Source organism: Actinomadura macrotermitis (assembly GCF_009604375.1).
GTDB classification, from domain to species: domain Bacteria; phylum Actinomycetota; class Actinomycetes; order Streptosporangiales; family Streptosporangiaceae; genus Spirillospora; species Spirillospora macrotermitis.
Map to the genome: position 1 here is coordinate 1295718 of NZ_WEGH01000001.1, position 55297 is coordinate 1351014.

The 55297-nt window shown below is 73.7% G+C and carries 50 protein-coding genes, 3 tRNA genes and 1 riboswitch (2 of these 54 only partly in view); of the genes, 12 read left to right on the forward strand and 41 right to left on the reverse strand.

Going from position 1 to position 55297, the window contains the following annotated elements; translation table 11 throughout:
* On the forward strand, positions 1 to 102 hold the 3' end of the coding sequence (locus ACRB68_RS05750) for a hypothetical protein (RefSeq protein ID WP_153531127.1). It extends 297 nt beyond the left edge of the window; 102 of the gene's 399 nt are visible here — the last part of the coding sequence; the start codon falls outside the window, past its left edge; it ends in the stop codon at positions 100 to 102.
* 27 nt (positions 103 to 129) lie between these two features.
* On the opposite strand, the gene ACRB68_RS05755 is transcribed toward ACRB68_RS05750, so the two are convergent.
* Entirely contained in the window at positions 130 to 588 is a 459-nt protein-coding gene (locus ACRB68_RS05755; protein WP_153531128.1) for an XRE family transcriptional regulator, read from the reverse strand.
* A 202-nt stretch (positions 589 to 790) separates the two neighbouring features.
* Between ACRB68_RS05755 and ACRB68_RS05760 the strand changes: the two genes are divergently transcribed.
* Positions 791 to 1675, forward strand: coding sequence for a hypothetical protein (locus ACRB68_RS05760; protein ID WP_153531129.1), 885 nt, complete (start codon positions 791 to 793; stop codon positions 1673 to 1675).
* 55 nt (positions 1676 to 1730) lie between these two features.
* On the opposite strand, the gene ACRB68_RS05765 is transcribed toward ACRB68_RS05760, so the two are convergent.
* From ACRB68_RS05765 to ACRB68_RS05790, 6 genes are all read right to left on the reverse strand, one after another.
* Positions 1731 to 1803 (reverse strand) — tRNA-Glu (locus tag ACRB68_RS05765).
* 53 nt (positions 1804 to 1856) lie between these two features.
* Positions 1857 to 1929 (reverse strand) — tRNA-Glu (locus ACRB68_RS05770).
* A 30-nt stretch (positions 1930 to 1959) separates the two neighbouring features.
* Positions 1960 to 2031 (reverse strand) — tRNA-Gln (locus ACRB68_RS05775).
* A 213-nt stretch (positions 2032 to 2244) separates the two neighbouring features.
* Positions 2245 to 3009, reverse strand: coding sequence for a fumarylacetoacetate hydrolase family protein (locus ACRB68_RS05780; RefSeq protein ID WP_153531130.1), 765 nt, complete (start codon positions 3007 to 3009; stop codon positions 2245 to 2247).
* 36 nt (positions 3010 to 3045) lie between these two features.
* A complete protein-coding gene (locus ACRB68_RS05785) occupies positions 3046 to 4161 on the reverse strand; it encodes a cellulose binding domain-containing protein (RefSeq protein WP_153531131.1) in 1116 nt (371 codons plus the stop codon).
* A gap of 81 nt (positions 4162 to 4242) precedes the next feature.
* Positions 4243 to 4617 carry a hypothetical protein gene (locus tag ACRB68_RS05790; RefSeq protein ID WP_194293192.1) on the reverse strand — a complete coding sequence of 125 codons (375 nt, stop codon included), beginning with the start codon at positions 4615 to 4617 and terminating at the stop codon, positions 4243 to 4245.
* A 228-nt stretch (positions 4618 to 4845) separates the two neighbouring features.
* Here ACRB68_RS05790 and ACRB68_RS05795 point away from each other — a divergent pair, with 228 nt between their 5' ends.
* Positions 4846 to 5211 carry an antibiotic biosynthesis monooxygenase family protein gene (locus ACRB68_RS05795; RefSeq protein ID WP_153531132.1) on the forward strand — a complete coding sequence of 122 codons (366 nt, stop codon included), beginning with the start codon at positions 4846 to 4848 and terminating at the stop codon, positions 5209 to 5211.
* A gap of 58 nt (positions 5212 to 5269) precedes the next feature.
* Here ACRB68_RS05795 and ACRB68_RS05800 read toward each other — a convergent pair whose 3' ends face one another.
* The 5 genes from ACRB68_RS05800 to ACRB68_RS05820 all read right to left on the reverse strand — a co-directional run bounded on the left by ACRB68_RS05800 (position 5270) and on the right by ACRB68_RS05820 (position 10208).
* Positions 5270 to 5548 (reverse strand): GNAT family N-acetyltransferase, encoded by a 279-nt coding sequence (locus ACRB68_RS05800; RefSeq protein ID WP_153531133.1) that lies wholly within the window; start codon positions 5546 to 5548, stop codon positions 5270 to 5272.
* Between the two features lie 39 nt (positions 5549 to 5587).
* Positions 5588 to 7165 (reverse strand): citramalate synthase, encoded by a 1578-nt coding sequence (gene cimA, locus ACRB68_RS05805; RefSeq protein WP_153531134.1) that lies wholly within the window; start codon positions 7163 to 7165, stop codon positions 5588 to 5590.
* Between the two features lie 200 nt (positions 7166 to 7365).
* Positions 7366 to 7869: a hypothetical protein gene (locus tag ACRB68_RS05810; RefSeq protein ID WP_153531135.1), complete on the reverse strand. Its 504-nt coding sequence runs from the start codon at positions 7867 to 7869 to the stop codon at positions 7366 to 7368.
* 13 nt (positions 7870 to 7882) lie between these two features.
* Positions 7883 to 8986 carry a branched-chain amino acid aminotransferase gene (locus ACRB68_RS05815; RefSeq protein WP_153531136.1) on the reverse strand — a complete coding sequence of 368 codons (1104 nt, stop codon included), beginning with the start codon at positions 8984 to 8986 and terminating at the stop codon, positions 7883 to 7885.
* 166 nt (positions 8987 to 9152) lie between these two features.
* A complete protein-coding gene (locus ACRB68_RS05820) occupies positions 9153 to 10208 on the reverse strand; it encodes a 3-isopropylmalate dehydrogenase (RefSeq protein ID WP_153531137.1) in 1056 nt (351 codons plus the stop codon).
* 117 nt (positions 10209 to 10325) lie between these two features.
* Positions 10326 to 10515, forward strand: a riboswitch (cobalamin riboswitch).
* A gap of 33 nt (positions 10516 to 10548) precedes the next feature.
* Between ACRB68_RS05820 and ACRB68_RS05825 the strand changes: the two genes are divergently transcribed.
* Positions 10549 to 10773: a CbtB domain-containing protein gene (locus ACRB68_RS05825; protein ID WP_153532332.1), complete on the forward strand. Its 225-nt coding sequence runs from the start codon at positions 10549 to 10551 to the stop codon at positions 10771 to 10773.
* Positions 10773 to 11534: a CbtA family protein gene (locus ACRB68_RS05830; RefSeq protein ID WP_235958749.1), complete on the forward strand. Its 762-nt coding sequence runs from the start codon at positions 10773 to 10775 to the stop codon at positions 11532 to 11534. Before ACRB68_RS05825 ends, ACRB68_RS05830 begins: the two co-directional genes overlap by 1 nt.
* A 19-nt stretch (positions 11535 to 11553) precedes the next feature.
* Here the strand turns inward: ACRB68_RS05830 and ACRB68_RS05835 are convergent, their stop codons facing one another.
* From ACRB68_RS05835 to ACRB68_RS05860, 6 genes are all read right to left on the reverse strand, one after another.
* Positions 11554 to 12222 carry a (2Fe-2S)-binding protein gene (locus tag ACRB68_RS05835; protein WP_207709577.1) on the reverse strand — a complete coding sequence of 223 codons (669 nt, stop codon included), beginning with the start codon at positions 12220 to 12222 and terminating at the stop codon, positions 11554 to 11556.
* Between the two features lie 390 nt (positions 12223 to 12612).
* Entirely contained in the window at positions 12613 to 14202 is a 1590-nt protein-coding gene (gene serA / locus ACRB68_RS05840) for a phosphoglycerate dehydrogenase (protein ID WP_153531138.1), read from the reverse strand.
* 165 nt (positions 14203 to 14367) lie between these two features.
* Positions 14368 to 15000: a thymidylate synthase family protein gene (locus ACRB68_RS05845; protein WP_153531139.1), complete on the reverse strand. Its 633-nt coding sequence runs from the start codon at positions 14998 to 15000 to the stop codon at positions 14368 to 14370.
* A 314-nt stretch (positions 15001 to 15314) separates the two neighbouring features.
* Positions 15315 to 17918 (reverse strand): ABC transporter permease, encoded by a 2604-nt coding sequence (locus ACRB68_RS05850; protein ID WP_153531140.1) that lies wholly within the window; start codon positions 17916 to 17918, stop codon positions 15315 to 15317.
* Entirely contained in the window at positions 17915 to 18613 is a 699-nt protein-coding gene (locus tag ACRB68_RS05855) for an ABC transporter ATP-binding protein (RefSeq protein ID WP_207709648.1), read from the reverse strand. The genes ACRB68_RS05850 and ACRB68_RS05855 overlap by 4 nt, the downstream gene beginning before the upstream one ends.
* A 77-nt stretch (positions 18614 to 18690) precedes the next feature.
* Positions 18691 to 19287: a PadR family transcriptional regulator gene (locus tag ACRB68_RS05860; protein WP_153531142.1), complete on the reverse strand. Its 597-nt coding sequence runs from the start codon at positions 19285 to 19287 to the stop codon at positions 18691 to 18693.
* 150 nt (positions 19288 to 19437) lie between these two features.
* Here ACRB68_RS05860 and ACRB68_RS05865 point away from each other — a divergent pair, with 150 nt between their 5' ends.
* A complete protein-coding gene (locus ACRB68_RS05865; protein ID WP_328593810.1) occupies positions 19438 to 20223 on the forward strand; it encodes a hypothetical protein in 786 nt (261 codons plus the stop codon).
* Positions 20224 to 20287: 64 nt separating this feature from the next.
* Here ACRB68_RS05865 and ilvC read toward each other — a convergent pair whose 3' ends face one another.
* The 4 genes from ilvC to ACRB68_RS05885 form a co-directional block, all read right to left on the reverse strand.
* A complete protein-coding gene (gene ilvC / locus ACRB68_RS05870; RefSeq protein ID WP_153531144.1) occupies positions 20288 to 21271 on the reverse strand; it encodes a ketol-acid reductoisomerase in 984 nt (327 codons plus the stop codon).
* 40 nt (positions 21272 to 21311) lie between these two features.
* Positions 21312 to 21836, reverse strand: a complete 525-nt coding sequence (ilvN, locus tag ACRB68_RS05875; protein ID WP_153531145.1) for an acetolactate synthase small subunit — start codon at positions 21834 to 21836, stop codon at positions 21312 to 21314.
* A gap of 5 nt (positions 21837 to 21841) precedes the next feature.
* Positions 21842 to 23602, reverse strand: coding sequence for an acetolactate synthase large subunit (locus ACRB68_RS05880; protein WP_153531146.1), 1761 nt, complete (start codon positions 23600 to 23602; stop codon positions 21842 to 21844).
* A gap of 207 nt (positions 23603 to 23809) precedes the next feature.
* Positions 23810 to 26653 carry a putative bifunctional diguanylate cyclase/phosphodiesterase gene (locus ACRB68_RS05885; RefSeq protein WP_153531147.1) on the reverse strand — a complete coding sequence of 948 codons (2844 nt, stop codon included), beginning with the start codon at positions 26651 to 26653 and terminating at the stop codon, positions 23810 to 23812.
* A gap of 435 nt (positions 26654 to 27088) precedes the next feature.
* Here ACRB68_RS05885 and ACRB68_RS05890 point away from each other — a divergent pair, with 435 nt between their 5' ends.
* Positions 27089 to 28168, forward strand: coding sequence for a PQQ-dependent sugar dehydrogenase (locus ACRB68_RS05890; protein ID WP_153531148.1), 1080 nt, complete (start codon positions 27089 to 27091; stop codon positions 28166 to 28168).
* Here ACRB68_RS05890 and ACRB68_RS05895 read toward each other — a convergent pair whose 3' ends face one another.
* From ACRB68_RS05895 to gatC, 4 genes are all read right to left on the reverse strand, one after another.
* Positions 28169 to 28588: a hypothetical protein gene (locus ACRB68_RS05895; protein WP_153531149.1), complete on the reverse strand. Its 420-nt coding sequence runs from the start codon at positions 28586 to 28588 to the stop codon at positions 28169 to 28171. It abuts the gene before it with no gap.
* Between the two features lie 104 nt (positions 28589 to 28692).
* Positions 28693 to 30177, reverse strand: a complete 1485-nt coding sequence (gatB, locus tag ACRB68_RS05900) for an Asp-tRNA(Asn)/Glu-tRNA(Gln) amidotransferase subunit GatB (protein ID WP_153532335.1) — start codon at positions 30175 to 30177, stop codon at positions 28693 to 28695.
* Positions 30178 to 30191: 14 nt separating this feature from the next.
* A complete protein-coding gene (gatA, locus tag ACRB68_RS05905; RefSeq protein WP_153531150.1) occupies positions 30192 to 31700 on the reverse strand; it encodes an Asp-tRNA(Asn)/Glu-tRNA(Gln) amidotransferase subunit GatA in 1509 nt (502 codons plus the stop codon).
* Between the two features lies 1 nt (position 31701).
* The gene (gene gatC, locus ACRB68_RS05910) at positions 31702 to 32001 is read right to left on the reverse strand and encodes an Asp-tRNA(Asn)/Glu-tRNA(Gln) amidotransferase subunit GatC (protein ID WP_153531151.1); all 300 of its coding nucleotides are present in this window, start codon (positions 31999 to 32001) and stop codon (positions 31702 to 31704) included.
* Positions 32002 to 32189: 188 nt separating this feature from the next.
* Between gatC and ACRB68_RS05915 the strand changes: the two genes are divergently transcribed.
* Positions 32190 to 32435 carry a DUF6458 family protein gene (locus ACRB68_RS05915; protein ID WP_328593812.1) on the forward strand — a complete coding sequence of 82 codons (246 nt, stop codon included), beginning with the start codon at positions 32190 to 32192 and terminating at the stop codon, positions 32433 to 32435.
* Positions 32436 to 32455: 20 nt separating this feature from the next.
* On the opposite strand, the gene ACRB68_RS05920 is transcribed toward ACRB68_RS05915, so the two are convergent.
* The 5 genes from ACRB68_RS05920 to mnmA form a co-directional block, all read right to left on the reverse strand.
* Complete coding sequence (locus ACRB68_RS05920) at positions 32456 to 34519, reverse strand: putative bifunctional diguanylate cyclase/phosphodiesterase (protein WP_407924276.1); 2064 nt, start codon at positions 34517 to 34519, stop codon at positions 32456 to 32458.
* 182 nt (positions 34520 to 34701) lie between these two features.
* Complete coding sequence (gene ligA, locus ACRB68_RS05925) at positions 34702 to 36870, reverse strand: NAD-dependent DNA ligase LigA (protein ID WP_153531153.1); 2169 nt, start codon at positions 36868 to 36870, stop codon at positions 34702 to 34704.
* A gap of 51 nt (positions 36871 to 36921) precedes the next feature.
* Positions 36922 to 37926 (reverse strand): methionine synthase, encoded by a 1005-nt coding sequence (locus tag ACRB68_RS05930; protein ID WP_328593813.1) that lies wholly within the window; start codon positions 37924 to 37926, stop codon positions 36922 to 36924.
* A complete protein-coding gene (locus ACRB68_RS05935) occupies positions 37923 to 38741 on the reverse strand; it encodes an LLM class F420-dependent oxidoreductase (protein WP_328593814.1) in 819 nt (272 codons plus the stop codon). The genes ACRB68_RS05930 and ACRB68_RS05935 overlap by 4 nt, the downstream gene beginning before the upstream one ends.
* A gap of 32 nt (positions 38742 to 38773) precedes the next feature.
* Positions 38774 to 39850 (reverse strand): tRNA 2-thiouridine(34) synthase MnmA, encoded by a 1077-nt coding sequence (gene mnmA, locus ACRB68_RS05940; RefSeq protein WP_153531155.1) that lies wholly within the window; start codon positions 39848 to 39850, stop codon positions 38774 to 38776.
* A gap of 95 nt (positions 39851 to 39945) precedes the next feature.
* Here mnmA and ACRB68_RS05945 point away from each other — a divergent pair, with 95 nt between their 5' ends.
* Positions 39946 to 41010, forward strand: coding sequence for a DUF695 domain-containing protein (locus ACRB68_RS05945; protein WP_235958750.1), 1065 nt, complete (start codon positions 39946 to 39948; stop codon positions 41008 to 41010).
* Here the strand turns inward: ACRB68_RS05945 and ACRB68_RS05950 are convergent.
* Positions 40998 to 41885 (reverse strand): DUF1206 domain-containing protein, encoded by an 888-nt coding sequence (locus ACRB68_RS05950; protein WP_153531157.1) that lies wholly within the window; start codon positions 41883 to 41885, stop codon positions 40998 to 41000. The genes ACRB68_RS05945 and ACRB68_RS05950 overlap by 13 nt on opposite strands.
* Positions 41886 to 41955: 70 nt before the next feature.
* Positions 41956 to 43110: a cysteine desulfurase family protein gene (locus tag ACRB68_RS05955; protein WP_328594074.1), complete on the reverse strand. Its 1155-nt coding sequence runs from the start codon at positions 43108 to 43110 to the stop codon at positions 41956 to 41958.
* 141 nt (positions 43111 to 43251) lie between these two features.
* On the opposite strand from ACRB68_RS05955, the gene ACRB68_RS05960 reads away from it, so the two are divergent.
* From ACRB68_RS05960 to ACRB68_RS05970, 3 genes are all read left to right on the forward strand, one after another.
* Positions 43252 to 43812, forward strand: a complete 561-nt coding sequence (locus ACRB68_RS05960; protein WP_153531158.1) for a TetR/AcrR family transcriptional regulator — start codon at positions 43252 to 43254, stop codon at positions 43810 to 43812.
* 104 nt (positions 43813 to 43916) lie between these two features.
* A complete protein-coding gene (locus ACRB68_RS05965) occupies positions 43917 to 45119 on the forward strand; it encodes an MFS transporter (protein ID WP_153531159.1) in 1203 nt (400 codons plus the stop codon).
* A 40-nt stretch (positions 45120 to 45159) separates the two neighbouring features.
* Positions 45160 to 46845 carry a serine/threonine-protein kinase gene (locus ACRB68_RS05970; RefSeq protein WP_207709581.1) on the forward strand — a complete coding sequence of 562 codons (1686 nt, stop codon included), beginning with the start codon at positions 45160 to 45162 and terminating at the stop codon, positions 46843 to 46845.
* A 71-nt stretch (positions 46846 to 46916) separates the two neighbouring features.
* Here the strand turns inward: ACRB68_RS05970 and ACRB68_RS05975 are convergent, their stop codons facing one another.
* The 8 genes from ACRB68_RS05975 to ACRB68_RS06010 form a co-directional block, all read right to left on the reverse strand.
* The gene (locus ACRB68_RS05975) at positions 46917 to 47864 is read right to left on the reverse strand and encodes an electron transfer flavoprotein subunit alpha/FixB family protein (protein WP_153531160.1); all 948 of its coding nucleotides are present in this window, start codon (positions 47862 to 47864) and stop codon (positions 46917 to 46919) included.
* 22 nt (positions 47865 to 47886) lie between these two features.
* Positions 47887 to 48666 carry an electron transfer flavoprotein subunit beta/FixA family protein gene (locus tag ACRB68_RS05980; RefSeq protein ID WP_153531161.1) on the reverse strand — a complete coding sequence of 260 codons (780 nt, stop codon included), beginning with the start codon at positions 48664 to 48666 and terminating at the stop codon, positions 47887 to 47889.
* A 282-nt stretch (positions 48667 to 48948) separates the two neighbouring features.
* Positions 48949 to 50202 (reverse strand): hypothetical protein, encoded by a 1254-nt coding sequence (locus tag ACRB68_RS05985; RefSeq protein WP_153531162.1) that lies wholly within the window; start codon positions 50200 to 50202, stop codon positions 48949 to 48951.
* Positions 50203 to 50232: 30 nt separating this feature from the next.
* On the reverse strand, positions 50233 to 52149 hold the full coding sequence (locus tag ACRB68_RS40075; RefSeq protein WP_194293193.1) for a serine/threonine-protein kinase: 1917 nt from the start codon (positions 52147 to 52149) through the stop codon (positions 50233 to 50235).
* 23 nt (positions 52150 to 52172) lie between these two features.
* Positions 52173 to 53000 (reverse strand): serine/threonine-protein kinase, encoded by an 828-nt coding sequence (locus ACRB68_RS05995; protein ID WP_153531163.1) that lies wholly within the window; start codon positions 52998 to 53000, stop codon positions 52173 to 52175.
* Between the two features lie 37 nt (positions 53001 to 53037).
* Positions 53038 to 53985, reverse strand: a complete 948-nt coding sequence (locus ACRB68_RS06000) for an acyl-ACP desaturase (RefSeq protein ID WP_153531164.1) — start codon at positions 53983 to 53985, stop codon at positions 53038 to 53040.
* Between the two features lie 159 nt (positions 53986 to 54144).
* Positions 54145 to 54912: an SDR family NAD(P)-dependent oxidoreductase gene (locus tag ACRB68_RS06005; protein WP_153531165.1), complete on the reverse strand. Its 768-nt coding sequence runs from the start codon at positions 54910 to 54912 to the stop codon at positions 54145 to 54147.
* A 71-nt stretch (positions 54913 to 54983) separates the two neighbouring features.
* Positions 54984 to 55297, reverse strand: partial view of a GTP-binding protein gene (locus ACRB68_RS06010; RefSeq protein ID WP_153531166.1) — the 3' portion only. 280 nt of this gene lie beyond the right edge of the window; the window shows 314 of its 594 coding nt (coding positions 281-594); the start codon falls outside the window, past its right edge — the gene reads right to left on this strand; its stop codon occupies positions 54984 to 54986.

A 55297-nucleotide genomic window follows, 5' to 3' on the forward strand; every position in this document is an offset into this window, starting at 1 on the left:
GCGCTGGTGACCGCCACCGCCTGGACCACCGAGCCGGCCGACCGGGTCGCCTGCCTGCGCGCGGCCCTGCACCTCGGCCGGGTGGCCGGCGCCCTGGACTGAGCGCCGGCCCGCCCCGGCCCGCCCCGGTCAGCCCGCGCCGGCGAGCCGGGCGCGGTCGGCCCTGGCGGCGGCGAGGATCATCTCGTCGACCAGCCGGCGGGCGTCGGGCGACAGGTCGATCAGCGCCCGCAGCACCTCACCGCGGACCGAGCCGCCGTCGACCTCGCGGCGCAGCGCCTGGAAGGTCAGGTCGTCGTCGATCGGCGCGGCCTCGACCGGGAAGCCGAAGTAGCCGATCGGCACCCCGAAGAAGGTGGCCAGCGCCGTCAGCGTCTTCAGCTGCGGGTTGTCCTGGCGGCCGGTGCGCAGCTTCCACACGGTGGTGGAGGAGATGTCCTCCCCGGTGGCTGCGGCGATCGCGGCGGCCGTCTCCACGTTGTTGCGCGGCGGTGCCGCCCCCGGCGGCCACATGTTGCCGATCAGCCACTCGACCTTCTCCGCGAGTGTCGCCGCCGGGGAGATCCCCCCGGCGGCCCGTTGCCGCATGCGCTCCATTCGAGCCTCCCCCGATGTCGTTGCTCGATGACTTTAATTGACCACACGGGATCCTGTCAGCCAAGGACACGATCGAGCGCGCTCGGTATCGAAGTGATCACGGAAGGCCAACCTTCCCGCCGGGCCGCCGTGTCGGGCGGGGGCGCGGCGGGCGCGCGCTGCTTACATCGGATGACCTCGGAGGTGATCACCGGTGAAGGCTCGAACGCTCCTGTGGCAGGGGACGACGGCGGCGACGCTCGGCATGCTGCTCGCCGCGCCGCCCGCGCACGGCGCGCCGCGACCGGCCGCGGGCCCTGGACGCGTCCAAGCGCCGCCCATGGCCGCGGCCCCGCCGGTCATCGCCCTGGCACCCCCCAAAGCGCCCAGAACGGACGACAGGCCCTTCGAGGGCCCGCTGGCGCCCATCGGGCTCGGCGCCGTGCTGCTCGCGGCGGGCATCGCGGCCTGGCGGCGCACTCCGGCGCCCGCCCCGCCACCGGCCCGTCCCGCCGCCGGAGGCGGGCGTCCGGCGCCGAGCGCGGCCGGGCTCGCCGCCGAGCTGGCGCGGCCCGCCGGCCTCGGCGTGACCGGGCCCGGCGCCGACGCCTTCGTGCGCACCGTCCTCGTCGAGCTGCTGGACGACGCGGGCCCGGGCGCCCGGGTGGTCATCACCCGCGCCGACCTGGACCGGCTGTTCGGCCCCGGCACCGACCCGGCCCTCTGGCAGGCGCTCGGAGACCGGCTGCGGGTCTGCGAGCTGCTGGAGGAGGGCATCGAGCACCTGGAGCTGGAGCTGCTCATGGCCGAGGCCGAGCGGGCCAACCCCGACCTCAGCCCGACCGGCGGGCGCGGCCTGCCGCCGACCTGCTGGATCTGCACGCCCGGCCAGGACGACGACGTGGTGCTCCCGCTCGTCCGCCGCCGCCCGGGGCTGCCGCTCGCCGGGCTGCTGTTCGGCGACTGGCCGCACGGCCGGACCCGGGAGATCAGTGCGACCGGGCGGATCGGGGACGTCACGGTCGCCCTCCTGCCGCCCGGCGAGGCGCTGGCGCGGCTGCGCGCCCAGGCAGCGGCCGAGCGCCCGGACCGGTACTGACGCCGGACATGCGAAAGCCCCGGCCATCCGAAGATGACCGGGGCTTTCGCGTGGGTACTCCCGAGCGGATTCGAACCGCCGTTACCGCCTTGAGAGGGCGACGTCCTAGGCCACTAGACGACGGGAGCTCGCCTTGCATGAACCCGCCCCGGCCGATGAGCGGCCAGGGCCTTTCGCTGCGTACCCCCGAGCGGATTCGAACCGCCGTTACCGCCTTGAGAGGGCGGCGTCCTAGGCCACTAGACGACGGGGGCCTGTACGCGATCCGATCGAGATCGGATCAGCTGGGGTACCAGGACTCGAACCTAGACTAACTGAACCAGAATCAGTCGTGCTGCCGATTACACCATACCCCAGTGCCGTGAGCTCCCCTCCGGTTTTCCCGGCTGTTCGCTCGCGCCTCGAAGAGACTACAGGACCTTTCGGGATGCGCCAAAACGAATAACCGAACCGCCTTGGGAAGCCCTCCAGAAGGCCGTCGCGGCAGGCGAAGCCCGCTGGAACGGCGGTGCCCCCGGCCGCCGTGGAGGCGGGCCGGGGGCACCGGTGCGCGGGGGCCGGGCCCGGGGTCAGTCCCGGGAGACGACGCGGTTGGTGAGGGCGCCGACGCCCTCGACCGTGACGGTCACCTCGTCGCCGACCTCCAGCGGGCCGACGCCCGCCGGCGTGCCGGTGAGGATGACGTCGCCGGGCAGCAGCGTCATCACCTGGCTGACGTAGGCGACCAGGCTCGGGATGTCGTGCTGCAGCTGCGAGGTGCGGGCGTCCTGGCGGACCTCGCCGTTGACCGTGGTGGTGATCGCCAGGTCGGCCGGGTCGACCTCGGTCTCGATCCAGGGGCCGAGCGGGCAGAAGGTGTCGAAGCCCTTGGCGCGGGTCCACTGGCCGTCGCGCTGCTGCAGGTCGCGGGCCGTGACGTCGTTGGCCACGGTGTAGCCGAGGATGGCCTCGGCGGCGCGCGAGGCCGGCAGCTCGCGCACCAGCCGGCCGATGACGACGGCCAGCTCGCCCTCGTAGTCCACCCGCTCGGACAGCTTCTCGGGGTAGGCGATGTTCTCGCCCGGGCCGATCACGGCGGTGGAGGGCTTGCTGAACAGCACCGGCTCGGCGGGCGGCTCACCGCCCATCTCCCGGGCGTGCTCGGCGTAGTTCTTGCCGATCGCGATGATCTTGCTCGGCAGGATCGGCGCCAGCAGCCGCACGTCGGCCAGCGGGAGCCGCTGCCCGGTGAAGGTCAGCTCCCCGAACGGATGGGGCGCGACGACGGCGATGGTGTTCTCTTCGACCACCCCGAAGGCCATGCCCTCGTCGGTGGAGAACCTCGCGATACGCATGGTCCCGAGCCTATCGACCCGGGACCCGCGATCAGGTCAGAAGCCGCACGGGCGGTCGTTCAGGCGGCAGCCGCGCGGCTGCGCGGCCGTGCCCCCGGCGCCGTAGCGGATCTCCCAGACGGCTCCGACGGGGACGGCCGGGGCGCCGTCGGCGTTGCGGATCTCCACCTTCGAGCCGCGCCGCACCAGCTTGCCGCCCCACAGGTTCTTCACGTAGGAGCGCGGCGCCTCGAAGGTGAGCTTCCAGGAGCGCATCGGCTTGCCGGTGGTGTTGGTGAAGGTCACCCGGCCCTCGTAGTAGCCCTCGTCCTGCTGGACGAGCTGGTAGGTGACGTTCTTGCCCTGCACCAGCGGGCCGACCGGCGGGGCGGTCGCGGGCGGCACGCTGGGGCCGCCCTGCGGGGGCGGGCCGCCGCCCGGATCGGCGGTGGGCTGGCCCGCGGTGGGCTGACCCGGGGACGGCTGCCCGGCGGGCGCGGACGGCTGCCCGGAGGCCGGGCCCGAGGGCTTGCCCGTCGGCGCCTGGGCGGAGGAGGGCGGAGGCGGGGCGGCGATCCCCTCCGGCTTGTCCTTGCCGTCTCCGCCGCTCAGCAGGACCGCCGCGCCCACACCGCCGGCGACGACCAGCAGCGCGAGGACGCCCGCGATGATCAGCACCGGGCCACGGGAGCGCGACGGGCCGCCCTGCGGCGGCGCGGGCGCGGGGGCCGGGGCCGGCGGCATGGGCGACCCGGCGGGCGGGGACGGCGCCTGGTAGGAGATGGCCGGGATCGGCGGCAGCGGCGGAGGCGCCGGCTGCTGGAACCCGGCGGGCGCCTGCTGCGGTCCGGTGGGCGGCTGCGGAGGACCGGCGGGCGCCTGCTGCGGCCCCGTGGACTGCTGCATCGGCAGGTCGGTGGCCGTGGCGGGCGCGGCGGCCGGCGGCGCGGGCTGCGGGGACGCCTGCGGCGGGTCCGTCATGGTCGAGTCCAGGTCGACCGGCGCCGCGCGGGGCGGGTCGGTGACGGTGGAGTCCAGGTCCACCGGCTTCGGCGGGTCGGACATCGTCGCGTCCAGGTCGACCGGCCCGGGCTCGGGCTTCTTCGCCGGGATCTTGAACTCGGTCGTGCGCCGGTGGTCCGCCGGACCCCGCCCGCTGTCCTCGCCGCTCAACTCGTCACCCTTCGCGCCACATGGGAGTCATCGGCACTCCGACGGCCGGCGGGCCGGTCCGGTTCACCCGGGGGGCGCCGGTCAGCCGGCGGGGGCGGGCTCCAGGCCGCGCCGGGCCGCCTGCCGCTGGTGCCGGTTGAGCATATCGGTGATCAGTTCGATGGCGCCCGGGGCGCCGGTGCCCGCGGCGCCGCTCAGCCAGCGGCTCGCCTCGGCCAGCAGGTCCTCGGTGTCGGCGGGGCCGGGGCGCTGCTGGTCGGCCAGCCGGCCGAGCACGTCGCCGAGCCGCAGCCGGGCGTCCGCGCGCCCGGCCTCGGCGGCCTGCCGGTACCAGTCCGCGGCCCGCCGCAGGTCGCCGTCGCGCTCGTAGAGGCCGCCGAGGCCGAGGGCGACGTCCACCCAGGTCTCGCCCGCGGCATGGCCGAGGGACTCAACGCTCGTGGGGCGGACGGACATGGGTTCACTCCGGAAGGGGGTCGGGACCGGCACGCGGACGACGGCACGCGGCCTTGGCTACATATGGTGGCCGTCACATCGCGGCTCCGCCACCGTTTTGGTCAGATTTAGCGAACTTTCATGTAGTTGCCTCGGCACGGAACGCGATGATCCCTGCTCAGTGCCGCTACGGGCGGGGCAGGGGCCGCCGGATAGGGTCGAGCCGATCCGCAACGAGGGAGGTCCGGCATGTCCGTGGTCAAGATCAATGTTCTCACCGTGAGCGCCGAGATGCGCGACGAGCTGGAGCGCCGCTTCTCCGGCCGGGCCGGGCTGGTGGAGTCGGCGGACGGGTTCGAGGGGTTCGAGCTGCTGCGCCCGGTGGAGGGCACCGACCGCTATCTCGTCTACACCAAGTGGGCTTCGGAAGAGGACTTCCAGCGCTGGACGGAGAGCCAGTCGTTCCAGCGCGGCCACGCGCAGGCGGCCAAGGAGGCGGCCGGGGACGCGGCCACCGGTCACGGGCACGGCCACGGGCACGGCGGCCCGGCGTCGAGCGGCGCGGAGCTGTGGAGCTTCGAGGTCGTGCAGAGCGCCTCGCCCAAGAAGGCCTGAGCACACGGCGACGGCCGCGGAACCCGGCAGGGGTCCGCGGCCGTCGCCGTCCCGTCGCTCAGGCGAGAAGGTCCTGGTAGTCGGGATGCCTGTCGATCCAGGCCTTGATGAACGGGCACTGCGGCACCACGGACAGGTCCCGCGACCGCACGTCGTCCAGGGCGCCGCGGGCGAGCGCGCTCCCGACGCCCTTGCCCTCGAAGGCCGGGTCCACCTCGGTGTGGGTGAACACGATGGAGCCCGCGTCGAGCCGGTACTCGGCGAAGCCGGCGAGCGCGCCGTCCTCGCGGATCTCGTAGCGGCCCTGGCCGGCGTTGTCGGTGATCTGTTGGCTCATGGTCTCGTCAATGCCCGCGACCGGCCCGGTGATTCCCGCTCAGCCCGCCTCGTAGCCGGCGTGCAGCAGACCGTAGGTGACGGCCTCCTCCAGCGCCTGCCAGGACGCGGCGATGACGTTGTCCTCCACGCCGACCGTGCCCCACTCGCGCTCGCCGTCGGTGGACTCGATGAGCACCCGGGTGCGGGCGGAGGTGCCGTGCGCGCCCTCCAGGATGCGCACCTTGTAGTCGACCAGCTCCAGCTTGGCCAGCTCGGGGTAGAGCCGGCCGAGCGCGACGCGCAGCGCGCTGTCCAGCGCGTGCACCGGGCCGTTGCCCTCGCCGGTGGCGATGATCCGCTCGCCCTTGGCGTGCAGCTTGACGGTGGCCTCGCTGACCATCGTGCCGTCGGGGCGGCGCTCGACGATGGTGCGCCAGGACTCGACCTCGAAGTGGCGCGGCCGGACGCCGGTCAGCTCCTCGCGGAGCAGCAGCTCGAACGAGGCGTCGGCGGCCTCGAAGGTGTGGCCGGTGGACTCCAGCTCCTTGACCCGGTCCACCACCTGCCTGGCCTTGTCGCCCGACAGGTCGAAGCCGAGCTCGCGGCCCTTCAGCTCGACCGAGGCGCGCCCGGCCATGCTGGACACCAGCATCCGCATGTCGTTGCCGACGGTGGCGGGCTCGATGTGCTGGTACAGGTTCGGGTCCACCTTGATCGCCGAGGCGTGCAGGCCGGCCTTGTGCGCGAACGCCGACAGGCCGACGTAGGGCTGCTGCGAGCCGAGGGCGACGTTGGTCACCTCCGACACCGCGTGCGCGATCCGGGTCATCTGCGCCAGCTGGTCGTCGCTGACCAGCCGCATGCCGCGCTTCAGCTGCAGGTTGCCGACGAGGGTGAACAGGTTGGCGTTGCCGCTGCGCTCGCCGTAGCCGTTGGCGCAGCCCTGCACGTGGGTGGCGCCGGCCCGGACGGCGGCCAGGGAGTTGGCGACGGCGCAGCCGGAGTCGTCGTGGCAGTGGATGCCGACGCGGGCGCCGGCCGAGACGACGTCGTGCACGATGTCGGCCAGCTCGTCGGGCAGCATGCCGCCGTTGGTGTCGCAGAGCGCGATGACGTCGGCGCCGGCCTCGGCGGCGGTGCGCACGACCTCCAGGGCGTAGTCGCGGTTGGCGTGGTAGCCGTCGAAGAAGTGCTCGGCGTCCAGGAAGACGCGTCGGCCCTCCGCACGAAGATGGGAGACGGTGTCGCGGATCATCGCGAGGTTCTCCGCGAGCGTCGTGCGGAGGGCCAGCTCGACGTGCCTGTCGTGACTCTTGGCGACCAGGGTCACGACGGGCGCGCCGGATTCGCGCAGGGCGGCCACCTGGGGGTCGTCGGCGGCCTTCACTCCGGCCCGGCGGGTCGCGCCGAACGCGGTGAGCTGCGCGTGCTTCAGGTTCAGCTCGGTCCGAGCCACCCTGAAGAACTCGGTGTCCTTGGGATTGGCGCCCGGCCAGCCGCCCTCGATGAAACCGACGCCGAGGTCGTCCAGATGCCGCGCGATGGCCAGCTTGTCGGCCACCGTGAGGTTGAGTCCCTCTTGCTGCGATCCGTCACGGAGCGTGGTGTCGTAGAGGTGGAATCCATCGCCTTGCATGTGCTGCAACCCTCCGAGGGATGGAACGGCCCGTACCGGGAAACAAAAAGACCCCTCACGGACGTGAGAGGTCTGCGCGCCGGCGGTGTCCCGTTAGAAGCCGGCGCGCCAGCCGATAATGACGAGGCTGTTGCGCATGATGGCGCCAGTCTGCCACACCCGTCTCGTATCCGTCACATCGCGTCTCACCTGCTGAGACGTCAGCTCTGGAACCCCACGTCGGCGACGGTGAACCGGCCGGCGGAGGTCACCGCCAGCCCGGCGTGCACGGCCTGCCCGCGGAAGATCTTGTCGTCGTCGTAGGACAGCCGGCCGGGCATCCGGCCGTCCGCGCCGGGCGTGAGGTCCAGGTGCAGCGCGACCGGGACGATGCGCCGCTCGATGTCCTCGGCGTCACTGACGATCTTGGGCAGCGCGATGGCGCGCCGCCCCGCCGCCGCCTCGGTCCAGTCCCGGGCGGCGGGCAGCAGCGCGGCGGCCGCCCGGCGGCGGATCTCCGGCTCCCCGGCCAGGATCCGCCGCACCGGCTCGCGCGCGGCCGCCAGGACGGCGGCGGCGTCACCGGGCGGCTCGTCGCGCAGGCCGAGCGTCACCTCGATCCGGCGGCCGCCGCAGGGCAGTTCGGCCCGCCACTCCCAGCGGTGGCCGGCCCACCGCTGGGAGACGGCGCCGAAGTAGGCGTCGCTCAGCTCGTCGTCCATCATCGGCCTCCCGCGCTCACGCGATCGGGTGGACCCAGCCGTAGGGGTCGGGGCGGGTGCCGTACTGGATGCCGATCAGCTCCTCGCGCAGCCGCATCGACACCGGGCCGAGGCCGCCGTCGCCGATGCCCCACTCGCGGTCGGCTCCCTTGACGTGGCCGACCGGGCTGATGATCGCGGCGGTGCCGCAGCCGAACACCTCGGTGATCGCGCCGGACGCGCAGCCGGCCTGCCACTCCTCGATGCTGATCTTGCCCTCCTCGACCGGGATGCCGAGGTCGGGGGCGAGCTTCAGCATCGAGTCGCGGGTGATGCCGGGCAGCAGCGTGCCGGTGAGCGCCGGGGTGAGCAGCCGGGTGTCCGCGCCGGAGCCGTAGACGAACATCAGGTTCATCGACCCGACCTCCTCCACCCACCGGTGCTCCACCGCGTCCAGCCAGACGACCTGGTCGCAGCCGTGCGCGACGGCCTCGGCCTGCCCGGCGAACGAGGCGGCGTAGTTGCCGCCGGTCTTGGCCGCGCCGGTGCCGCCGGGGGCGGCGCGGGTGTAGTCCTGCGACAGCCAGACCGAGACGGGCTTGATGCCGCGCGCGTAGTAGTTGCCCGACGGCGAGGCGATCACGACGAACAGGTACTCCTGCGCCGGCTGGTTCACCCCGAGCAGCTTGGTCGTGGCGAACATGTACGGCCGCAGGTAGAGGCTGTAGCCCTCGGTGCCGGGGACCCAGTCCTTGTCGGTGCGCACCAGCAGCTCCAGCGCGTCGACGAAGAGCCGCTCGGGGATCTCCGGCATCGCCATCCGCTGCGCCGAGCGGTTCATCCGGGCGGCGTTCATGAACGGGCGGAACGTGACGATCGAACCGTCGGCCTGCCGGTAGGCCTTGAGGCCCTCGAACAGCTCCTGCGCGTAGTGCAGGACCTGGCTGGCCGGGTCGAGCGAGATCGGCCCGTACGGCTGGAGCCGGGCGTCGTGCCAGCCCTTGTCCGCGCTGTACCGGATGGTGACCATGTGGTCGGTGAAGTGCTGGCCCCAGCCCGGGTCGGCGAGGATGCGCGCACGCTCCTCGGCGGGCGTCGGCCGCTCGGTCAGCGTGACGTCGAAGTCCAGGGTGCTGCTCATCTGGTGTGGTCCTCTCGCGGATCGCCGGGTGCGGCCCCGTTGCCGCCTCGGCCTTCCTTAGTCCCTATTGTCGTACTTCGTCTAGCCCCACTCCTCGGTCACGGCGCATACGGAAAACCGGGCGCGCCGTGGGGCGCGCCCGGAGTGTCCGGAAGATGGCGCGCCGCTAGCCGGCTACTCGCTTGGCGATGGCGTCGCCGATCTGGGAGGTGGCGCGGGCGCCGAGGCCCGCGCGCTCGGTCAGGTCGGCGGCGACGGCCGCCTCGACGGCGCGCGCGGCGGCGGGCGCGCCGACGTGGTCCAGCAGCATGGCGACCGACAGGATCGTCGCGGTCGGGTCGGCCTTGGCCTGCCCGGCGATGTCGGGGGCGCTGCCGTGCACCGGCTCGAACATCGAGGGGGCGGCGCCCGAGGGGTTGAGGTTGCCCGAGGCGGCCAGGCCGATGCCGCCCGCGATCGCGGCGCCGATGTCGGTGATGATGTCGCCGAACAGGTTGTCGGTGACCACGACGTCGAAGCGCTGCGGCTGGGTGACGAAGAACATCGTGGCCGCGTCCACGTGCACGTAGTCCGTGCCGACCTGCGGGAACTCCGCGCCGACCTGCTTGAGGATCCGCTGGTAGAGCTCGCCGGCGTAGGTGAGGACGTTGTCCTTGTGCACCAGGGTGAGCTTGCGGCGCGGCCGATTGGCGGCGACCTCGAAGGCGTAGCGGATGACCCGCTCGACGCCGTGCGCGGTGTTGACGCTCTCCTGGGTGGCGATCTCGTGCGGGGTGCCCTTGCGCAGCACGCCGCCGGTGCCCGCGTACAGGCTCTCGGTGCCCTCGCGGACGACGATCATGTCGATGTCGTCCGGGGTGACGCCGGCCAGCGGGGTGGCCACGCCCGGGAACAGCTTCACCGGGCGCAGGTTGACGTAGTGGTCCAGCTCGAACCGGGCCCGCAGCAGCAGCCCGCGCTCCAGCGTGCCCGACGGCACGGTGGGGTCGCCGATCGCGCCGAGCAGGATGACGTCCTGGTCGCGCAGCTCCGCCAGGACCGAGTCGGGCAGCGTCTCGCCCGTGCGGTGCCAGCGGGCGGCGCCCAGGTCGTAGGCGGTCTGCTCGAACTTCAGGTCGTGGGCGGGGGCGACGGCCTCGAGGACCTTCAGCCCCTCGGCGACCACCTCGGGACCGATGCCGTCACCAGGGACGACCGCGAGTCGGATGCTGCGGGAAGCCATGTGCGCACTCTACCGCAACGTCTCACGACCTGAGCAACCGTCTCATCATGAGAGATGGCGGTCTCGGTGCGCCCGCGGGTGCGCGCCCGCGCGACTTGACCGGACCCGCCGGCAAAGGGGACGCTCTGCACGACAAGTAAACAATCGAGGCGGCAGTGCGCAGGAACCCGGTGCGATTCCGGGACGGTCCCGCCACTGTGACCAGGGAGTCTCCCCCGCACGCGACCACGGCCGGCGATCCGGTTGGAAGGTCGGAGGGAGACGGCGATCTGGGAGTCAGGACACTGACCTGTCGTCCTCCCGCTACCGGGGCGAGTGAACCCCGTGAGGAGACCCTGCCATGGCCCAGTCCGCCGTTCCCGCGCCCGAGACCGCCGCGCACCCGGCACCCGTGCGCATCCCGCTCCGCGAGGTGCTGCCCTGGGCGGTCTTCGCGGCCGTCCTCGGCGCGGTCCTGATCTACTTCATCGGCGCCGAGCAGGGCGCCACCTCGGTGTTCTCGGGCACCTGGGTGCACGAGTTCACCCACGACGGCCGGCACCTGCTCGGCTTCCCCTGCCACTGATGGCGATGCGCGCCCTGCTGGTCCGGGGCATGATCGCCGGGCTGGGCGCGGCGGCGGTGGCGCTGCTGGTCGCCTGGATCTACGGCGAGCCGCAGGTCGGCCTCGCCATCTCCTTCGAGGAGGCGAGGTCGGCCGCGCACCACCACGGCGGCGGCGCTCCGCACGTGCACGAGCCCGAGGTCGTCAGCCGCACCGTGCAGAAGACGACGGGCCTGATCACCGCGCTCGCCTTCTACGGGGTCGCGCTCGGCGGCCTGTTCGCCATCGCGTTCGCCGTCGCCTACGGGCGGCTCGGCGCGCTCGGCGCCCGCGCCACCGCGGCCCTGGTCGCGATGGCGGGGTTCGTCGCGGTCGAGCTGGTGCCGTTCCTGAAGTACCCGGCGACGCCGCCGGCGGTCGGCAGCCCCGAGACGATCGGAAGCCGCACCGCGCTGTACTTCGGGATGATGGCGCTCGGCGTCCTCGCCACCGCGGCGGCGGTCATCGTGTGCCGCCGGCTGGCGCCGCGGCTCGGGCTCTGGAACGCGGCGATCGTGACGGCCGCCGGGTACGTGGTGCTGCTCGGGATCGTCTTCCGGGCCACGCCGAAGCCCGACGCGGTCCCCGCGGAGTTCCCGGCGTCGGTGCTGTGGGACTTCCGGATCGCCTCGCTCGGCCTGCAGTTCGCCCTGTGGACGACGCTGGGCCTGCTGTTCGGGTACCTGACCGAACGCGCCGTCGCCCGGCAGCGGGCGGCGCGGCCGGTGCCCGCGAAGGTGTGACCGGGTGCTCCTGCCCCGCTCAGCGGGGCAGGAGCGCGCAGTCGCCGCACATCTCCCCGCCCGGCGGCACCTTGTAGTACAGGCAGCAGCTGCGGCGGGCGAAGCCCTTCGCGCCGAACCCGCCCGTGCCGCGCAGCGGTTCGCGGGCGAGCAGCTCGCGGGCGATGGCCCCCGCCGCGGCGGGCAGGCCCGGCCGCAGCGCCCCGGCCAGCGCGGACGCGGCGTTGCCCCACATCAGCCCGTCGGCGAGCCCGGCGACCTCGCGGAACGTCTCGCGCAGCGGCACCAGCTGGCCCTCGACGACGCTGCGGTGCAGCAGTCCGGCCGCGTCGCCGTCCACCCGCCATCCGGCCGGGCCGGCCAGCCACAGCGCGATCGGCGCGCCCGGCGCCCAGCGCCAGTGCAGACCGGTCAGGTCCGGGACGATCCCCCGCGCCGCCGCGGCGAGCATCGGCGACCACAGCCGGGACGCCAGCCCCTGGAACAGGATCGAGGCGGCCACCCGGCGCTCGCCGGTGCCGAGCCGCTCGGCGTACCGGCCGGTCAGGTCGGCGAGCCGCGCCGGGTCGGCTTCGGGCATCGGCCGCCAGGTGGGATCGGCGGCCTCGGCCGGATCGGTGACGATCTCGAAGTAGGGGCCGAGCCCGGCGACGGCGCGCAGGGCCGCCACCACTTCCGCACCGGTCAAGCCCGCCCCTGTTCGTCTGCTACGTGCTCACTTGCCGGAGCTGCCGCCGTTGTCGCGCCGGTCCAGGGCGGTCTGCAGCGCGCGCGCCGCCTCGTCCCGGGAGTCGTCGGCGGGCGCGGCGGAGGTCTGCTCGTTCATGGTGTCGCTCCAGTGATCCTCAGAGAACGTACTGCTGTTGTCCGCAGACCCGCCAGGGCGCCGTGGTTCGCACGGACCGGCCGTCCAGGGCCTGCTCGCGGCAGCGAAGGTTCACTTGCGAAACGCCGCTCGATACACGGCCACGGTACCTCCGGTCCGCCGGTGCGTCCCGACCCGTGGCCGAAAATCCCACCAGATGAGACATGGCCGCCGCGCATCCGGCGCGGCGGCCACACCTGCCTGACCTGGGGGTCAGCCTTCCAGGTCCACCCGGCGGCCCATGTCGGCGCCGACCTCGGTGCTGATGGCGTCCACCAGCTGCTGCGGGATCGCCGAGTCGACGGTCAGCGCGATGAGCGCCTTGCCGCCCTTGGCGTCCCGGCCGACCTGCATGCCGGCGATGTTCACGCCGGCGTCGCCGAGCAGCTTGCCGACCGCGCCGACCATGCCGGGCCGGTCGGTGTAGGAGAAGAAGCCCATGTGCGCGGTCGGCACCAGCTCCATGTTGTAGCCATTGATCTCGATGAGCCGCTCGGCGTGCTTGGGGCCGGTCAGCGTGCCCGACACCGAGACGACCTCGCCGTCCGCCATCGTGCCGCGCACCTGCACCACGTTGCGCCAGTCGGGGCTGTCCTCGCTGGTGGTGAGGGTGACCTCGACGCCGCGGTCGCGGGCCAGCAGCGGCGCGTTGACGAACGTCACCGCCTCCTCCACCACGTCCACGAACACGCCCTTCAGCGCGGCCAGCTCCAGCACCTTGACGTCGTGGCCGGTGATCTCGCCGCGCACCACCACGTCGAGGCGGACCGGCACGCCGCCGGCGAGGGCGGTGAAGACGCGGCCGAGCTTCTCGGCGAGCGGCAGGCCGGGCTTGACGTCCTCGGCGACCGCGCCGCCCTGCACGTTGACGGCGTCGGGCACGAACTCGCCCGACAGCGCCAGCTTGACCGAGCGGGCGACCTGGGTGCCGGCCTTCTCCTGCGCCTCGTGGGTGCTGGCGCCCAGGTGCGGGGTGACCACGACGTTGTCGTGGTGGAACAGCGGGCTGTCGGTGCACGGCTCGGTGCTGAACACGTCGATGCCGGCGCCGGCCACCCGGCCGTCCTTGACGGCCAGCTCCAGGGCGGCCTCGTCCACGATGCCGCCGCGCGCGGCGTTGACGATCCGCACGCTCGGCTTGACCTGGTGCAGCTCCTTGTCGCCGATGAGGCCGAGGGTCTCGGGCGTCTTCGGCAGGTGCACGGTGATGAAGTCGCTCTCGCGCAGCAGCTCGTCGAGGGTGACCAGCCTCACCCCGAGCTGCGCGGCGCGGGCGGCCTGCACGTAGGGGTCGAAGGCGATGACGTTCATGTCGAAGGCGGCCAGCCGCTGGGCGACCAGCACGCCGATGCGGCCGAGGCCGAGCACGCCGACGGTCTTGCCCTGCAGCTCGACGCCGGTGTACTTGGAGCGCTTCCACTCGCCCTGCTTCAGGGCGGCGTGGCCCTGCGGCACGTTGCGGGCGGTGGCGAGCAGCAGCGCGATCGCGTGCTCGGCGGCGGTGACGATGTTGGAGGTCGGGGCGTTGACGACCATGACGCCGGCCTTGGTGGCGGCCTCCACGTCGACGTTGTCCAGGCCGACGCCGGCGCGGGCGACCACCCGCAGCTTGCCGGCGTGCTGGAAGACCTCGGCGTTCACCTTGGTGGCGCTGCGCACGATGAGCGCGTCCACGTCGGCGACGGCGGGCAGCAGCGCGGCGCGGTCGGCGCCGTCCACGCTGCGTACCTCGAAGTCCGATTCGAGCACGGCGATGCCGGCCGGGGAGAGTTCTTCAGCGACGAGGACCACGGGCTTGCTCAAGGAAGAATCCTTTGAAGGTAGGTGTGCGGGTGCTGTGCGTGACGTCGCGAGTCCACCTCGTCGTAGCGCTCGCCTGGGGCGAGTGTATCCCCCATGGGCGGCCCGGTTCGCGGACCTGGAGATACGCGGCTTTCGTCACGTCCGTCCCCTAGCCTTCCAGGCGCCTCAGGCGGCGTGGCCCTCCGGCAGGGCGGCCAGGATCGCGGCGACCCGGTCGGCGTCGGCGACCTCCACGTGCGGCACGTCGACGAACACCCGCAGCGGGCCGGCCGGCAGCCCGAGCCCCTCGGCGACCTCCAGCTGGACACCGCGCAGCGGGATGTAGGACAGGTAGCCGCGGTAGACGTTCTGCGACCGGAACATCGCGGTCATGATGAGCCGGTAGCCGCGGATGCGGAACGACAGCGCGACCAGGCAGGGGACGGCGTCGGCGGCCTCCCCCGGCACGGTGAGCGAGATCCAGGCACTGGTCGTCCAGGGCCGGGCGCGCAGCAGGCCGGTGACCCAGCGCAGCTGGTCCACGCCGTGCAGGTCGCGCAGCCGCGCCCCGTACTCGCCGAGGCGGCCGCCCGCCCGGTGCGCCCGGTGCTTCAGCCGGGCGCGGTCGCCGTACTCGCCGAGGATGGGGTCCTCCCAGCTGAGCGAGGCGATCTCGAACAGGATGGGCGGCCCCTCGATGATGGGCCCGCGGTCCTCCATGCCGGCCGTACCGGCCGACCAGACGTGCCGCAGGACCGCGATCCATGCCCGTCCGCAGGTCTCCCAGCGCTGGACGGATCCGCCGGCCGGGGCCGCCATCTCACGTCTCCCCGCCACAATTCACCCCGCACCGGGGATTGTTGAACGGGGAATTACCTGCGCCCGGGAAAGGGGACCGGGTAATCGCCTGCACCGGGCTCGCCACGCCGTCGTCCATGATTCCGCCCCACCGCCGCCAGGGCATGGCGACCACGGGGTTTGCGCTGGTGCGCGCCGGTGCGCCCGGCCCTTGACGACTCTTTACCTAAGTATCGGACAAACAACACGAAATGGGTAGAGTCCGCTTTCCTGGAAGCTACTGGACCGCCTGTCCAAAGGCCGTCCATCCCGTGCCGGCCATCCCGTGCCGGCCGTCACGGCGCCGCCCGCCGCGCCAGCGGCAGCCGGGACCGGGTGAAGACCCCGGCCGCCAGCGTCGCGGCCAACGGCAGCCCGACCATGATGAGGGCGAGCAGCGACCACGGCATCGCCACGATCACGCCGTGCGCCGGGACGCCGTCCGGGGCGTCGGCGGTGAGCGGCCCGGCGACCGCGATGCCGGGCACCAGCCCGGCGGCGACGCCGAGCCAGCAGCCGACGAGCGCGATGAACCCCGCCTGCCCCATCATGAGCAGCCGCCGGGTCCGCGGCCGGGCCCCGATCGCGGCGAGCGTGGCCAGGTCGGCGCGGGCGTCGGCGGCCGACAGCCCGGTGGCGATCAGCGAGCCGCCGAGTGCCAGCACGGCCGCGGCCGCCGCCAGCAGCAGCAGGGTCCCGTCCACCTTCCCGGTGAAGCCGCGCTCGACGTAGACCGAGGAGGCGTCGCTCCGGTTCGCTCCGGACAGGACGGTGAACCGCTCCTTCAGCCGGTCCTCCTCCTGCGGGCTGACGCGGTGGTCGGCGCGGTCGATCCCGTAGGCCGCGGTCGTGACCGGCAGGCCGAGCCGCCGGGCCACCGCGGGCGGCACCAGGGCCTCCACGTGCACGTCCTGTGGGACGGCGAAGGCGGGCAGGCCCGGCAGCTCGCGCACGGGACGGGGCTGCTCGTCGCGCATCACCGACACGGTGGCCGTGGTCGTCGCGGTGGGCCTGGCGTCGAACAGCACGACCTTGCCCGCCGCCAGCGCGGCGCTGACGGCCGGGTCGTCGCGGCCGAGCAGCAGTCGTGCCTCCCGCGCCCCGCCCACCAGAGGGCCGAACGACAACATCCTCACGCCGTCGGCGCGCTCGGCGGAGAAGGACACCGTCGGGCACTTCGCCGCGTCCTCGGCCGGGCAGGCCGAGCCCTCGCCCGGCAGCGCCCGCAGCGGGACGGCCGGCACGCCCGGCAGCTCCTGCCGGATGACGGCCTCGGCCGCGCGGGCCGCGCCCGGCCCGTCCGGCAGCCGCAGGACCGCCGACCCCATGGGCAGCTCCGGCCGGTACTCCAGGCGCTCCTGCGCGTGGTCGCTGGCGCCGCCGATGCCGAGGACGGTGACACCGGCCACCACCGCCATGATCGCGGCGACGGCGGGCGCGGCCCGGCCCCGGTTGCGGGCCCCGTCGCGGACCGCCAGCCGCAGCGGCAGCGGCAGCACGCCCGCGAACCGGCCCGCCGCGCCGACGATCGCCGGTCCGGCCAGCACGCAGCCGATGATGATCGCGGCCGCGCCGGCGGCCGGCCCCAGCTCGTGCAGCGGCCCGGAGGCCAGCGTGCTGAACAGCATCCCGCCGCCGACGAGGACCGCGCCCGCGACCGGCCAGCCGCGGCGGGCGCGGCCGGTCTCGCGGCGGCCGGCCAGCGCCGCCACCACGTCCATCCGCGCGGCCTGCCGGGCCGGGACCGACGCCGCGGCCAGGCCGCTCAGCACGGCCAGCAGCATCGCCCCGGCGATCGGCGCCCAGGGCACCTCCAGCGGCCCGAGCCGCCGGTCCCCCAGCAGCTCCAGCACCGGCTTCAGCGCGGCGGCGCCGCCGATCCCGAGGACGGCGCCGCCGATCGCGGCCAGCGTCCCGGCGGCCAGCCCGGTCCCGAGGACGATCCAGCGCAGGTGCGGCGCCGCGCCGCCGGACGCCGCGACCAGCGCGAGCTGCCGGCGCTGCCGCCGGATGCCCACCGCGAAGGCGGGCCCGGCCAGCAGCACGATCTCCAGCATGATCATCGCGCCCGCCAGCACGTACACCGGGAGCATCGACCGCAGCTCGTCGGCCTCGGCCGCCGTGTCCCGCGGCCCGGCGCCGGCCGGCGGGTCCTGCACCACCGCGCGCGACAGCGCGGTGAGCCCGGCCTTGTTCAGATCCTGGACGTCGGCCCAGGTCACCGCCCTGCCGGCGGCGAGGAGCCACTCCTGCGTGGCGCCCTCGGCGGACCGTGCCCCCGGCGGGGTGAGCACGATCGGCGCGGTGTGGTCGCGCGGGTCGCGCACGAAGCCGACCAGGCGCAGCGTCCTGTCCTCGCGGAACAGCCGCACCGGCGCGCCGATCCGGAAGCCGCGCCCCGCGTAGTCGGGCGGCAGCGCGACCTCGTCGGCGGCGGCGGGCGGCCGCCCCTCGGTGACCTCGTACAGCCCGCGGGCCAGCGGATCGCGCAGGTCGATCTGGACGCCCGTGGCCGGACGCGCGCCGCGCGGCGTGACGACCGCCGTCGGGATGTTCCTGGTCCAGGGGACGATCCGCGCGCCCGCCCCGTACCGGGCGGTGACCGTCTGGGCGACCTCCGCCGTGGTCCAGGGCCGGCCCTGGCCGCGGGCCTCGGTCACCATCCCGGTCAGGTCCTGCCGGACCGGCCCGTGCCCCTCCCCCGCCAGCCGCGCGTCGGCGGCGCCGACCTCGTAGGGCAGCGCCTCGCGCGGCGACCACTCGCTGGTCTTGAGCAGCACCGCCAGCCCGGCCAGCACCGCGACCGGCAGCCCGATCATGCAGAGCACCAGGGCCGTGCGCCCCTTGGCCCGCACCGTCTCCCGCCACGCGATCCGCAGCGCCGCCCTACGCCCGCTCACGAGCGCTCCAGGAGGGACTCGGGGGTCGGGCGGGGGGCGGTGGCGTCGACCAGGCGGCCGTCGCGCAGGAAGACCACCCGGTCCGCCCAGGCGGCGTGCCGGGACTCGTGGGTGACCATCAGGCAGGCCGCGCCGGCGTCGCAGCGGGCCCGCAGGATGCGCATGACGTCCTCGCCGGTCCGGCTGTCCAGCGCGCCGGTCGGCTCGTCGGCGAGCACCAGGCGGCGGTCGCCGACCAGGGCGCGGGCGATGGCGACGCGCTGCTGCTGGCCGCCGGACATGTCCTCGGGGAACCGGTCGGCGAGCTCGGCGACGCCGACCTCGCGCAGCGCCATGACGGCCTCCCGGCGCGCCTGGCGGGCGCGCACGCCGTCCAGCTCGCGGGGCAGCATGACGTTCTCGGCGGCGGTGAGGCCCGGCACCAGGTTGAGGTCCTGGAAGACGTAGCCGATGTGGCGCCGCCGCAGGCCGGCCAGGCCCGCGCGCGACAGCGTGCCGAGGTCGGCGTCCTCCACGACGATCCGGCCGGCGGTCGGGGTGTCCAGCCCGCCGGCGAGGGTGAGCAGCGTGGACTTGCCCGATCCGGACGGGCCCATCACCGCGACGAACTCGCCCGCCGCGACGCTGAGGGAGACCTCGCGCAGCGCGTGCACCAGGCCCGCGCCGGTGCCGTGGTCGCGGGAGACCCCGGTCATGGCCAGCACGCTCTTCGGCGAAGCCTCCTGCGCGGCGCGGGGAGCGTGGGGGGCCGTCCCCCCTCGGGCGGTTCCGCTCATCGGCGGGACTCCTTCGGCTGCTCGGCCGGCGCGGGGGCCGGGGCCGGGGCGGGCGGGGTGGCCGACGTCTGCTCGCGAACGACGAACGCCTCGCAGTGGTCCAGCCAGCGCACCTCGGCCTCGGCCTGGAAGATCATGGATTCCAGCACCAGCAGCCAGGCCCGCTCGGCCGGGTCGCCGGGCGCGCGCGGCGCGTCGGCCTTCAGCCGGGTGAGGTCCTGCAGGCCGCGCAGGGTGGCGGTGCGCTGGGTCTGCACGACCTCGCGGACGTCCACGCCGGGGGTGGTGACGGCCATCGCCAGCTTGATCGCCAGCTCGTCGCGGGGCCGGTCGGCGCGGGCGACGGGGGTGGCGAACCAGGCGCGCACGTCGGCCTCGCCCGCCGGGGTGATCCGGTAGACGAACCGCCCCTCCTCGTCGGCGCCGACGCGGGTGACCATCTCGTCGCGTTCCAGCCGCGACAGCGTGGAGTAGACCTGCCCGATGTTGAGCGGCCAGGTGGCGCCGGTGGAGGACTCGAAGTCGGCGCGCAGCTGGTAGCCGTAGCGGGGCCCCTGGGACAGCAGGGCCAGCAGGCCGTGACGGATCGACATACCTACCAAGTATGCATACGCGGTATCCGGCTGGCAATACCGCGTATGCAGACCCGGCGGCAGGGCGACACGCGCCCCCGGATCACCACGCCGGGCCATCGCGAGCCTTAACGTAACCGTTAACCCCGGCTGACCTGGAGAAGAGCCCCCGTGACCACCGACTGCACGACCAGTGTGCTGCGCGACCTGCTGCGCGTGTACGACCACCGATTCCTGGCGTTGGAGCGCTCCCAGCGGGACCGCCTGGTGGAGGGCACCCGGCGGGCCATCGGCGAGGAGGGGCTGAGCGAGGCCGTCCGGGCCGGGCTGCCGGCCGCCTACCGGCTGCGCGCGTTCTGCATCCAGCACGGGCTCCGCGAGGAGCTGGAGCGGCTGATCGGCGACGAGGCGGCGGGCAGCCCGGCGGGCGCGGTGGTCGTCGGCGGCCGGGTCTACGCCATGTACCCCTACCTGCGCGGCGTGTCCCGCCAGGACGTCGACATCACCGCCGAGATCGGCGTCGAGCACCGGGCGGACGCGGTGGCCTGGCAGGGGCAGGGCGAGGTGCGGGTGCGCGGGGCGGCGCGGCTGGAGCGGGTCGAGACGCACCGGACCGCGGTCGACCTGGTCCTGCGCGAGCGCGAGTCCAAGGCCGAGCACCGCGTCGCGGCCGAGACGGGCGAGGACGGCTTCACCGCCGTCGCCGACATGACGGCGGCGGGTCCGGGCCGCTGGGACCTGTTCGTCGCCGCCACCGCGCTCGGCATCACCCGGGAGGCGCGGTTCGGCACCGTGCGCGGCCCGGCGCTGAAGGACGAGCCACTGCGGCGGGCGCTCGGGGACGGCCTCACCGCCACCGTCTACTTCACCAAGGGCGGCCACCTGGCGGTGCACGTCCGCCCCGCGCCCGCGCCGCCCCCGCTGCGCACCAAGATCATTCGGCGGCTCGCCCGGTAGGGAAAGCGAACCGCCGGGCCCGGACGCGGTGTCCGGACCCGGCGGTCCCCTCAGGCGGGCGGGCTCAGTCGTTCAGCCAGCTCATCATCGGGCGCAGCGCCCCGCCGGTCTTCTCGATCGGGTGCTCGGCCAGCTCCTGGCGGTACTTGCCGAACTGGGCCTGGCCGCCCTCGAACTCGGCCACCAGCTCGCGGGCGAACTCGCCGGACTGGATCTCGGCGAGGATCTTCTTCATCTCCGCCTTGGTGTCGGCGGTGATGACGCGCGGGCCGCGGGTGTAGCCGCCGTACTCGGCGGTGTCCGACACCGACCAGTACATCTTGGACACGCCGCCCTCGTACATCAGGTCGACGATCAGCTTCAGCTCGTGCAGGCACTCGAAGTAGGCGACCTCGGGCTGGTAGCCGGCCTCGGTCAGCACCTCGAAGCCGGTCTTGACCAGCTCGGCGGCGCCGCCGCACAGCACGGCCTGCTCACCGAACAGGTCGGTCTCGGTCTCCTCGGTGAAGGTGGTCTTGATGCCGCCCGCGCGCAGGCCGCCGATGGCCTTGGCGTAGGACAGCGCCAGCGGCCAGGCGCCGCCGGTGGCGTCCTCCTCCACGGCCACGATCACCGGGACGCCGCGGCCCGCGGTGAACTGGCGGCGGACCAGGTGGCCCGGGCCCTTCGGCGCGACCATGGCCACGTCCACGCCCGCCGGCGGCTCGATGAGGCCGTAGCGGATGTTGAGGCCGTGCCCGAAGAACAGCGCGTCGCCCTCGACCAGCGCGGGCTTGATGTCGTTCTCGTAGATCCCGCGCTGCAGGTGGTCCGGCGCCAGGATCATGATCAGGTCGGCCTCCTCGGCCGCCTCGGCCGGGGTGAGCACGCGCAGGCCCTCCGCCTCGGCCTTGGCCCGGCTCTTGGAGCCCTCGGGCAGGCCGATCCGGACGTCGACGCCGGAGTCGCGCAGGGACAGCGCGTGCGCGTGACCCTGGCTGCCGTAGCCGATGACGGCGACGTGCCGGCCCTGGATGATGCTCAGGTCCGCGTCGTTGTCGTAGAACATCTCAGCCACTGTGCTGCTGCCTTTCGTTGATATGGGTGGGTCAGGCGCTGCGATCGATGGCCCGCAGCGAGCGGTCGGTGATGGACCGGGCGCCGCGGCCGATGGCCACCATGCCCGACTGCACCAGTTCCTTGATGCCGAACGGCTCCAGGACGCGGATGAAGGCGTCCAGCTTGTCGCGGCTCCCGGTGACCTCGATGGTCACCGCGTCGGGGGCGACGTCCACGACCTTGGCCCGGAACAGCTGCACGGTCTCCAGGACCTGCGAGCGGGTCTCGGCGTCGGCGCGGACCTTCACGAGCAGCAGCTGGCGCTGCACCGAGGTGGCGGTGTCCAGCTCGACGATCTTCAGGACGTTGATCAGCTTGTTCAGCTGCTTGGTGACCTGCTCCAGCGGCAGCTCCTCGACGTTCACCACGATCGTCATCCGGGAGATGTCGGGGTGCTCGGTGGTGCCGACCGCCAGCGACTCGATGTTGAAGCCGCGGCGGGAGAACAGCGCCGCCACCCGGGCGAGGATGCCGGGGGTGTTCTCGACCAGGACCGAGAGGGTGTGCTGGCTCATCGGTGTCAGTCTCCGTTTTCCCAGTCGGGGGCCATGTCCCGAGCGATCTTGATGTCGTCGTTGGCGGTGCCGGCCGCGACCATCGGCCACACCATCGCGTCCTGGTGCACCACGAAGTCGATGACGACGGGCGCGTCGTTGATCTCCATCGCCTTGGCGATGACCGCGTCCACGTCCTCGGGCCGGTCGCAGCGCAGCCCGACGCAGCCGTAGGCGTCGGCGAGCTTGACGAAGTCGGGGATGTACTGGGCGTCGGCGGCGGCGCCCTTCAGCCGGGTGTTGGAGTAGCGCTCGTTGTAGAACAGCGTCTGCCACTGCCGGACCATGCCGAGGTTGCCGTTGTTGATGACGGCGACCTTGACCGGGATGCCCTCGATCGCGCAGGTGGCCAGCTCCTGGTTGGTCATCTGGAAGCAGCCGTCGCCGTCGATCGCCCACACCTGGGTGTCCGGCGCGCCGACCTTGGCGCCCATCGCGGCGGGGACGGCGTAGCCCATCGTCCCGGCGCCGCCGGAGTTCAGGAACGCGCCGGGCCGCTCGTACTTGATGAACTGCGCGGTCCACATCTGGTGCTGGCCGACGCCCGCGACGTAGTAGGCCTCGGGGCCGACGAGCCGGCCGATGCGCTCGATGACGTACTGCGGCGACAGCGTCCCGTCGGCCGGGGTGTCGTAGCCGAGCGGGTAGGTCTCGCGCCAGGCCTCCAGCTGCCGCCACCAGTCCCGGTAGTCGCCCTTGCGGCCGGCATCGTGCTCGGCCTGCACCGCGACGATCAGGTCGGCGATGACCTCGCGGGCGTCGCCGACGATCGGCACGTCGGCGTGCCGGTTCTTGGAGATCTCCGCCGGGTCGATGTCGGCGTGCACGACCTTGGCGTGCGGGGCGAACCCGTCCAGCTTGCCGGTGACCCGGTCGTCGAAGCGGGCGCCGAGGGTGACCAGCAGGTCGGCCTTCTGCAGCGCGCCGACCGCGCCGACGTTGCCGTGCATGCCGGGCATGCCCATGTGCTGCGGGTGGCTGTCGGGGAAGGCGCCCTTGGCCATCAGCGTGGTGACGACCGGGGCGCCGGTCAGCTCGGCCAGCACCTTCAGCTCGGCCGCCGCGCCCGCCTTGATGACGCCGCCGCCGACGTACAGCACGGGGCGGGACGCCTCGCTGATCAGCCGGGCCGCCTCGCGGACCTGCTTGGAGTGCGGCCGGGTGACCGGGCGGTACCCCGGCAGCCGCATCTGCACCGGCCACTCGAAGCCGAAGGTCGCCTGCAGCGCGTCCTTGGAGATGTCGACCAGGACCGGGCCGGGCCGGCCGGTGGAGGCGATGTGGAACGCCTCCACGATGGTGCGGGCGATGTCCTCGGGCCGGGTGACCAGGAAGTTGTGCTTGGTGATCGGCATCGTGATGCCGGCGATGTCGGCCTCCTGGAAGGCGTCGGTGCCGATCGCGCCGCTCGGCACCTGGCCGGTGATCGCCACGATCGGGACCGAGTCCATGTAGGCGTCGGAGATCGGGGTGACCAGGTTGGTCGCGCCGGGCCCGCTGGTCGCCATGCACACGCCGACCTTGCCGGTGACCATCGCGTAGCCCTGCGCGGCGTGCCCGGCGCCCTGCTCGTGCCGGACCAGGATGTGGCGCAGCTTCTCGGAGTCGAAGAGCGGGTCGTAGGCGGGCAGGATCGCGCCGCCGGGAATGCCGAACACCGTGTCGACGCCGACGTTCTCCAGGGCGCGGACCAGCGCTTGGGCTCCCGTCATCTGTTCGGTCGTCATGTTCCAGTTCCTTGGGGAGAAGTCTGTGCTCCTGGGAACGCATGGTTCGAAGGTCACACGGCCAACAAAAAACCCCCGCCGCCGGAGGGCGGTCGAGGGGCGCGCGCAGGACGAAGAGACTCGGTCAGCCTGCGCGCCGACCAAGTACTACGAGGATGATGGAGCTGTTCTGCACGGTGCCCACTTTCGCCGACTTCCGGGCCGGGGTCAAATCTGTGGACACTTTGTCTCACCATTCGGGACGAGATGAGGCTCCGCGGTGGCCGGCGGCTCCTCCTGGAGCGGCAGCTCGACCTCGCCCGGAGGGCGCTGCGCCTGCAGGCTGGCGCGCACCAGCGACTCGGCGCGCCCCGCCGCCATGGGCCGCGCGACGAGGAAGCCCTGCCCGCGCGGGCAGCCCATCTCGCGCAGCAGCCGCAGCTGCTCGGGCCGCTCGATCCCCTCGGCGACCACGGTCAGGCCGAGGTCACGGCCGAGCCGCACGATGGTGCGGGTGAGCAGGGTGAGCGTCTCGTCGGCGCCGAGGCCCGCCACGAACGAGGGATCGAGCTTGATCACGTCCACCGGGAGCTGCCCGAGGTAGGCCAGCGAGGCGTAGCCGGTGCCGAAGTCGTCGATGGCCAGCCGCACGCCGAGCTCGCGCAGCGCCGACAGCCGCGCCACGTTCTGCCCGGCGTCCTCCACCAGCACCTCCTCGCGGACCTCCAGGGTCAGCGCGTGCGGGGGCAGGCCGGTGTCGGCGAGCGCCGCCGCGACCGACTCCACGAACGACGGCGCGGCGATCTGGCGGGCGGTGAAGTTCACCGACAGCCCGACGTCCCAGGAGTCGCCGCGCCAGCGCGCCACCTCGGCGCACGCCTGCCGCAGCACCCAGTCGCCGAGCGGGATCATCAGGCCCGACTCCTCGGCCGGCGCGATGAACTCCTCCGGCGGCACCGCCTCGCCGTCGCGGTACCAGCGCACCAGCGCCTCCACGCCGGTGACGCGGGAGGTCGCCAGCTCCACCACCGGCTGGAACTCCACCGCGAACCGCTCCTCGGCGAGCGCGCGCTGCAGGTCGCTGCCGAGCTCCAGCCGGCGGACGACGTCGGCGTGCATGTGCGGGGCGAACACCTCGACCCGGCCGCCGCCGAGCTCCTTGGCGCGTGCCATCGCCAGGTCGCCGTTGCGGATCAGGTCGGCGGCGGTGCGGCGCAGCCGCCGGCCCGCCTCGGACGAGGAGCGGGCGCCCTCGGGCGCGGCGTCGGCGACGAACGCGATGCCGACGCTGGCGGTCAGCACGATGCCCTTGCTGCCGACCCGGTAGGGGTCGGCCGACAGGGCGCGCAGCAGCCGCTCGGCGACCTCGACGGCCAGCTGGGAGTCGCCGGGGCCCTCGTCGGGCAGCTGCAGCAGCACCGCGAACTCGTCGCCGCCCCAGCGCGCCACGGTGTCGTCGGCCTGCACGGTGGCGCGCAGCCGCCGCGCGGCCTGCGCGAGCACCTGGTCACCGGCCGCGTGCCCGGCCGAGTCGTTGACGGCGGTGAAGCCGTCCAGGTCGGCGAACAGCACCGCGACCCGGCAGCCGCTGCCCTGCCGCGACAGCACCTCGCGGGTGCGCTCCTCGAAGTAGGCGCGGTTGGGCAGCCCGGTCAGCCCGTCGTGGAAGGTCAGGTGGGCGACCTGGCGCTGCAGCGCGGCCTGCTCGCTGAGGTCGCGGGTGGTGATCAGCAGCCGGCCCGGCGCCTCGCCGGTGCCGGTGTAGCGCGACACCGTCGACTCGGTCGGCAGCCAGGTGCCGTCGGCGGCGCGGACCCGGCAGGCCACCTTGAGCGCGGCGGCGGCGCCCTCCTCCTGCTCGCCCTTCAGGAACTCGGCGAACGCGCCGCGCACCCGCGGCAGGTCCTCGGGGTGGATGATCTCGGGCAGCGGGCGGCCGAGCAGCTCGTCGGCGGCGTACCGGTAGGTGCGCAGCGCGCCCTGGCTGACGTACTGGACGACCGCGTCCAGGTCGCAGATCAGCACCGCGTCGTTGATGCTCTCCGACAGCGCGCGGAAGTGGTCCTCGCCGGTGTGCACCGCGCGCCGCAGCCGGTCGTTCTCGTACAGCAGCCCGGCCAGGCGGGCCAGCAGCACGAAGGCGGCCGAGCCCGCGACGACCGACACGACCGGCTCCAGGCCGTGCGAGCCGGTCAGCGAGCGGCCCGCCACGAACAGCGCCGCGGCGGCGGCGACCGCGGCGAGCGCGATGCCGGGGCCGATCAGGCGGCCGCGCGCCTCCTCCTCGTCGCTGCGGGCGGGACCGCCGGTCCAGGGCACCAGCACGAGCAGCAGCAGGCCGCCGAGGCGCAGGATGTCGGCCGGGTCGTCGGCCGGGGCGCCGCCGCGCAGCCGCACGACGGTGGTGACCAGGTCGGCGACGCCGAACGCCAGGAGCGCGCCGTAGCCCATCCAGGCCGAGCGGCGGTGCCCGCGGGCCGCGCCGAGCACGAACGGCAGCGCGGCGCAGACCAGCACCACGTCGATCAGGGGGTACAGCAGCTCCAGCAGGAACTGGCCGGCCGACTCGCCCGACCGGTCGTACAGGTCGCTGAACAGCGCCACCCAGCCGAGGACGAACAGCGCCGCGGCGCAGACATAGGTGTCGGCGGAGTAGCGGATCCAGGTGCGCGCGTCCTTGGCCGGCCGGATCGGCACGATCAGCCCGATCACCAGCGCCGTCACCGCGGCCAGGTAGAACAGGTCGCCGACCGACAGGGTCAGGGCGCCGCGCGACTGCTCGGTCACCGAGATCGCCGAGCCGACCGCGCCGACGGACCAGCAGGCCGCGGCGATGCCGAACCAGCGCCAGGAGGCGCGCCAGGCGGTGCCCTCGGCGCCGCCCGCGGGACGGCGCGAGGCCGGCAGCAGCGAGCAGGCGGCGGCGCCGGCGGCGGCCGCCTCGGCCCAGGCGATGAAGGCGGTGCCGCCCCAGCCGAGCAGCGAGCCGATGGCGTAGAGCACCCCGACGATCGCGACCATGCCGATCGGCACCGCTCCCCGCGGTGGCCGCCTGGCGTCCTCGCCGCTCATCGCGCCGCGTCCCCTCCTGCTGCTCTGCGGGGCCGGAGGCCGCCGCGGGCGCCACAGTGCGCCTGACGAGATGTAGGTCCCCGGCCGCTCCGGCGTTGGGTCAACGCCCGGCGACCGGCCGATCGTGCCCGCGCCGGAAGTCGCGCGGGGAGCGCCCGCGAGGCCTGCGGCCAGGCCGGCCCTCGGGCAGCGACACTGCTGCAGTGCGGGATCACCGTGACGTCCAATGTACGTTCCGTAGGTCACGGAGCGATTGAGGCTGAGCGTCCTCCCGGCGACAAACATCTTCCCTTGCGGATCTTGCCAAAGTGGCGACTTCATGAATCGTCCCTGTTCAGGGCCGATAATCCTGTTTACTCTGCGTAGCCGCGCGACCTGCCGCACAATGGAGCGGCGGGATCATCGTCGCGTCGCCGGCCCCACGGAGCACGATCCATGAGATTTCAGCCGACCCTCGCCGCCATCGCCCTGCTCGCCGCCGCCTGCTCGGCCACCGGGAAGGCGGGCGGCGGGGCCACCACCCCGGCGGCGCTGCCCGCGACGCCCGGTGTCCCCGGCTCGCCCCGGGTGCTGGCGACCGGCCTGGAGATCCCGTGGGCGATCGCGTTCCTGCCCGGCGGCGACGCGCTCGTCACCGAACGGCGGAGCGCCCGCCTGCTGCGGGTCACCCGGGAGGGCAAGGTGAGCGAGGTCGGCAGGGTGCCCGGCGTCGTCCCCGGCGGCGAGGGCGGCCTGCTCGGCGTCGCGGTCTCCCCCGGCTTCGCCCAGGACCACCTGGTCTACCTGCACTTCACCGCCGCCAAGGACAACCGCGTCGTGCGGTTCCGCTACGACGGCAAGGGGATCGGCGCCCTGTCGGCCCTGGTCACCGGCATCCCGAAGGGCCCCAACCACAACGGCGGCCGCATCGCGTTCGGGCCGGACGGCATGCTCTACATCGGCACCGGCGAGATCTACCACACCGAACTGGCCCAGGATAAGAACTCCCTCGGCGGCAAGATCCTCCGCGTCTCCCCCGACGGAAGGCCCGCGCCGGGCAACCCGTTCGGCAACCGGGTGTGGACCTGGGGCCACCGCAACGTCCAGGGCCTGGCCTGGGACGACGCCGAGCGCATGTACGCGACCGAGTTCGGCCAGGAGACCTGGGACGAGATCAACCGCATCGAGCGCGGCGGCAACTACGGCTGGCCCAAAGTCGAGGGCGTCGGCCACAAGAAGGGCTTCACCGACCCGGAGCTGACCTGGTCGACCGACGAGGCGTCCCCCTCGGGCCTGGCGTACGCCGGCGGCTCGCTGTGGGCGGGGGCGCTCGGCGGCCGGCGGCTCTGGCAGGTCCCGCTGTCCCCCGACGGCAAGGTCGGCAAGCCGGTGGCGCACTTCACCGGGACGTACGGGCGGCTGCGCGCCGTCGTCCGCGCCCCGGACGGCGCCCTGTGGGTGACCACCAGCAACCGCGACGGCCGCGGCGATCCGCAGCAGGGCGACGACAAGATCCTGGTGTTCCCGCTGTCCTGATCAGCGGTACTTCCGCACCCCCTCCTGGCAGGCCGCCAGGTACCCCTTCTTGCCCTGGGGGAACTTCCCGCCGCCCTTGACGCCCTCCAGGTAGGACTTGGCACAGAAGTCCGGCGGCAGGTGCCCGCGGGCGTTCTTGGCCAGGTGGTAGGCCAGCGTGACCATCTGCGGCCGGGTGTAGGACTTCCCCTGCGGATCGATCATCACGACCGCGCCGGGCTTCTTCGTCGCGGGCAGCGTCCCGGGCTTCGTCGGAGCACCCGACTTGGGGACGACGGCGGGCGGCTCCGCCGAGGCCGTGACCGAGGGGGCCGAGGACGGCCCGGGCGGCGGCGCATCGGCCTTCTTCTCTCCCCCGCCGCACGCCCCGAGCACCAACGGCAGCCCCACCAGAAGAACCGCGCCCCGCACACGCCGCATCGTCCCGCCCCTCACCGAGAACAAAGCACGGACCCTAACAAACCACCCTCCGACAGCGCCGCCCGCCGTCCAGGGACGGCGGGCGGCGCGGTGCGGTGCGGGCGTCAGGAGGCGCCGAGCTTCTCCAGGATCAGCTCGCGGGCGCGGCCGGCGTCGGCCTGGCCGCGGCTGGCCTTCATGACGGCGCCGACCAGGGCGCCGGCGGCGGCGACCTTGCCGGAGCGGACCTTGTCGGCGACCGCGGCGTTGTCGGCGATCACCTGGTCGATGATCGCCGAGAGGGCGCCCTCGTCGCTGACGACCTTCAGGCCGCGGGCGGCGACGACCTCGTCCGGGGCGCCCTCGCCGGCGAGGACGCCCTCGAACACCTGGCGGGCGAGCTTGTCGTTCAGCTCCCCGGCGTCCACCATCGCCTGGATGCGGGCGACCTGCGCGGGCGTGATCGCCAGCTCGGCCAGCTCCACGCCCTGCTCGGTGGCGCGGCGCGACAGCTCGTTCATCCACCACTTGCGGGCCGTGGCGGCGTCCGCGCCGGCCTTGACGGTGTCCTCGATGAGGTCCACGGCGCCGGCGTTGACGACGTCGCGCAGCTCCAGGTCCGACAGGCCCCACTCGCCCTGGACGCGGCGGCGGCGGGCGGCCGGCAGCTCGGGCAGGGTGGCCCGCAGCTCCTCGACCCACGCGCGCGACGGCGCCATCGGCACCAGGTCCGGCTCGGGGAAGTAGCGGTAGTCCTGCGCCTCTTCCTTGCTGCGGCCGCTGGTGGTGGTGCCGGAGTCCTCGTGGAAGTGCCGGGTCTCCTGGACGATCGTGCCGCCGGCGTCCAGCACGGCCGCCTGCCGCTCGATCTCCGAGCGGACCGCGCGCTCGACCGAGCGCAGCGAGTTGACGTTCTTGGTCTCGGTGCGGGTGCCCCACTCCGAGGCGCCGCGCGGCATCAGCGAGACGTTGACGTCGCAGCGCATCGAGCCCTGCTCCATCCGCACGTCCGAGACGCCGAGGGAGCGCACCAGCTCGCGCAGCTCGGTGGCGTAGGCGCGGGCGACCAGCGGGGCCTTGTCCTCGGTGGCGGTGATCGGCTTGGTGACGATCTCCACCAGCGGGATGCCGGCCCGGTTGTAGTCGACCAGCGAGTGCAGCGCGCCCTGGATGCGGCCGGTGGCGCCGCCGACGTGCAGCGACTTGCCGGTGTCCTCCTCCATGTGGACGCGCTCGATCTCGATCCGGTACGTCTCGCCCTCGACCTCGACCTCCAGGTGGCCGTCGACGCAGAGCGGCTCGTCGTACTGGGAGATCTGATAGTTCTTCGGCATGTCCGGATAGAAGTAGTTCTTCCGGGCGAACCGGCACCACTCCACGATCTCGCAGTTCAGCGCGAGGCCGATCTTGATGATGCCCTCGATGGCCGCGTGGTTGGTGACCGGCAGCGAGCCGGGCAGGCCGAGGCAGACCGGGCACACCTGGGTGTTCGGTTCGGCGCCGAACCCGGTCGCGCAGCCGCAGAACATCTTGGACGCGGTGCCGAGCTCGATGTGGGTCTCGATGCCGAGGACCGGCTCGAACTTCGCCAGCGCCTCGTCGAACTTCATCACGGTCGGGGTGCTCACTTGGCCGCCTCCGCGAGCTCGGGGGCCTTGCCCAGCAGCGGGCCGCCCCAGCGGTCTTCCAGGGCCCGCTCGACTGCGGCGCCGACGCGGTAGACGCGGTCGTCGCCGAGCACCGGGGCCATGATCTGCAGGCCGACCGGCAGGCCGTCCTCGTCGGCCAGGCCGCACGGCACCGAGATGGCCGCGTTGCCCGCCAGGTTGGCCGGGATCGTGCACAGGTCGGCCAGGTACATCGCCATCGGGTCGTCGGCGCGCTCGCCGATCGGGAAGGCGGTGGTCGGGGTGGTCGGCGAGACCAGCACGTCGACCTGCCCGAACGCGGCGTCGAAGTCGCGCGCGATCAGCGTGCGGACCTGCTGCGCCTTGCCGTAGTAGGCGTCGTAGTAGCCCGACGACAACGCGTAGGTGCCGAGCATGATGCGGCGCTTGACCTCGGGGCCGAAGCCCTCGGCGCGGGTGAGGGCCATCACCTCCTCGGCGCTGCGGCCGCCGTCGTCGCCGACCCGCAGCCCGAAGCGCATGGCGTCGAAGCGGGCCAGGTTGGACGAGCACTCCGACGGCGCGATCAGGTAGTACGCCGGCAGCGCGTAGGAGAAGTTCGGGCAGGACACCTCGACGACCTTGGCGCCGAGGGACTCCAGCAGCTCGACGGCCTCGTTGAAGCGGGCCGTCACGCCCGGCTGGTAGCCGTCGCCGGCGAACTCCTTGACCACGCCGACGCGCAGCCCGGCCACGTCGGCGCGGCGGGCCGCCTCGACCACCGGCGGGACCGGCTTGTCGATGGAGGTGGAGTCCATCGGGTCGTGGCCGCTGAACGCCTCGTGCAGCAGCGCCGCGTCCAGCACGTTGCGGGCGAACGGGCCCGGGGTGTCCAGGCTGGAGGCGAACGCGATGATCCCGTAGCGGGTGGAGCCGCCGTAGGTGGGCTTGGCGCCGACGATGCCGGTGACGGCGGCGGGCTGCCGGATGGAGCCGCCGGTGTCGGTGCCGGTGGCCAGCGGCGCCTCGTAGGCGGCGACCGCGGCCGACGAGCCGCCGGACGAGCCGCCGGGGATCCGGGACAGGTCCCAGGGGTTGTGCGTGGGGTGGTAGGCGCTGTTCTCGGTGGAGGAGCCCATCGCGAACTCGTCCATGTTGGTCTTGCCGAGGATGACCAGGCCGGCCTTGCGCAGCCGGGCGGTGATGGTCGCGTCGTAGGGCGGCCGCCACCCCTCCAGGATCCTGGATCCGGCGGTGGTCGGCATGTCGGTGGTGGTGAACACGTCCTTGTGCGCGATGGGGACGCCGGCCAGCGGGCCGAGCTCCTCCCCGGCGGCGCGGCGCTCGTCCACCTTGCGGGCCTGCGCCAGCACCGTCTCGCCGTCGACGTGCAGGAACGCCCGCACGTCGCCGTCGACGGCGGCGACCCGGTCCAGGTGCGCCCGCGCGACCTCGGCGGCGGACGTCTCACCCGAGGCGATGAGGGACCCCAGCTCGGCGGCGGTCTTCTTGACCAGTTCGCTCATCTCAGGCCTCCTCGTCCAGGATCCGCGGCACCCGGAAGCGCTGGTCCTCGGCGGCCGGGGCGCCCGCCAGGGCCTGCTCCGGGGTGAGCGAGGGGCGGACCTCGTCGGGCCGGTAGACGTTGGTCAGCGGGAGCGCGTGCGAGGTCGGCGGGATGTCCTCCGCGGCGACCTCCTGCACCCGCGCGACCGCGGAAATGATCTGGTCGAGCTGGGCCGCGAGATGATCGAGCTCATCGTCGCCGAGCGCCAGCCGGGACAGCCGGGCGAGGTGCACGACCTCGTCGCGGGTGATGGCGGACATAGGGAAACCGTTTCTGCGATCGCGAGTTGGGTTTCCCGCCATCCTAGGGGCCCGGGCCCACCCCGCCCGACCGGTTTACCCAGGGCGGATCCGGCGCGGCGGACCGTGATCGCGCCCGGATCCGTTTCAGATGGCGCTGGAGGGAACAGATCTCCTCGTATGTGCTCACACCACGAGAGGGGAACGCCGTGACCATCGGCGCGAGCATCGCATTGATCATCATCGGCGCGATCCTGGCCTACGCGGTCGAATTCGAGCTGAGCGGGATCGACATCAAGCTGGTCGGTCTCATCCTGATCGTCGGCGGCCTGATCGGCCTGGTCATCGGCGTGGTGCGGATCGCCTCCGCGCGCCGCCGGACCGTGCCGCCCGCCACCGGCGTCCGCGAGGAGCGCTACTACGGCGAGGTGCCGCCCGAGCGCCGCGGCTACTGATCCCCGGGTGATCCCCGCGGTCAGGCGGCGGGCTCGGGGGCCCGCTCCATCCGGCGGCGCAGCCAGTCGGTGGCGGTGGCGGCGTCCATCGGGCGGCCGAAGTGCCAGCCCTGCGCGGCGTCGCAGCCCATCTCGCGCAGCAGCCGGGCGGTGGCGGCGTCCTCCACGCCCTCGGCGACCGAGCGCAGGCCGAGGGTGCGCACCAGCTCCACGACCGAGCGGACGATCACCGCGTCGTCGGGCGAGCGGGTGAGCCGCTGCACGAACGATGAGTCGATCTTGATCTCCTCCACCGGCAGCCGCTTCAGCCGCACCAGCGAGGAGTAGCCGGTGCCGAAGTCGTCCAGGCTGAGCGGGATGCCGAGTTCGGCGAGCGCGCCGACGGTCTCGGAGGCGTAGGCCGGCTCGTTCATCAGGATGCGCTCGGTGATCTCCAGCTGCAGCGCGGCGGCGGGCAGGCCGTGCGCGCGCAGCCCCGTCTCGATCGTCTCGGTGAGCCCGGCGTCCAGCAGGTCGCGGCCCGACACGTTCGCCGCGACCTGGACGGCCAGGTCCTCGCGCCACCACGCCGACGCCTGCGCCAGCGCCGCGTTCACCACGTGATGGGTGATCGAGCGCATCAGGTAGGTCTGCTCGGCGGCGGCGAGGAAGGCGCCGGGTTCCAGCACGCCCCGGTCGGGGTGGCGCCAGCGCAGCAGCGCCTCCATGCCGACCAGCTGGCCGTCGTGCAGGGAGATCTTGGGCTGGTAGAACAGCTCCAGCTCGCCGCGGTCGACGGCGCGGCGCAGGTCGCCGAGCATGCCGAGGCGGGCCGGGGAGTTGCGGTCGCGGGCGGGCGAGTAGACCTCGACGCCGGCGCGCGACTCCTTGGCGTTGTACATCGCCACGTCGGCGCGCTGCAGCAGCAGCTCGAAGTCGGGCGCGTGGTCGGGGAACAGCGCGATGCCGACGCTGCCCTCCAGGTCGAAGGTCATGCCGTCCAGCCGGACGGGCTCGCTGAGCGCGGCGCGCAGCCGGGCGGCGACCTCGCGGGCGGCGGCCTCGTCGCGGACGGTCGGCAGCAGCACCGCGAACTCGTCGCCGCCGAGCCGGGCGACCAGGTCGCCGGGGCGCACGCTGTGCGTCAGCCGGTGCGCGACCAGCTGCAGCAGCCGGTCGCCGGTGTGGTGGCCGAGGGTGTCGTTGACCTCTTTGAAGCGGTCCAGATCGAGCAGGAACAGTCCCGCCCGGGGCGGCGCGGCGCCGCGCCGGCCGACGCCGCGCACCTGCGCCAGCGCCTCCTCGGTGCGCCCGATCAGCATCTTGCGGTTGGGCAGCCCGGTCAGCCCGTCGTGCAGGGCCTGGTGCTCGCGCCGCACCGAGACCGAGGCGTTGAGGTAGACCGCGACGAACGGCAGCACGATCAGCGGCAGGAACGCCGCGGAGCGGGCCATCGCGACGACGATCAGCGGGGCCAGGCCGAGCAGCGCCAGGTGCACCAGCACCTGGTAGGCCAGGTCCCAGCGCATCGTGCGCAGCAGCGAGATGCGCTCGTGCAGCGCGACCGCGGCGGCGACCAGCAGGTCGTTGCAGAGGAAGTAGGCGGCGCCGGCGAGCGCGACCGCGGGCAGGTCGCCGCCGTCGGGCACCCACAGGCGGGTCGGTGAGGCGTGCACCCCGAACGCCATCAGCACCAGCTGGGCGGCGCCGAGGCTGAGGGTGTACTGGGCGACGTTGAAGGCGATGCGGTGCGGCGAGCGGCCCCACAGCACCCCGCAGGCGACGATCCCGGCGGCGCGCAGCAGCGCGGCGACCGGCAGCCCGGCGTACAGCAGCGCGGCGAACGAGAACGTGGTGGAGGTGCTGGCCCCGCTGTTCTCGTTGGCGCCGGGCGTGATGATCGGCCGCAGTTCCCCGAACACGATGAGGCAGGCCAGGATCCAGAAGGCCGGCCCGCGCAGCAGGGCGTGCGCCTGCGTCCCGGTCAGCGAGGCCACCGCGGCGCCGCAGGCGGCGAGGCCGAGCAGGGTGACCACCGCGAGGTAGATCCACAGTGGCGAGCCCCGGCGCGGCAGCGTGTTCCGCGTGTTGTTCGGGTCCTTCATCACCATCTCGAGGGGTTCGGGGGACCTGTGATGACAGGGAGGGTACGACCTTTACGGCACTTCGCGGAACCGATTGCGCACGTTCCGTTATGCCCCATCTCAACCATCATGCCGCCTCTGAGTAGTGGCGTGCTACCTTTGGGTGACTTTACGCTGGTGGGCGGCGTTGTGAGCACAGTCGGTCATTCGTCCGCGCTGAGGGTTACATTTTTGGCCGCATCCGGCCCCTCCGCGAGCAGCACGGCGAACCCGGCCTCGTCCAGGATCGGTACGCCCAGCTTGACCGCCTTGTCGTACTTGGAGCCGGGGCTGTCGCCGACCACCACGAACCCGGTCTTCTTGGACACCGAGCCGGACACCTTGCCACCGCGCGCCTGCACCGCCTCGGTCGCCGAGTCGCGGCTGTAGCCCTCCATCGCCCCGGTGATCACCACCGAGACGCCCTCCAGCGGCCGCGGCCCGCCCGCGCCCTCGTCGGCCATCCGCACCCCGGCCGCCGCCCACCTGTCGACGATCTCCCGATGCCACTCCACCTCGAACCAGCGCTTGATCGAGGCGGCGATGGTGGGGCCGACCCCGTCCACCGCGGCCAACTCCTCCTCGGTGGCGTCGCGGATCGCCCGGATCGAGCCCATCTCCCGGGCCAGGTCCTGCGCCGCGCTCGGCCCGACGTGCCGGATCGACAGGGCCACCAGCACCCGCCACAGCGGCTGCTTCTTGGCCTTCTCCAGCTCCTCGAACAGGATCTCGACGGTCTTCTTCGGCTCGCCCTCGGCGTTGGCGAAGAAGGTGACGACCTTCTCCTCGCCGGTCTTGTCGTCGATCTTGGGCATGCCGGTGCGCTGGTCGCGCACCAGCGTGCGGATCGGCAGCAGCCGCTCCACGGTCAGGTCGAACAGGTCGCCCTCGGTGCGGACCGGCGGCTCGGCCGGCTCCAGCGGCTGGGTCAGCGCGGTCGCCGCCACGTAGCCGAGCGCCTCGATGTCCAGGGCCTTGCGGCTGGCCAGGAAGTACAGCCGCTCGCGCAGCTGCGCCGGGCACTTCTCGGCGTTCGGGCAGCGGATGTCGGCGTCGCCCTCCTTCTCGTAGGCCAGCACGGTGCCGCACTCGGGGCACCGCTCGGGCATGACGAACTCGCGCTCGGAGCCGTCGCGCAGGTCGGTGACGGGCGCGACGATCTCGGGGATCACGTCGCCCGCCTTGCGCAGCACCACGGTGTCGCCGATCAGCACGCCCTTGCGCTTCACCTCGGAGGCGTTGTGCAAAGTGGCGTAGGCGACCACGGAGTCTGCGACCTTGACCGGCTCCATCACGCCATAGGGGGTGATCCGCCCGGTGCGGCCGACGCCGACCTTGATGTCGATCAGCTTGGTGTTGACCTCCTGCGGCGGGTACTTCCACGCGATCGCCCAGCGCGGGGCGCGGGAGGTGGAGCCGAGGCGGCGCTGCAGCGGAAACTGGTCGACCTTGACGACCACGCCGTCGATCTCGTAGTCGGGGTCGTGCCGGTGCTCGCCGTAGTACTCGATGTACTCGCGGACGGCGTCCAGCCCGCCGACGACCTGGTACCGGTCGCTGACCGGCAGCCCCCAGCCGCGCATCAGCTCGTACGCCCCGGACTGGCTTTCCGGCTGGTCGCCGCCCTGCCAGGCGCCGAACCCGTGCACCAGCATGCCGAGCGGGCGCTGCGCGGAGACCCGCGGGTCCTTCTGGCGCAGCGACCCGGCGGCGGCGTTGCGCGGGTTGGCGAACAGCGCCAGGCCCGCCTCGGCCCGAGCCTCGTTGACCTTCTCGAACCCCTCGACGGGCAGGAAGACCTCGCCGCGGACCTCCAGCACGTCCGGCCAGCCGCCACCGGCGAGCCGGTCCGGGATGTTGCCGATGGTGCGCACGTTGTTGGTGACGTCCTCGCCGGTGCGCCCGTCGCCGCGGGTCACCCCGCGCACCAGGCGGCCGTGCTCGTAGACCAGCGCGATGGCCAGACCGTCGATCTTCAGCTCGCACAGGTAGCCCGCGACCTCGCCGACCTCCTTGACGACGCGCTCGTCCCAGGCCAGCAGCTGGTCGGCGCTCATCGCGTTGTCCAGGCTCTGCATCCGCTCCAGGTGCGCCACCGTCGCGAAGTCGGTGGTGATCGGCGCGCCGACCTTCTGCGTCGGCGAGTCGGGCGTGACGAGCCCGGGGTACTCGGCCTCCAGCCCCTGGATCTCGCGCATCATGCCGTCGTACTCGGCGTCGCTCAGCGTCGGCTGGTCGAGCACGTAGTACCGGTAACCGGCCTCGTCGAGCCGCTCGGCGAGCTCCGCGTGCCGCGCGGCCGCCTCCGTGGGGACATCATCGAGTGAGGTCATGGTCCCCATTCTGGCCGGTCCCACCGACATTCCGGCGGATGCGGCGCGGGGCTATTCGGCGGCCTCGTGCAGCATCCGCGCGGTGTCGCGGCAGCGCTTCAGCGCGGCGCGCGCGTAGCGGGGCGACGCGCCCGCCAGCCCGCATGCCGGTGTGATCACGACCTGGCGCGCCAGCTGCTCGGGCCGGAACCCCAGCCGCCGCCACAGGTCCCGGACGGGCGCGCCGGTCGCCTGCAGCGACGGCAGCCCCTTGTCCGTCCCCGGCACGGCGCCGAGGAACAGCCCGACGCCGGCGTCGATGGTCTCCCCCACCGCGTCGTCGTCGCGCTTCGGCACCAGGGACAGGTCCACCGAGACCGCCTTGGCGCCCGCGCCGCGCAGCAGCCCGAACGGGACGCGCGACGCGCAGCAGTGCACCAGCGGGAACACCTCGCCGGCCTTCTCGATGACCTGCCGGAGCGCGTCCTCGGCGATCGGCTCCTCCACGGCGCGCAGCCGGGAGAAGCCGCTGGCGGTCGGGATCGTCCCGGCGAGGACGGCGGGCAGCGCCGGCTCGTCGAGCTGCAACAGCAGCGTCGCGCGCGGGAGCCGCCGCCGCACGTCGGCGACGTGCCGGGCGACGCCCTCGGCGAGCGAGGCGGTGAGGTCGCGGACGGCACCGGGGTCCTTCAGCGCCCGCTGACCGTTGCGCAGCTCGATGGCCGAGGCCAGCGTCCACGGCCCGGTCACCTGGATCTTGAACGGGCCGTCGTGGCCGCCGGCCAGCTCCTCCAGCACGTCCAGGTCGCGGGCCAGGTGGTCCAGCGCCCGCTGGGTGTCGCGGCCGGGCCGGTCACTGAACCGCCAGCCCGACGGCTCGACCCGCACCGGCAGCTCGACCAGCAGCCCGGCGCCGCGCCCGACCAGGTCGGCGCCGACGCCGCGCGCGGGCAGCTCGGGCAGGTACGGCAGCTCGGGCACCTCGCCGAGGGCGGTCCGCAGCGCCTCGGCCGGGTCGTCGCCGGGCCAGGACCCGACGCCGGTCGCGGTCCCGGGGCCCCAGGGGTAGTCGGTCACAGCAGCTTCGCCATCTCGTCCAGCCGGGCCAGCGTCGCGGCCTCGGGTTCGGTGGGCAGGTTGAACAGGACCCGGTCGGCGCCGGCCGCCTCCATGTCGGCGACGATCTGCGCCTTCGGCGTGACGCCGAACACCGTCACCGGGACGCGCCGCCCGGCCCGCTCGCGCAGCGCGGCGATCTGCCCGCCCAGATCTTCGGTGCCGCGGCCGAGGATCGGCATCCAGCCGTCGCCGAACTCCACCACCCGGTCGAAGGTGGTCGGCCCCGAGCCGCCGACCAGCACCGGCGGGTGCGGGTCCTGGACGGGCTTGGGGTAGGAGAACACCGGGTCGAAGTCGACGAACTCGCCGTGGAACTCGGCCTCGTCCTCGGTCCACAGCTCCTTCATCGCCAGCACCCGCTCGCGCAGCAGCCGCATCCGCGTCTTCGGCTCGGTGCCGTGGTTGCGCATCTCCTCGCGGTTCCACCCGGCGCCGATGCCGAGGACCGCGCGCCCGCCCGAGATCAGGTCGAGGGAGGCGACCTCCTTGGCCAGCACGATCGGGTCGCGCTGGATCACCAGCGCGATGCCGGTGCCGACCAGCAGCCGCTCGGTGACGGTCGCGGCGGCGGTGAGCGCCACGAACGGGTCGAGCGTGCGGTAGTAGTGGCGCGGCAGCTCGGCGCCGCCGGGCCACGGCGTCTCCCGGCTGACCGGGATGTGGGTGTGCTCGGCCAGGAACAGCGCGCCGAAGCCCCGCTCCTCCAGGGCGCGGCCGAGGGCGGCCGGGCCGATGCCGTCATCGGTCACGAACGTCGAAACACCGAACTCCACGAAGCTCTCCCTGCTAGAACGGCCCGAACGGGTCAGGCGGACGCGCGGACGGTCCCGTCGATCGTCGCCGACCCGAGGACCCGATCACCCGCGTACAGTACGGCGGCCTGGCCGGCCGCCACACCCCGGGCCGCCTCGGCGAGCCGCAGCCGCACCCGGTCGCCGTCCACCTCGGCGGTGCAGTCGTACACCTCGCCGTGCGCGCGCAGCTGCACCTGGCAGCCGAACGCGCCCGCCGGGACCTCGCCGAGCCAGACGGGCCGCTCCGCGCTGATCTCCACCACGTCCAGGGCCTCGCGCGGCCCGACCGTGACGGTGTTGGTCACCGGGGAGATGTCCAGCACGTAGCGGGCCTTGCCGTCGGCGGCGGGGCGGCCGAGCTTCAGGCCCTTGCGCTGCCCGATGGTGAACCCGTAGGCGCCCTCGTGCTCGCCGACGGTGGTGCCGTCGGCGTCGACGATCGGGCCGGGCGCGGCGCCGAGCCGCTCGGCCAGGAACGCCCGGGTGTCGCCGTCGGCGATGAAGCAGATGTCGTGGCTGTCGGGCTTGTCGGCCACGGTCAGGCCGCGCCGCTCGGCCTCGGCGCGGATGCCGGCCTTGGTGGTGTCGCCGAGCGGGAACAGCGCCCGCGCCAGCTGCTCGGGGGTGCAGACGGCCAGCACGTACGACTGGTCCTTGGCCTCGTCGACGGCGCGGCGCAGCACCCCGCCCTCCCACCGGGCGTAGTGGCCGGTGCAGACCGCGTCGAAGCCGAGCGCGACCGCGCGGTCCAGCAGCGCCGCGAACTTGATCTTCTCGTTGCAGCGCAGGCACGGGTTCGGGGTGCGGCCCGCGGCGTACTCGCTGACGAAGTCCTCGACGACGTCCTGATGGAAGCGCTCGGCCAGGTCCCACACGTAGAAGGGGATGCCGATGACGTCGGCGGCGCGGCGCGCGTCCCGGGAGTCCTCCAGGGTGCAGCAGCCGCGCGCGCCGGTCCGGTAGGACTGGGGATTGCTGGACAGGGCCATGTGCACGCCGGTGACGTCGTACCCGGCCTCGGCGGCCCGGGCGGCGGCCACGGCGGAGTCGACGCCGCCGGACATGGCGGCCAGTACGCGCAGAGTCATAGGTCATCGAGCCTACGCGCCGCGGCGGGGACCTGCGCGCGGCGGCGGCGGGCGCAGGCGGCGGACCCCCGATTACGCGTACGATGGCACCCGCCATGGGAATCTTTCGCCGTCCTCGTGACATCTCCTCCGCCGCCCTCCTCCCGGCCATCTCCGAGTTCTGGGAGTGGTGGTCGCAGGCGCGCCCGTCGATCGAGGCGGCGCTCGCCGCGGCCGAGGGCGCGGCCCCCGGCGAGGGGCTGCCGGCCGAGATGGTCGAGGAGCTGTCGCAGCGGGTCGCCCGGATCCACCCCGAGCTGCAGTGGGAGATCGGCGGCCCCGACGACCGCTCGCCGACGCTGACCCTCACCGGCGGCGGCGACCCCGAGCTGCGCGGCCTCACCGAGCGCTGGCTGCGCGCGCTGCCGCGCGGCGCGGCCGGCGACTGGCGGTTCCACCCGGCCCGCCAGGCCGACCCGGAGATGCTGGCGCAGGAGCTGGTCCTCGGCGACCACGAGTTCGACCTGGAGTACGTGCGGCTCGGCATGCGCGCCGACCAGAACCGCGCCCGGGTCGACATCACCGCCTACCACCCCGACTTCCTGTTCGTGTCGGAGGAGCAGCAGGCGCAGGTCACCCTGCACGTCCTGGACTGGGCCCTCGGCGAGGACGACGTGGCCCGCTGGATCGGCGAGGTCGGCATCGCCGCCGAGGCGCCGATCGACGCGCTGCCGCCCGTCATGCTGCCCGCGGTGGTGGAGCAGGTCGCCGAGCCGTTCGAGGAGCCGGCCTGGCTGACCGGCGAGGGCCGCACGCCGCGCGGGCACCCCTCGCGGATGGCGGTCCGGTTCCCGCTGCACCGCCAGGACCACCCGCTGTGCGACATGCACGTGACGGTCACCCTGCCCTACGCCAACTCCAACCCCGACCGGCTGCCGGTCGAGCCGTCGGCCAAGGCGCTCCGGCAGTTCGAGAAGAAGCTGGAGTCGCTCGGCGAGCGCGCGGTGCTGGCGGTGCGCGAGACCGGCGACGGGCTGCGCGTCTTCCACCTGTACGCCGACCCGGACTCCTCGGCGATCTCCGACCTGGACCAGCTCGCCGCCGCCTGGCCCGAGGGCAAGGCCAAGGTGTCGGCGACGAGCGACCCGGGCTGGCGGGTGCTGGCCCCCTACCGGCTCTGAGCCGCTCCGGCGGGCGCCGACCTGGCCGCCTCGACCTTGCGCCAGCGCGCCTCGCAGAAGGAGTAGACGCCGAAGGTCAGCACGCCGGCCGCCACGGCGACCAGCAGCCACGGCCCGGCGGGGGTCTTGGCGAACTCGCGCAGCGTGGCGTCCAGGCCCTTGGCCTTACCGGGGTCGAAGGTGATCGCGGCGTGCGCCAGGAAGACGCCGACGGCGCCGAAGACCAGGCCGCGCGAGGCGCGCCCCACCACGCCGACGACCTTGACGGCCTTGGCGACCTGCGGGCTCATCTCGTGGGTGTTCAGCTTCTGCAGGAACTTGCGGCGCGCCGCGCCGACGATGTTGCCGATGCCCCAGCCGACGAAGCCGAGGCCGACGGCCAGCACCAGCCACCGCCCGCCCGGTTCGGCCATCGCCTTGGCGGTGAAGCTCTTGGACTGCGCGTTGCCCGACTGGCCGCCCTGCCCGAGCACGAATCCGAGCATCCCGATGAAACCGGCGGTGTAGAAGACGCCGCGGCCGAAGGACGCCAGGCGCTTGGTCGCCTTGTGGCCGTCGGCGACCGGCTGCCCGAAGGCGGCCTCGGCGAACCGCCAGGTGGCCAGGCCGAAGAACCCGATGACGACCAGCCACAGCAGGACGGTGCCGCCGGGCTTCTCGGCGATGGCCTGCATCGCGCCCTTCTTGTCGGCCTGCGCGCCGCCGCCGTCGCCCAGTCCGATCTGCAGGGCCAGCCAGCCGACCACCAGGTAGATCACGCCGCGGGCGGCCAGGCCCGCCCGGCAGAACCAGTGGAACCACCGGCTCCCGGCCACCTCACGGCCCGCCCTCTTGCCCGCCTGCTTCGCATTGCCGCTCGCCACGTTCGCCGCCATCGGGCCCCCTCCTAAGACGGCAGCACTGTGCCCGCCCAACAGCAGGTCAAACGCCCGTAAAGCGGGCCTGCTAGGAAAGGCCGGCGCGGCGGGCACGCTCGACGACGGGGCCGATGGCCTGCGCCAGCTCCGCGACGTCGGCCTCGGTGGAGGTGTGCCCGAGGGTGAACCGCAGCGACCCTCGCGCGCGCGCGGGATCGGCGCCCATCGCCAGCAGCACGTGGCTCGGCTGGGACACGCCCGCCGAGCACGCCGAGCCGGTGGAGCAGGCGATGCCGCGCGCGTCCAGCAGCATCAGCAGGGCGTCGCCCTCGCAGCCGGGGAAGGAGAAGTGCGCGTTGCCGGGCAGCCGGCCGGCGGGGTCGCCGTTCAAGATCGCGTCCGGGACGGCCGCCCGCACCGCGGCGATCAGCTCGTCGCGCAGCGCGGCCAGCCGGGCGGCCTCGTCCGCGCGGCGCTCCGCCGAGACCCGCACGGCGGCGGCGAACCCGGCGATCGCGGGGGTGTCCAGGGTGCCCGAGCGCACGTCGCGCTCCTGGCCGCCGCCGTGCAGCACCGGGACCGGGTCGGTGCCCTTGGCGAGCAGCAGCGCGCCGACGCCGAGCGGCCCGCCGAGCTTGTGGCCGCTCAGCGTGAGGGCGTGCGCGCCGCTCGCGGTGAACCCGACCGGCAGCGCGGCGGCCGCCTGCACCGCGTCGGTGTGGAACGGCACGCCGTGCTCGCGGGCGATGGCGGCCAGCTCGGCGACCGGCTGGACGGTGCCGACCTCGTTGTTGGCCCACATGACCGTGACCAGCGCCACGTCCGGGCCCATCGCGGCCCGCAGCGTCTCGGGGCGGACCCGGCCGGACCCGTCGACCGGCAGCCACTCGACGGCGGCGCCCTCGTGGTCGGCCAGCCACTGCACCGCGTCCAGCACCGCGTGGTGCTCGACGGCGCTCGCCAGCACCCGGACGCGGGCCGGGTCGGCGGCGCGCGCCGCCCAGTACAGGCCCTTGACCGCCAGGTTGTCGGCCTCGGTGCCGCCCGAGGTGAAGATCACTTCGCTCGGCCGGGCGCCGAACGCCTCGGCGATCACCTCGCGGGACTCCTCCACCACCCGGCGGGCCCGGCGGCCGACGGCGTGCAGCGAGGAGGGGTTGCCGAGCTCGGCCAGTTCGGCGGTCATCGCCGCGATGGCCTCGGGGAGCATCGGGGTCGTCGCCGCATGGTCGAGGTAGGTCACCACACGCCCCACATTATCCGCGCCGCGCACCGGTCCGGCGGCCGGTCCGGGCCGCCCCGATAAGTGGACGCTGACCTGGGAATACGTCACACCGTGACCGGGTTGGCAACTGTACCGTCCGGTCGGTACAGTGGGGGGATCATGAAGAAGGACGCCCTGCTCGACGCCGCCGAGTCCCTGCTCTTCGAGCACGGGACCCAGGCGCTCACCCTCGCCGCGGTCGCCGACCGCGCCGGGGTCAGCAAGGGCGGGCTCCTTTACCACTTCCCCACCAAGGAAGCCCTGGTCACGGCCATGGTGGCGCGGGTCATCGCCGAGTTCGACGAGCTGATCGCCTCCTTCGACGACGGCACCCCCGGCGGCTACGACCGGGCCTACGTCGAGGCCACCTTCGAGATCCTCACCGGCGAGGCGCGGGCGTACCGACGATGGTCGGCGATCACCGCCGCCGCGGGCGACCCCGAGCTGGCCGCCCCGCTGAACGAGGCGATGGCCCGCTGGCACGGCCACCCGAAGGGGCACGAGCCCTGTGGTGAGGATCCCTGTGGCGAGGATCCCACCGGGGGCGACCCGGTCGGCTCGATGGTCGTCCGGCTCGCCGCCGAAGGGCTGTGGGAAGTGGTCAGCCACGCTCCCGAGCTGTACGACCGCGCACAGCTCGAAGCCGTCAAGCAGCGCCTGCTGAGCCTGCTGACGCGTTAACCCGGCCCGATCCGGCGCTCCGGCCCCCGCCTGTGCGGGCTGGAGCGCTCCATCGCGCCCGCCCCCGGGGCCGCGGCCCCGCCGATCCGAGAAAGAGGTGAACCATGCTGTTCCGCGCGCGAACGGGAACGTTCCTGACCTTCGTCCTGGCCGGACTGCTCTGCGGAGTGTGGGTGGCGCGAATGCCCGCGCTGGCCGGGAAGTTCCACACCGACAAGGGCGAGGTCGGCATCGTCGTCCTCGTCTGGGGTCTCGGCGCGCTCGTCGCGATGCAGGGGCTGCGGGCCGTGATGTCGCGCTTCGGCAGCCGGGCGGTGCTGCGGATCGCGCTGCCGCTCGCCTCGGTCACCGCCGTCGGCGTCGCGCTGGCGCCGTCCTACGGGATGCTGCTGGCCGCGGTGGCGCTGTTCGGCATGGCCTTCGGGGTCACCGACATCGCGATGAACGCGCAGGCCAGCGTGGTGGAGCAGGCCTACCGCCGGCCGGTGCTGAGCAGCATGCACGCCGGCTGGTGCGTCGGCGCGATGAGCGGCGGGCTGTTCGGCTTCGCCACCGCCAAGGCCGGTCTCGGCTTCACCGGCGCGGTGCTGGCCGCCGCCCTCGTCACGCTGCCGCTCGGCCTCGCCCTCGGCCGCACCTACCTGGCCGACCCGCCGGCCGCCGCCGCCACCGCGGGCGGCCGCCGGGCCAAGCTGCCCGCCGCCGTCTACCTGATCGGCGCGCTCGCCTTCATCGCCTTCATGGCCGAGGGCTCGATCGCCGACTGGAGCGGGCTGCTGCTGAACGACGAGCTCGGCGCGTCCGAGGCGGTCGCCGCGCTCGGCTACCCGATCTTCCAGCTGGCGATGCTGGCCGGGCGGATCGCCGGCGACCGGATCCGGATGCTGGTCGGCACCCGCCGGCTGCTCACCGGCGCCGGGATCGGCACCGCGCTCGGCATGACGATCGTGGTGGCGGCGCCGTCGGTGCCGGTCGCGATCGCCGGGTTCTTCGTCACCGGCCTGGTGGTGTGCACCGTGGTGCCGACCACGCTCTCGCTCGCCGGGACCACCGCGCCCGGGCAGCCCGCCGCGGCGGTCGCCCAGGTCGGCGCGATGGGCTACGGCGGCCTGCTGCTCGGCCCGGTGCTGGTCGGCTTCCTGGCGGACGCGACCTCGCTGCGGTTCGGCGTCGGCGTCGTGGTGGTGCTCGCGCTGCTGATCGCGGCCGGTGCCCGGTTCGTGCCGCTCGGCCCGGCCGGGGAGTTCGGCGCGGAGGCGGCCGTGCCCGCACAGCGCACCCGCGAGTCCGAGGCCCTCGCCGCCTGATATAACGCCCTTCGTCGATCTTCCGGCGAAGGGCGTTGGCATGGCCATGGACGGCTGGCGGGTTCCCGGGTACACCGAGCTGCGCGTGCTCGGCGCCGGCGGGCAGGGCCGGGTCGTCCTCGCCCGGCACGACGCGACCGGGGCGCCCGCCGCGATCAAGTACCTGATCGGGGACGCGGCGCCGCGGGAGCGGTTCCGGGAGGAGGCCGGGCTGCTGCACCGGCTCCGTCATCCGCACATCGCGCGGCTCTACGGGTTCGTGGAGCATCCCGGCGGCGCCGCGATCGTGATGGAGGCCGTGGACGGCGCGTCCCTGAAGGACGTGCTGGCCCGCGGCGGCCCGCTCGCCCCCGAGGCGGCGCTGACCGTGCTGAAGGGCTCGCTGCTCGGCCTCGCCGCCGCGCACGGCGTCGGCGTGGTGCACCGCGACTACAAGCCCGCGAACGTGGTGGTGCGGGCGGACGGCCTCAGCAAGCTCATCGACTTCGGCATCGCGGTGGAGGCGGGCGCGGCCGGGCGGTCCGGCACCCCGGTCTACATGGCCCCCGAGCAGTGGCGCGCCGAGCCCGCCTCCCCCGCCACCGACGTCTACGCCGCGACGTGCGTGTTCTTCGAGTGCGTCACCGGCCGCCGCCCGTACGAGGCCGGCGGCCAGGCGGAGCTGATGGAGCGGCACCTGAACGCGCCGGTCCCCTCCGGCGAGCTGCCGCCGGGGCTGCGGCCGCTGGTCGAGCGCGGCATGGCCAAGGACCCCTGGGCCCGCCCGCCGGGCGCCGCCGCGTTCGCCGCCGAACTGGAGCGCGCCGCGTCGGCCGCCTACGGCCCGGACTGGGAGCAGCGGGGCGTGCGCGTCCTGGCCGGGGCGGCCGCCGCGCTGGCGGCGGCGTTCCCGCTGGCCGCGCTCGGTCTCGCGCCGTCCGGCGGTGCCGCCGCGACGGGCGGGACGGCCGCCGCCGGAGCGGGCAAGGGCGTGCTCGGCCTCGCCGCCTCCAAGACCGCGCTCGCGGCCGCGGGCGCCGCCGTCGCGGTCACCGCGGCGGGCGGCGCGGCCTACGTGGTGGCCTCCTCCGGGCATGACAGGCCGCCGCTGAAGGCCGTCCTCGCCTCGTACCGCGAGTCGACGCCGGCGCTCACCACCAGCGGGTGGATCGTCCAGGTCAAGGGCGGCGACCCGGCGCTGGCGCGGCGGATCAACGGCGCGCTGCGGGCGCCGGTCCAGGCCCGGCAGGAGCGGTACCGCACGTCGCTGAAGTCCTCGAACGCCCCGCCCGCCACCGCGTCGGTCAAGGCGCTCCCCCGCCTGCACGGCCCGCGCTACGTGTCGGCGCGCTACGACATCGGCCTGCAGTCGACCGTGCTCTGGCACCCGACCTGGTCCCGCAGCCTGACCGTCAACGTGGACCTGCGGACGGGGCGGCCGCTCACCCTGGCGGGCATGCTGACGCCGGAGGGCACGGGCGCCGGCGGCCTGCGGCGGCTGGCCGGCCTGCTGCAGAAGGGCGCCACGGCCGGCTGCATGCGCGAGCGCACGCCGCGGCTGACCACGCGCGCGCTGGACGGCGCGGAGCCGGCGCTGTACGCGGCGCTGGACCGCACCGGGCTGGAGGTGCTGGTCGACGAGGTCGCGCTCGGCTCCGAGACGGCCTGCGGGCAGACGACGGTCCGCCTCGCCTACGCCGACCTACAGGGGCTGGTCAGGCCCGAGATCGTCCGGGCCGTTTCCTGAGACACCGACGCCCCGGCGGTGATCAGAATGATCACCGCCGGGGCGTCCGGCGCGGGTACCGCCTCAGCGCGTCACTTGCGCTTGGCGATCTCCCCGGTGAGCTGCGGCGCGACCTGGAACAGGTCGCCGACCACGCCGTAGTCGACCAGCTCGAAGATGGGCGCCTCGGCGTCCTTGTTGATCGCCACGATCGTCTTCGAGGTCTGCATGCCGGCCCGGTGCTGGATGGCGCCGGAGATGCCGACCGCGATGTACAGCTGCGGCGACACGGTCTTGCCGGTCTGGCCGACCTGGAACTGGTGCGGGTACCAGCCGGCGTCGGTCGCGGCGCGGGAGGCGCCGACGGCCGCGCCGAGCGAGTCAGCCAGCTCCTCGATGATCTTGAAGTTGTCGCCGGAGCCGACGCCGCGGCCACCGGAGACCACGATCGCGGCCTCGGTGAGGTCGGGGCGCTCGCCCTTCTCCTCGACGACCTTCTCCACGATCCTGGCGGCCTTGTCGGCGTCGCTCAGCGCGACCGACACCTGCTCCTCGGCCGGGGTCGCCGGGGCGGCCTCGGGGGCGATGGAGTTCGGGCGGACCGCGATGACCGGGGTGCCGGTCTTGACCTTGGCGTGCGCGATGATGCCGCCACCGAAGATCGAGTGCTCGGCGACGAAGCCCTCGGCCACGTCCACGACGTCGGTGAGCACACCGGAGTCGATCTTGACCGCGAGGCGGCCGGCGATCTCCTTGCCCTCACCGGTGGCGGAGACCAGCACCGCCGCCGGGGACTTGTCCTTGACCAGCTGGGCCAGCAGCGCGGCCTTGCCCGCGACGACGTAGGAGGCCAGCTCCTCGTCGCCCTGGTAGACCTTGGCCGCGCCGTACTCGGCCAGCTTGTCCTTGGCGCCGTCGTAGCCGGCGCCGACCCATACCGCCGAGGCCTCGCCGAGGCGGTTGGCCAGCGTCAGCAGCTCGAGGGTGACCTTCTTGACCTCACCGTCGACGTGGTCGACGAGGACGAGAATCTCAGCCATTGTTCCTAATCCCCTTCCTCGCTCAGACGAACTTCTTCGACGCGAGGAACTCGGCGATCTTCGCGCCGCCGTCGCCCTCGTCGGTGACGATCTGGCCCTGCGCACGCGGCGGGGCCTCGGCGAAGTCGACGACCTCGGTCGCGGCGTTGGCCAGGCCGACCTTGCCGGCCTCGATGCCCGCGCCCGCGATGTCGAGGGTCTCGACCGGCTTCTTCTTGGCCGCCATGATCCCCTTGAAGGAGGGGTAGCGCGGCTCGTTGATCTTCTCGACCACGCTGACCACGGCCGGCAGGGTCGCCTCGACCTTGTCGTGGCCGTAGTCGGTGATCCGCTGGATCTTGATCGACTGGCCGTCGATCTCGACCTTGTTGGCCAGCGACAGCTGCGGCACGCCGAGACGCTCGGCGAGCATCGCGGCGAGCACGCCGGTGCGCGCGTCGGTGGACTCCGACCCGAGGATCACCAGGTCGAACCCGGTGGTGCCGAGGGCCTGCTGGATGGCGTACGAGGTCTGCAGCGCGTCGGAGCCGACCAGGGCGTCGTCCTTGAGGTGGACGGCCTTGTCGGCGCCCATCGCCAGCGCCTTGCGGATCGACTCGGTGGCCTTGTCGGGGCCCATGGTCAGCACGGTGACCTCGCCGCCCTGGGCCTCCTTGATGAGCAGCGCCTCTTCGATCGCGTACTCGTCGAGCTCATTGATCACACCGTCCGCGGCGGCGCGGTCGAGCGTGCTGTCATCGGACTTCAGCTTGCGCGGGCTCTCCGTATCGGGAACCTGCTTCACCAGGACGACGATGTTCATGGCCGGTGGCCGACCTCCCTGCACTCAGTTGGCCGCTGGGGTAAGCGGACAGAGGGGCGCCGCCCATGAGGGTCGACGCGTGCTAAGCGTTTCGCACCGCACAGCCTGCCAAACGCCCGAACGCGCTTCGGCTCCGGGTCCCTGGTAAGCCGTACGGGACAAATGTTACCGATCAGTAGCCTGGGCGCAAAATCCCAGCTGGTGAGACCTTACCCACGTCCCCGGCGGGCGCACCGGCCGCGACCGCCGGGAAGGCGGCCATGACCCGGATCACCTGCGCTTTTACCGCAGCGAACCCTGCAGGCGCCCGATCGTGTTCTCCAGTTCGCTCTGCAGCCCGTACATCGGCGCGAAGCTCGGCGCCAGCGACATCGCGCCGACGACGGCCAGGAACGCCAGCAGGCCGAGCACGACGCCGGCCGCCGCGATCGCGTGCGGCACCCCGGCGACGCGTAGCAGGATCCGCTCGAGCCGGCGGCGCGGCCCGCCGGCGCCGGGCGCGAGCCACAGCACGGCCACGCCCGCCGCCGCGCCGCCCGCGGCGATCGCGAGCGGCTCCACCGTCACGCCCGCCAGCGCGAGGGCGGCCCCGGCGCAGGAGACCGCGACCCCGGCGGCCGCCGCGAACGGCAGCGTCGCCAGAGTGCGGCCGAGCGCCGGCAGGCGGCCGTGCGGGCCGGCCAGCCGCAGCGCGGCCGTGGCGCAGAGCGACAGCACGATCCCGGCGACGGGCATCGTCACCGTGCCAGCCACCGCGACCACCACCACCAGCACCGCCAGCAGCCGGGCCCAGCCCTGCGCGACGACGAGGGTGTGCGCGCCGGTGTCGGGCGCGGTCGGCGCCGGCCGCTGCGGCGGGGACGGGGGCGCCGGGGCGGGCACCACCGGTGCGGGCCGGGCGGGCGCGGCGGGCCGCGCCGGGTCGGGGCCGAGGTCCAGCGCGGCGACGGCGTCCGCGAGCTCGGTGGCGCTCGGCCGGGCGGCGGGGTCGGGCGCGGTCGCCGCGCGCAGCAGCGGGACGAGCGGTTCGGGCACCGGGGCGCCGTCGGGCGCGGTGGCGGCGAAGGTCACGGTCGCCGCCCAGGCGTGCACGTCGCCGGCCTCGGTCCCCGGCGTCAGCGCGAAGTCGACGATGACGGGCGCGCCGTCCACCATCAGGACGGTGCCGGGCCGCAGGTCGCCGTGGGCCAGGCCGGCCCGGTGGATCGCGGCCAGGCCCTTGGCCAGGCCGAGGGCGAGGCGCCGCAGCGCCGCCCCGCGCAGCGGCCCCTGCTCGCGGGCCACCCGCTCCAGCGGGGCGCCGGGGACCAGCCGGGAGACGACGTAGGCGCCGGGGTCGCCGTCCAGGACGTCCACCACGTAGGGGCTGAGCACGCCGCGCATCGCCTCGATGTCGGGCCGGCGCCCCGACACCTTCCGGATCGCCACGTCGCGGCCGCCCGGGTCGGCCGCCCGGTACACCCCCGGGGCGCCGCCGAGGTGCGCCAGCAGCCGGTAGGGACCGATGGACTCGTGGTGGCCTGTTTGCCCGCTCATAGGGTTCGCCACTTTAGCGAGGCCCGGCCCCTACATGAACGGAAGACCCGACAGCAGGTCCCGCACGTCCGAGCGCAGGCTCTCCAGGCTCTGGCTCATGCCGTTCAGCGGGGTGGTGTCGGGGGGCTGGCGGAGCGACAGCACCGCGAGCACCCCGGCGAACAGGCCGACGATGAGAACGCCGGCCAGGGCGGCCTCGGTGCGCGGCAGCATCGCGCCCCACAGCCGCGCGAGCTGGCGGCGCGGCGGGCCGCTGCCGGGCGCCAGCGACATCAGGGCGATCACCAGCATCGCCGAGTAGGCGATCGCGCGGGTGGCGCTCATGTCGGACTTGGCGAACATCAGCACCGCGAGCAGCACCACCCCCGCGAGCAGGGAGAGGCCGCCGATCAGCGCCGTCATCATCACCGAGCCGGGCAGGTGCAGCGGCAGCCGCACCGCCGCCCCGGCCGCGTCGCCCGGGCGCGGGCCGCGCCGGGTGCGCCGGTCCTCCATGCCCTTGGCGGCCTTGTCGCCGGCCCGCAGCACCAGCACGCCGACGATGGTCACCGCGAGGGCGAGCAGCGGCGCGACGTTGGCGAAGGCCAGCAGCGCGGCCAGCACCAGCAGGCTGATCAGGCGGTACAGGCCGTAGGGCTTGCGGCGCTCGGCGTCGGGTGCCCGCTCGGGACGGTGCTGCGGCTGCTGCTGCGGTGGCTGCTGCTGGCTGTAGGGGTCGGGCTGCTGCGGGTACTGCTCGTGCGGACGCTGCTGCTGCTGGTAGGGCGGCTGCTCACCGGGGCGCCGCTGGATACCGGCCTTTCGGGGCCGGTTGTCGGTGGGCTGCTGGTAGGGGTTCTGGGTGTAGCCCGACTCGTAGGGGGACGGGCCTGGCGGCGGGGCGGCCGGTGGCAGCAGGCCCTTGAAGTCCTTCGGCTGCGCCGGCGGCGGCCCCGTGGGAGTGCCCGTGGGGGTGTTCGCGGGCGGCGCCGGCATCGCGAACTGCCGGGAGTGGTCGGCGGCGTGGTCGACCGCGGTGCTCTCCAGCTCCGGCGGCAGCGCGGCCGTGGCCGACGGCGGCGGCGGCGTCGGGGCGGGCAGCGCCGCCGACATGTCCGGGCGCGTGTAGTGGTCGTCGATCCGGGTGTGGTCGGTGATCGTGGCTTCGACGTGGATCCGCCGGGTGAGCTGGACCAGGCCGATCGCGGTGGGCCGCTCGGCCGGGTGCCGGGCCATCGCCGCGCGCAGCACCGGCAGCAGCGCGTCGGGCACGCCGGCCAGGTCCGGCTTGCTCTGCATGATCTTGTAGAAGATCGACTCGAAGGTGCCCGAGCCGAACGGCGGCCGGCCGGTCGCGGCGTAGGCGACGGTGCCGGCCCAGGCGTGCACGTCCGAGGGCGGGCCGGCGTCCTCGCCCTCGATGATCTCGGGGGCGAGGTAGCCGGGGGTGCCGATGACCATGCCGGTGGCGGTCAGCCGGGTGGCGTCGGCGGCCTGCGCGATGCCGAAGTCGATCACCACCGGCTCGCCGTCGACCAGCATCACGTTGCCGGGCTTCATGTCGCGGTGCACGATGCCGGCGCCGTGGATGGCCGACAGCGCCGCGGCGAGGCCGACCGCCAGGCGCTGCAGGTTCTGGCCGTGGATCGGACCGGTGTCCTCCACGACCTCCTCCAGCGTGCGGCCCGGCACGTACTGGGTGACGATGTAGGGCCGCTCGGCGGTGACGTCGGCGTCCAGGATCTCGGCGACGTGCGGGCTGTGCACCCGGCGCATCGAGTCGACCTCGCGGGCCAGCCGGCGGCGGGCGGTCGCGTCACCGGCCACCGCCGGGCGCAGCACCTTGATCGCTACGTTCCGGCCGGCCTGGTCGGCGCCCAGGTACACCACGCCCATGCCGCCCTCGCCGAGGGTCTGGAGAACGCGGTACTGGCCGATAGTCTCCCCGGACGTGACAACCCCCTCCATCGTTTCCGAAACCCTACCGTCGCTCAGGCGACCAGGGTGCGCGACCGCGCGGCGCCGGGCGCGGTGCCCCAGGCCGCCAGCGCCCCGGCGAACCAGCGGGCGGTGGGGCGTTCGGCCGGGTCGCGGCGCAGGCCGAGCCTGACCAGCTCGGCCGTCGGCTCGGGCAGCCCGTCCAGGTCGGCCTGGCCGCGCAGGATGCGAAAGCACACGCCGTGCAGCGAGCCGCGGCCGAACGGGGGGCGGCCCGTGGCGGCGTAGGCCAGCGTCGCCGCCCAGGCGAACACGTCCGAGGCCCGCGTCGGCCGCCTGCCCTCGATCAGCTCGGGCGCCAGGTAGGCGGGGGTGCCGATGACCATGCCGGGCCGGGTGACCTGGTCGGCGCCGGCCGGGTGGGCGATGCCGAAGTCGACCAGGGTGGGCCGGTCGCCGAGCACGATCACGTTGTGCGGGGACAGGTCGCGGTGCAGCACCCCGGCGTCGTGCACGGCGGCCAGGCCGAGCGCCATGCCGCGCGCGAGCCGCGGCAGCCGGCGCGCCTCCACCGGCCCGTAGGCCTCGACGAGGTCGCCGAGGGCGCAGCCGGGCACGTACTGGGTGACCACATACGGCCGCTCGCCGGTCACGTCCGCGTCGAGCAGCCGCGCGACGTGCGGGCTGCGCACCCGCGACTGCGCCGACACCTCCCGGGCCAGCCGCTGCCGGGCCTCGGGGTCGGCGGCGAACTCCGGCGACAGCTCCTTGACCGCGACCTCGCGGCCGGCGGAGTCCATGCCGAGGTGCACCACGGCGGTGCTGCCCCGCCCGATCTCGTCCAGCAGCCGGTATCCGCCCAGTCGCCGATGCGTCCCCATAACACCTTTGACGCGGGAAACCGGGCCGGTGTTCCGATCAGTTCTGCCGGGCGGCCTGGCGGGCGCGGCGCTCCTCGCGGCGGGTCTCGAACCTGGTCGCGGCGGCGTCGAGCTGCTCCATGAACTCGCCGAGCTCGTCGCGGGCCTTGGCGCCGTCGCCGGTGAACTCCATGTCGAACACGCCCCACTTGCGCAGGCACGGGGAGAGCACGTCGTCGTGGTGCAGCCGCAGGTCGTAGATGCCGGCGTTGGCGATGATGACCGACTTGCGCAGGAAGCCGTCGATGCCGTGGCCGGGCATCTGGAACTCCTTGACGACCTGCGTGATGGCGCGCATGGTCTCGTTCGGCGCCACCTCCAGCGACGCGGCGATCATGTTCCGGTAGAAGATCATGTGCAGGTTCTCGTCCTTGGCCACCCGGGTGAGCATCTGCTCGCAGACCGGGTCGCCCGACACCTTGCCGGTGTTGCGGTGCGCGACGCGGGTCGCCAGTTCCTGGAACGACACGTAGGCGGTGCCGTGCAGGAACGCCGAGCCGTGCGCGGCCTCGTAGCCGAGCTCCATGTGCTTCATCCGGGCGCGCTCCAGCGCGATCGGGTCGACGGCGCGGGTGACGGTGAGGTAGTCGCGGATGACGATGCCGTGCCGGTTCTCCTCGGCGGTCCACCGGTTGACCCAGGTGCCCCAGGCGCCCTCGGTGCCGAACACGTCGGCGATCGCGCGGTGGTAGCCGGGCAGGTTGTCCTCGGTGAGCAGGTTGACGATCAGCGACTCGCGCGCCTCGGTGCCGAGCTTGGAGTCCTCCGGCGTCCAGCCTTCACCGTCCAGCGGGCCGTCGTAGTCGCGGCCCAGCCCCCACGGCACGTACTGGTGGGGGAACCACTCGTCGGCCGTGGCCAGGTGTCGGTTCAGCTCTTTCTCGGCCACCTGCTCCAGTTCGAGCATGAGACCGGTCTGGAACTTCTCCTCGGACGAGACGGACATACTGATCCTTCGCTGGACGACGTGTGGGGGCCGGAGGGGCGCCGCCGTACCCGCGGCAAGCCAACCTACGAAAACGTAGGTTCCAGATTCGCGTTCAGGTGCGATCCCCGTCAAGTCACCCCGGTCACAATCAACCCGCGCGAATCTTTGTAGGGATCCTTACTGGGTTCCGGCGGCCTGCTGCCACATCCGGTTCGCGGCGGCCCGCAGCAGCGGGCGCGGCACCAGCTTCAGCGCGGGCAGCACCGCCTTGTACTGCGCGCCGGGCACGCAGAGGGCGCGGCCGGCGGCGACGGCGTCCAGGCCGGCCTCGGCGACGTCGGCGCGGCGCAGCCAGAGCAGGTTGGGCTGCCGCTCCTCGTCGGTGCGGGTGAACCCGGGGCACAGGGCGGTCACGTGCACGCCCTTGCCCGCGACCTCGGCGTGCAGGCTCTCGGAGAAGGAGACGACGTAGGCCTTGGTCGCGCCGTAGGTGGCGCTGCCCGGCGACGGCGCGAACCCGGCCATCGACGCCACGTTCAGCACCCCGCCCCGGCCGCGCTCGATCATGGCGGGCAGCGCGGCGTGGGTGAGCCGCACCAGCGCGGTCACGTTCAGCTCGATCTCCTTGAGCTGGTCGGCCAGGTCCAGCTCGGCGAACGCGCCGAACGCGGCGTACCCGGCGTTGTTGACCAGTAGCTCGACGCCGCCGTCGCGCAGCCGGTCCTCCACCGCGCCGCGCTGCGCCGGGTCGGTGAGATCGGCGGCGAGCACCTCCACCGCGACCCGGTAACGTTCCACCAGCTCGCGGGCGAGGCCGTCCAGCAGGTCCGCCCGGCGCGCCACGACCACCAGGTCGGTGCCGCGCGCGGCGAGGATCCGGGCGAAGCTCTCGCCGATGCCGCTGGACGCGCCGGTCACCAGCGCCGTTCGGTACGCCTGTCGCATGGCGGCAGATGCTAGCGGGCCGCACTCCCCTTTCGCCCCGATATGCGATCTTCGCCGCGAACGCGGGCGGGTCAGCGGGCCGGCGCCGCGCCGAGCACGTGCTCGACCATCGTGATCAGCACCCGCTTGGCCGACTCGCGGTGCCGCACGTCGCACATCACCAGCGGGACGTGGTCGTCCAGGTCCAGCGCGATGCGCACGTCCTCGGCCGCCTTGTGCTCGGCGCCGTCGAAGCGGTTCACCGCCACGATGAACGGGGTGCCGCGGTCCTCGAAGTAGTCCACCGCCGGGAAGCAGTCGGCCAGGCGCCGCACGTCCGCCAGGACGACCGCGCCGACCGCGCCGACGGCCAGCTCGTCCCACATGAACCAGAACCGCTGCTGGC

What these genes read in the sequence shown, in the direction of transcription:
- ACRB68_RS05755 (WP_153531128.1), bottom strand. Translation starts at nt 588, where the DNA reads ATGCGGCAACGGGCCGCCGGGGGGATCTCCCCGGCGGCGACACTCGCG.
- ACRB68_RS05780 (WP_153531130.1), bottom strand. Translation starts at nt 3,009, where the DNA reads ATGCGTATCGCGAGGTTCTCCACCGACGAGGGCATGGCCTTCGGGGTG.
- ACRB68_RS05790 (WP_194293192.1), bottom strand. Translation starts at nt 4,617, where the DNA reads ATGTCCGTCCGCCCCACGAGCGTTGAGTCCCTCGGCCATGCCGCGGGC.
- ACRB68_RS05795 (WP_153531132.1), top strand. Translation starts at nt 4,846, where the DNA reads ATGTCCGTGGTCAAGATCAATGTTCTCACCGTGAGCGCCGAGATGCGC.
- ACRB68_RS05800 (WP_153531133.1), bottom strand. Translation starts at nt 5,548, where the DNA reads ATGAGCCAACAGATCACCGACAACGCCGGCCAGGGCCGCTACGAGATC.
- cimA (WP_153531134.1), bottom strand. Translation starts at nt 7,165, where the DNA reads ATGCAAGGCGATGGATTCCACCTCTACGACACCACGCTCCGTGACGGA.
- ACRB68_RS05810 (WP_153531135.1), bottom strand. Translation starts at nt 7,869, where the DNA reads ATGATGGACGACGAGCTGAGCGACGCCTACTTCGGCGCCGTCTCCCAG.
- ACRB68_RS05815 (WP_153531136.1), bottom strand. Translation starts at nt 8,986, where the DNA reads ATGAGCAGCACCCTGGACTTCGACGTCACGCTGACCGAGCGGCCGACG.
- ACRB68_RS05820 (WP_153531137.1), bottom strand. Translation starts at nt 10,208, where the DNA reads ATGGCTTCCCGCAGCATCCGACTCGCGGTCGTCCCTGGTGACGGCATC.
- ACRB68_RS05825 (WP_153532332.1), top strand. Translation starts at nt 10,549, where the DNA reads ATGGCCCAGTCCGCCGTTCCCGCGCCCGAGACCGCCGCGCACCCGGCA.
- ACRB68_RS05830 (WP_235958749.1), top strand. Translation starts at nt 10,773, where the DNA reads ATGGCGATGCGCGCCCTGCTGGTCCGGGGCATGATCGCCGGGCTGGGC.
- ACRB68_RS05845 (WP_153531139.1), bottom strand. Translation starts at nt 15,000, where the DNA reads ATGGCGGCCCCGGCCGGCGGATCCGTCCAGCGCTGGGAGACCTGCGGA.
- ACRB68_RS05855 (WP_207709648.1), bottom strand. Translation starts at nt 18,613, where the DNA reads ATGACCGGGGTCTCCCGCGACCACGGCACCGGCGCGGGCCTGGTGCAC.
- ACRB68_RS05860 (WP_153531142.1), bottom strand. Translation starts at nt 19,287, where the DNA reads ATGTCGATCCGTCACGGCCTGCTGGCCCTGCTGTCCCAGGGGCCCCGC.
- ilvC (WP_153531144.1), bottom strand. Translation starts at nt 21,271, where the DNA reads ATGTTCTACGACAACGACGCGGACCTGAGCATCATCCAGGGCCGGCAC.
- ilvN (WP_153531145.1), bottom strand. Translation starts at nt 21,836, where the DNA reads ATGAGCCAGCACACCCTCTCGGTCCTGGTCGAGAACACCCCCGGCATC.
- ACRB68_RS05880 (WP_153531146.1), bottom strand. Translation starts at nt 23,602, where the DNA reads ATGACGACCGAACAGATGACGGGAGCCCAAGCGCTGGTCCGCGCCCTG.
- ACRB68_RS05885 (WP_153531147.1), bottom strand. Translation starts at nt 26,653, where the DNA reads ATGAGCGGCGAGGACGCCAGGCGGCCACCGCGGGGAGCGGTGCCGATC.
- ACRB68_RS05890 (WP_153531148.1), top strand. Translation starts at nt 27,089, where the DNA reads ATGAGATTTCAGCCGACCCTCGCCGCCATCGCCCTGCTCGCCGCCGCC.
- ACRB68_RS05895 (WP_153531149.1), bottom strand. Translation starts at nt 28,588, where the DNA reads ATGCGGCGTGTGCGGGGCGCGGTTCTTCTGGTGGGGCTGCCGTTGGTG.
- gatB (WP_153532335.1), bottom strand. Translation starts at nt 30,177, where the DNA reads ATGAAGTTCGACGAGGCGCTGGCGAAGTTCGAGCCGGTCCTCGGCATC.
- gatA (WP_153531150.1), bottom strand. Translation starts at nt 31,700, where the DNA reads ATGAGCGAACTGGTCAAGAAGACCGCCGCCGAGCTGGGGTCCCTCATC.
- gatC (WP_153531151.1), bottom strand. Translation starts at nt 32,001, where the DNA reads ATGTCCGCCATCACCCGCGACGAGGTCGTGCACCTCGCCCGGCTGTCC.
- ACRB68_RS05920 (WP_407924276.1), bottom strand. Translation starts at nt 34,519, where the DNA reads ATGAAGGACCCGAACAACACGCGGAACACGCTGCCGCGCCGGGGCTCG.
- ligA (WP_153531153.1), bottom strand. Translation starts at nt 36,870, where the DNA reads ATGACCTCACTCGATGATGTCCCCACGGAGGCGGCCGCGCGGCACGCG.
- mnmA (WP_153531155.1), bottom strand. Translation starts at nt 39,850, where the DNA reads ATGACTCTGCGCGTACTGGCCGCCATGTCCGGCGGCGTCGACTCCGCC.
- ACRB68_RS05945 (WP_235958750.1), top strand. Translation starts at nt 39,946, where the DNA reads ATGGGAATCTTTCGCCGTCCTCGTGACATCTCCTCCGCCGCCCTCCTC.
- ACRB68_RS05950 (WP_153531157.1), bottom strand. Translation starts at nt 41,885, where the DNA reads ATGGCGGCGAACGTGGCGAGCGGCAATGCGAAGCAGGCGGGCAAGAGG.
- ACRB68_RS05960 (WP_153531158.1), top strand. Translation starts at nt 43,252, where the DNA reads ATGAAGAAGGACGCCCTGCTCGACGCCGCCGAGTCCCTGCTCTTCGAG.
- ACRB68_RS05965 (WP_153531159.1), top strand. Translation starts at nt 43,917, where the DNA reads ATGCTGTTCCGCGCGCGAACGGGAACGTTCCTGACCTTCGTCCTGGCC.
- ACRB68_RS05970 (WP_207709581.1), top strand. Translation starts at nt 45,160, where the DNA reads ATGGCCATGGACGGCTGGCGGGTTCCCGGGTACACCGAGCTGCGCGTG.
- ACRB68_RS05975 (WP_153531160.1), bottom strand. Translation starts at nt 47,864, where the DNA reads ATGGCTGAGATTCTCGTCCTCGTCGACCACGTCGACGGTGAGGTCAAG.
- ACRB68_RS05980 (WP_153531161.1), bottom strand. Translation starts at nt 48,666, where the DNA reads ATGAACATCGTCGTCCTGGTGAAGCAGGTTCCCGATACGGAGAGCCCG.
- ACRB68_RS05985 (WP_153531162.1), bottom strand. Translation starts at nt 50,202, where the DNA reads ATGAGCGGGCAAACAGGCCACCACGAGTCCATCGGTCCCTACCGGCTG.
- ACRB68_RS40075 (WP_194293193.1), bottom strand. Translation starts at nt 52,149, where the DNA reads ATGGAGGGGGTTGTCACGTCCGGGGAGACTATCGGCCAGTACCGCGTT.
- ACRB68_RS05995 (WP_153531163.1), bottom strand. Translation starts at nt 53,000, where the DNA reads ATGGGGACGCATCGGCGACTGGGCGGATACCGGCTGCTGGACGAGATC.
- ACRB68_RS06000 (WP_153531164.1), bottom strand. Translation starts at nt 53,985, where the DNA reads ATGTCCGTCTCGTCCGAGGAGAAGTTCCAGACCGGTCTCATGCTCGAA.
- ACRB68_RS06005 (WP_153531165.1), bottom strand. Translation starts at nt 54,912, where the DNA reads ATGCGACAGGCGTACCGAACGGCGCTGGTGACCGGCGCGTCCAGCGGC.